Genomic DNA, 57,671 nt, shown 5'->3' on the forward strand with positions numbered 1-57,671 from the left:
TTCCCATGAGTGATCGAGCACTTACACCATCAACTCCCGGCCCGGAGGGAGAACCGCCACGTCGCTGAGTCCTCTCTCGCTCTACCAGCGGGTGAAGCGGTGGCGGCCACCGTACGGCCACGGCGACGCGGCCGCCGTCGGTAGAGGCCGCCACGGCCGACGTCGGTAGGTGCCCGGTGAGTGCAGCGTGGGCAGTGCGCCCGCCTGTCGCGCCGCCGGGGGCCGCCTCGTAGCTGATCGACTGGCCCTCGGCGGACACGGACGACACGCGGCACTGGGCGGGGAGGCTGCTGCACGCTGATCTAAGCCCAGGTCGCAAGCTTGCCTTCCGGGCTGCCCTCGCGAGCAGGGCGCGCCGGTCACGTCCGCCGGATCAGATCGACGCTCTTCCCGCCCATCATGTCGACGTTGTCCACCAGGGATCCTTCCGCTGTGCCGGAACAGCGGGCGCCGGCAGCGAAACAGGGCTTCCATTGTGTCGGGACAACGAACGGACGCGGTTGGGGAAGAACCGCGGCCCTCGGCACCGCCGCCGGACCGGGCCGGCCTATCGCCCGAACCGGTGGTCGTGCCGCAGGCGCAGTCTCAGAGCACATCTCGCGTCGTTGGTCTGAGCACGAAGACGATGCTCGCGGCCGTCGTGGCGGCGAGCACACCAGGACCTCTCCAGGACCCGCGCTACTGCCGACCACAGCCTCTGTTACGACCGAGGCGCTTGCCCGCGTCTCCCCACCGAGCTCCTGCTCAGCGAAGTGGGTGGTCATCGGCAAGAAGGTCGCGGTGCGCAGGCCAGCAGACAACGCTCCGGTCGCTTCACCGCCGTGATGCAGGCGATCCGGGTGGGGGCTGGAGTGAGAACGGTTGTGGTGCCCGGCGCACGGGGCCGGGCACCACGCCTGCACGTGCGTGGATCCGTTCAGTCGCCGAGTGCGGCGGTGGGGGTGTCGCCGTTTTGTGCCTGCCGGGAGCGCTCCGCCAGGAGCTCGGTGAAGTCGCGGACGCCGCCTCGGTCGATGTCTCTTTGATGATTTCCGCTGGCAAAGACCCACAGCAGCGTCGTGCCGGCCCGGGTCTGGGTGACAGCTCCGGGGGCGACGCTGTCGTATTTTGAGCCACCCCATCGGGCGTCGCGCTCGTCACCGAGGGGACCGAGGTCGAATTGCTTTCGCCCTCTGCCCCCCCCTCTTGCGGTAGTGGCCGTCCCCCAGCACGTCATAGGCCGCATCGGCGAGCTGCTCGTCGTCGTAGGCGATGACCAGACAGTCGACCCTCGCGGCGGTGCCTTCCTGCTCGAAGGCTGAGGCACTGAAGTAGCGCGAGCCCTCGCAGCCCACTCTCCCCTTCATGAGGCAGGCCCATTGACGCTGCAAGTCGTCCATCTCTGCGGCATTGGGCTTGCCGGCTTCCTTCCACCCGTCCATGGACGCAGCGCCCGGAACCACCTGCCGCACCTGCCCCATCGTGAGCACAGCCGCCCAGGCGCCGCCGCCCTCCTCCTCGCTGCCACCGCCGGCCAACAGGACCGCCGTCGCCGCGATCGCCGTCCACCACCATCGGCGGCTCCTCGTGGTCACGCCACCACCTCCCCCCGGAGTGGTCTTAGCGGGACCAACTCGGGTGGGCCGCCACACCGCGAGGGCGTGGTCCCGGCACAGGTTCCACCCACCGCGGTTCGGCGCTCCGGCGAAGGTGACGGCCCGGGCGTACCTGCCGGCCGGCGGGTGCGGCGCAGCCGGCGGTCCAGGGGCATGTCGCGGCCGAAGACACCACCGTGGATGAGGACTTCGGGCTCGAGCTCGTCGAGCTGCGGGCCGTGCGTGCGCTCTTCGCCCGAGCGGTCAGCCCAGCTTCGCGGACGCCCGCCGGCTGATGCCGGCCGGCCCGGCGCTGGCGCGTCTCAACGCTGCCGCCGGGGAAACAGTGGTGCCGCGGATGGAGCGGCCACCGGACGGCACCCCCCGTGGTCCGCCTGGTGTCCACACAGAGCGGCCCGGCCGTCCGCGGCGTGGCCTGCCTCGCCCGCGCCGCCATCGACTTCCTCAACCGCCCGCACCGCAGCTGGCTGCGAGCCTGCTCCGCGCCCCCGCTGTGTGCTATGTGCCAAACAGCGCGGGCGCAGGAATGGTGCGGGCTGTCCTGCGGGAACCGGGCCCGCGCGGCACGCCACTACCGGCGGCAGCGCCCATCCCAGGACGGACGGGGCCGGCGCCCATCAGGCCGGAGAGCCGCCAGGCCCTGACCGCCCCCGCGCCACGCCTGACCGCCCCCGCGCCGGAACGGATCGCCGCAGGCCGGCCAGGCCGCCGCCGGAACCGGGCGCCGCCAGGCCGGAGAGCCTCCTGGCCGGAGAGCCGCCGAACCGGAAGGCGTTCGAGCGGGGCCGGTCACACCCCTGGGTGCGATGCCGTGACGTAGTCCGAACGGACCGTCACCAAGCCGGGCCGCCGGAGGGCCGTGCCACCGCCGGGCCGGAGGACCGGTCACACCCCGGGGTGCGGCGCGGTGAGGTAGTGCTGCACGGCCGGCGCCAGCCAGGCGGTGATCTCCTCCGGGTGCAGGTCCACGGCGGGCGCGAAGCGCAGGACGTAGCGGGTGAGGGCCAGGCCCAGCAGCTGCGAGGACACCAGCGCGGCGCGCGCCGGGGCCTGTTCGGGGTCGGGGCAGATACGGCGGGCCAGCGGGAGGAGCTGGTCGCTGAAGATGCCGCGCATGCGCTCGGCGCCGGCGTCGTTGGTCACCCCCACCCTCAGCAGCGCGGTGAGCACCTCGTTGTCCTCCCACATCGCCAGGAAGTGCGTCACCAGCGCCCGGCCCGCCTCCTCGCGGGGCAGCGAAGCCGGGTCCGGCAGTTTCAGGTCGATCGCGACGGCCGCCGCGAACAGGCCCTCCTTGTTGCCGTAGTAGCGCATGACCATGGAGGGGTCGATCTTCGCCTGCTGGGCGATGGCGCGGATGGTGGCGCGCTCGTAGCCGTCGGCGGCGAACCGCTCACGGGCCGCCTCCAGGATCGCCCGGCGGGTGGCGTCCGAGCGGCGGGCAGGGGCGGAGCCAGCGGGGGCGGGGGCGGACGTGCTCTCACTCATACCAACGATCGTAGGCCAACAGACGTTGGCCAACAAGTGTTGACCGGGTGGCGACGCCCGCCTATCGTTGCCAACGGATGTTGACCAACGCTTGTTGGCCCACGCTCGTCGTCGACTGGGAGGTCACCATGAACGGCACCAGCACCGGCACGGCCGGCGGCCCCGCCGCCGGCTCCACGCGCCCCGTGATCGTCGTCGGCGCCGGCCCCACCGGCCTCCTCCTCGCCGGCGACCTCGCCGAGGCCGGCGTCCCCGTCACCCTGCTCGAGAAGCGCCCCCACCAGGTCAGCAACCTCTCCCGGGCGTTCGGCGTCCACGCGCGCACCCTGGAGCAGCTCGACGCCCGCGGCCTCGCCGACGACCTCCTCGCCACCGGCGCCACCATCACCCGGCTGCGGCTCTTCCGCCGCCTGACCCTCGACCTGAGCACGCTGCCCTCCCGCTTCCCCTTCCTTCTGATCACCCCCCAGTACGAGGTCGAACGCATCCTGGAGCAGCGCGCCCGCCGGCTCGGCGTCCGCTTTGAGTACGAGAGCGAACTCCTCGCCCTGCGCCAGGACACCCGCGGCGTCACCCTCGACGTCCGCACCGGCGACGGAACGACGGCCACCCACCGGGCCGCCTACGTCGTCGGCACCGACGGCCACAAGAGCGCCGTACGCCGCGCCACCGGCCAGCCCTTCCCCGGCGTCTCCGTCATCACCTCCCTCTTCCTCGCCGACGTCCGCCTCGCCGAGAAGCCCGACAGCGTCCTGACCGTCGACGGGGCCGGTGACGTCTTCGCGATGATCGCCTCCTTCGGCGACGGCTGGTACCGCGTCATGGGCTTCAACCGCCGCAACGAGGTTCCCGACGACCATCCCCTCGACCTCGACGAGGTCAGGGACGTCACCCGCCGCGCTCTGGGCACCGACTACGGCATGCACGACGCCCGCTGGCTCTCCCGCTTCCACAGCGACGAACGCCAAGCCCCCCAATACCGGGTCGGCCGCGTCTTCCTCGCCGGCGACGCCGCCCACATCCACTCCCCCGCCGGCGGACAAGGCATGAACACCGGCCTGCAGGACGCCGCCAACCTCAGCTGGAAACTCGCCGCCGTCCTCAACCACCAGGCCCCCGACGCCCTCCTGGACACCTACCACAGCGAACGCCACCCCGTCGGCAAAGCCGTCCTGCGCAGCAGCGGCGGACTCGTCCGCCTCGCCCGCGCCCACCACCCCGCCCTGCGCGCGCTGCGCGCCGCGGTCACCGCCCTCGTCAACACCGCCCCGCCCGCCCGCGCCAAGGTCCTCGCCCAGATCACCGGCATCGGCCACCGCTACCCCGCCCCCCGCGGCGCCCACCCCCTCACCGGCACCCGCATCCCCGACACCACCCTCAACAGCGGCCGACGCCTCTACGAAACCCTCCGCGGCGGCCACTTCGTCCTCATCACCCCACCCGCCACCCCACTCCCCCACATCCCCGCGGACGACAAGCCGGGCGCCTTCCCCGCCGTCGAACACTGGGCAGACGACCAGCGCACCACCATCCTCGTCCGCCCCGACGGACACGCAGCATGGGCAGCAGACAACCCCGACACCACAGCCATCGAAACCGCCATCACCACACGCTTCACCACCACCGGCTGACCACGAACCCCGCAGGCCCCGCCCGGCACACACCCCAGAAGGAAACGCCGACAGAGCCCCATGCATGCACCCCGGAAATCCTTGCCACCCTCGCAGGCCTACAGCACCCACAAAGCCTCCGCTGACCGAACACCTCCCCAGAGCACGTCATGTGACGCATCGCCCCATCGGCCCCGCAACGCCGTGACGGTCACATGCGGGTGGCCCCCGGTGGGGTACCGGGGGCAGGACGACAGTCCGGGGGGAACATGAGCGCCCGTACGAACCGGGCAACCGTCAGACGCGCGGGCCCGCCCGAAGCACGACGGACGCCGTCTGCACGGTCACGGCCCTCTCCCAGGCGACCCCTGCCACCACCGCACAACCCGCAGCAGCGGCAGCCGGCACCCAGTCAACGGAGCCGGAACCGAGACCATCAGTGTCGCGACCGACGGCACCCAGGCCGACGGCGACTCCCTCAGGGCCCCGATCACCACCGACGGCCGCCACAACGCCTTTGCGTCATCGGCGACACACCTCGTACCCGGCGGCACCGACACGTACAGGCACGCATACATCCGCAACCAGCCCACCCACGCTGCCGGACAAGCCACACACCACCAGACCTACAGCCGGCCCGCGATCAGCGGAAACAGCCATACCTCACCTGGCCACAGCCGTGGACGGACTTCGTCCACATCCGTATCCACGAAGCACGCTCGGGGCGGCAGCCAGTTCACCCACTGCGCGATCATCTGCAGCACACCGCCGTCGCTGAGCGCCGACAGCCGCCACATCACCACCGCCGGCAAAAACAGACCAGGGCCGAAAGCCGTGCCCTACCAGCGGGCCAGCGCCCAAGGGCCCGGCTCCTTCGTCACCACCGCCGACCTCGACCACCACGTCCCGGCCGCACCGTCCACCAGCGAAAACGGCAGCCTCACCGGCCCACCAAAACAGCCGGACGCACGACGTCCACGTGCGGCAGCAGACCGACCTCGGACCCGCCGAGCCCCAGGCGTGCCGCCACCCGCATGCTGCCCTGCTCTTTGTGGGTGGCGTGGTCGGTGCTGTCGAGGGTGAAGTAGCGCAGCGCGGCGAACTGGGCCTCGATGCGGTCGAGCCAGGAGGAGTTCGACGGTGTGTAGGCGATCTCGATCTCGACATTGTTTGCCGCCGCCCAGGCGCCCACCCGTTGGCACTTCTTCGTGGTCAGGCGCGGGGAGAAGTTGCCGCATACGATCGCCATCCGCACGGTCGGAGGGCAGAGCGTGCGCAGGTAACGGCAGAACTCCAGGGACTAGGTGCGCCGCTTGATGAGCTTGATGTGGCCGTAGAGCTTGTCCTTGGCCAGGTCCAGGGCGCCGAACAGGTGTCGCACGCCGCCGTAGCGGTTTAGGTGGCCCGGCGTCTACGGCGGGGTTCACGGCCTTGATCCTTGTGCCTGCCGCCACGTTCGGCCCACTGCCGTCCAGGGAGCGGCATCAGGTTGAGCGGCCCGGACTCGTCCATGCACAAGATGACTTCGGGCTCGCCCTCCCCGGGCATGACCTCGCCGTCGGCGATCGCGCAGAGGTGTTCGACGCGGGCCTTCTGGCCGCATAGTCGGGGTCGCGGGAGGCCTTCCAGGTCTTCAAGCGTTGAAAGGAGACGCCTTCCTCGTGGAGCAGGATGCGCAGGCCCTCGCGGCTGATGTCGTCGACCACCCCCCTCTGCGACCAGGACATCCGCCAGCTTGGACAGACTCCAGGTGGAAAACGGCAGGTCGTGCTCGACTGGTTCGAACTTGGCGATCTTCTAAGCGTTGTCCCGTAAATGATCTACGGCATGCTGGTTGACCAGCGTCGTTCCCCGGTCACCCGGCGAGGGTGAGGTTGTGGAGGCGGGCGATGCCGAGCATGGCGTAGTGGACGCCGTCGCCTTTGAGGCGGCAGTCGCGGAGGATCTTCCAGGTCTTCATGCGGGCGAAGGCGTGCTCGATGCGGGCGCGGACCTTGCGGTGTGAGCGGTTGTGCTCCTCTTTCCAGGCCGGAAGGCCAGCCTGGCCGGGTGCGCGGCGGTGCGGGATGATCAGGCCGGTGCCTCTGTAGCCGCCGTCGGCGATCACCGTGGCGCGGCCGACGGCGGCCTTGGCGCCGGACAGCTCCCACGCCTTGCAGTCGTTGCGGTTGCCGGGCAGCGGCCGGCCGACGGCGACGACGAGCCGAGTGTCGGCGTCGATGACGACCTGGTGGTTGGTGGAGTACCGGTAGTTCTTGGACTGCTCGGCGATGCTGTGGTCGCGGGTGGGGACCAGGGTGCCGTCCACGATCAGGACGGTGTCCGTGCGGAACCGCTTGCGCTGCTGGGGTGCGAGCGCTGGTCCGAGGTGGTCGATGATGCGGTCGGCCGCGGACTTGGACACCCCGAACAGCGGTGCCAGTTGGCGCAGGGTGAGGTTGGTGCGCCAGTAGGCGATGGCGTCCCGCTGTGTGGTGTAGGGGATCTTCGCGGTTGAGTGCGCGGGTTCTGCTCCCTGGGGTGCACCGTCTGCCGGTGTCTGCTCCCTGCTCAACTGGCAGGCCACCGTGCAACTGTCCGGAGTGAACGGGCAGTTCGACCCCAGGGGGTGCACGGTGGCCTTGTCCCAGCATGACCTACTTCGCCTGCTTGAGTCACTACGTTCGGCGGATGGTCTTGAACTGGTCCGGGAGGTGGCCGAGCGGCTGCTGCAGGAACTGATCGAGGCCGAGGCCACCACGAAGATCGGCGCCGAGTGGGGCGAACACACCGACACCCGCACCACCTGGCGCAACGGGCACCGGGAGAAGACGGTAACCACGCAGGCCGGTGACCTGGAACTCGCCATCCCGAAACTGCGGACCGGCAGTTTCTTCCCCAGCCTCCTGGAGCGCCGGCGGCGCATCGACCAGGCCCTCTACGCGGTCATCATGGAGGCATACGTCCACGGCGTCTCCACCCGCTCGGTCGACGACCTGGTCAAAGCCCTCGGCTCCGACACCGGGATATCCAAGAGCGAGGTGTCCCGGATCTGCGCGGACCTGGACGAACAGCTGGCCGCCTTCCGCACCCGGCCGCTGGACCACATCCGGTTCCCCTACCTGTTCCTCGACGCCACCTACGTCAAGGCCCGCGTCGACCACCGCATCGTCTCCCAGGCCGTCGTCATCGCCACCGGAGTCACCCAGGACGGCGGCCGCGAAGTCGTCGGCGTCATGGTCGGCGACAGCGAGACCGAAGCCTTCTGGAGCCAGTTCCTGCGCCACCTGCGCGAACGCGGCCTGAGCGGAGTCCGCCTGGTCATCTCCGACAGCCACAGCGGCCTGGTCAAAGCGATCCGCAAGGTCATGCTCGGCGCCGCCTGGCAGCGCTGCCGGGTCCACTTCGTCCGTAACGTCTTCGCCGTGATCCCGAAAGGCTCGGCGGAGATGGTCGCAGCGACGATCCGCACGGTCTTCGCCCAGCCCACCGCGGACGCGGTCCGCACCCATCTCGACACCGTCGCCGACATGCTCGGCCGACAGTTCCCGAAGGCCAGAGAGATACTGCTGGAGGCCAAGGAGGACCTGACCGCCTTCGCGGACTTCCCCCACCAGCACTGGAAGAAGATCCAGTCCACGAACCCGCTCGAGCGGCTGAACCGGGAAATCAAACACCGCACCGACGTCGTCCAGGTCTTCCCGAACCCACCCGCAGTCCTCCGCCTGGCCACCGCAGTCCTCGCCGAACTCCACGACGAATGGATCGCCTTCCCCCGCCGCTACCTCTCCAACGAAAGCATGGACGCCCTCTACCCCGACGACACAGTCGTCCTGCCCGCCACATCAAACGACTGATCGCCTACACCACGACAAGGGACATGACCCAGTAGGCGGCGACCAGCAGCACCCGGTCCTCCAGCGGCAGGCCCCACGGCCGGCCCCTGCGGGCCGGGTCGGCGCCCTCGCGCCGGAGCGCGGTGATCAGCTTGCCGAATTGCCTTGGGCTCGACCCGCTGAACAGGGGTATCCACGCGGGATCCGAAGCCGTGATGACGCCAGCCATCTCAAGATCATCGCAAGTGGCCGGGGCGTCTCTCCCTGTTCAGTACGTTTCAAGGGCCGGTGGAAGGTTCGCGGTCGTGTGCGCTTCCGCAATGTTGAACACACTGGCGCAAGCCGGACACTCTGCCCGGCCAAAGACGTATCTGATCCCCTCGGCGAGCCGCTGCTGCCCGTCCCGGCCGGCTGTGGCGTGCATCCATCGGCCCGGGTCGCGAAGCTCCTCGGCCGGGGCGGGCCGCAGCGACCGCCGCTCTATGTCGCCCTGATCCCAGTCTCGAATGGCCGCGTAGCAGCCGTAGTCGCCGACGGCGATGGTCACCTCCGCTTCGCAGTCGGGGCAGGACACGGCATAGAAGTCATCGGCGAAGTCCCCCAAGGAGGCGCTCCAGTGGTACTGCCCTGCAAGGGCAAGCAGATCACCGAAAAGCCGGTTGTAGTCGGCCGGACGCGTCCGAAGCCTCTGGTCCACGAGTTCCCGCAACCGGTCGACCTCGTTCGGACAGCCCGCGAGCAGAGCTTCACCGTCAGGGTGCCGCAACGTGCCACGCACGATGGCACTGGCCAATTCGAGTGCCTGGGTACACGCGGGAGCTAGAGCCGCCAAGCGCGGGAGAGCTGCGAAGCTCGCCGCGGAGACCGTCTCACCATGGAGGCAGAGACGGTCCCACAGCTCGTCCCACGCCTCCGGAACTTCCTCTCGCTCCACCTGATCCAGGAGCAGTGGCACTCGCCCAACCGCCCCGTGAGCATCGACCACCTGCGTCCAGTCCGTCACGAAAGCATTCAACTGTTCCCACAGCCTCGCTGCCAACCTGCAGGATGACCGGGCCACGAGCTCTCGAGCGATTGCGGGACAGCCCTTAAAGGGTGTTGCACAAGACTGTGTTTGGGCAGGCCAGGGCCGGGTGGAGACGGTCCTCTGGTCATGATGCGAGGGCGAGGTTGTGCATGTGGGCAACGGCCTGGACGGCGTGGTTGAGGCCGTCGCCGTATTGCCGGCAGTCGCGGAGGATCTTGTAGTTCTTCATCCGGCCGATCACATGCTCCACCCTTGCACGCACCTTGCGGTGCGCCGCGTTGTCGTCTTCCTCGCCCGGCAGCAGCTCGCGTCGGGGGCGTTTGCGGTGCGGGGTGACCATGCCGCAGTTGAGGTAGGCGCCGTCCTGCCAGGACGGTCACGTCCTGGCAGTGCCCGGCCAGGCCGGAGGCACGCCAGGCGTGCGCGTCCGCGGTGGTGCCAGGCACCGGTCGGGCCGCGGCGATCACCAGGCGGGTGTCGGCGTCCACGATGACCTGCACGTTTGCCGAGAAACCGGTAGTTGCGTGACGAGGAGCCGACCTTCCGGTCGCGGACCGGGATGAGGGTGCCGTCCACGATCCACAACCGGTCGGCCGCATCGCCTGGTCGGGAGACGGGCTCCAGTGCGAGCAGCGGACCGAGCCGCTGGATCACCCGGCACACCGTCGAGGACGAGATCCCGAACAGCGGCCCGAGCTGCCGCATGGTCAGATTCGTGCGGTAGTACACGGCCACCACCAAGACCCGTTCGGCCAGCGGAAGACACCACGGTCGGCCCCGCAGAGTCCCGTTGCCACCGCGGTCACGGACCGCCTTCAGCAGCCGCTCGAACTGCTCCAACCGCAGCCCCGTGAACGTCTCCACCCACACGCGTTCAGCCCTCAACACCCCAGCCATACACCGGAGATGCCCAGTTCACAGTCTTGTGCAACACCCTTTAGATCTCGAGGCGCTCGGGCAGGGTGAACGTCTTCGGCCGACCGCCCTTGCATTTCGGGTAGAGCGAGTCGAAGCCGTCTGCGTTGAAGTTGTGGATCACATCGCGAACCCGGTCGGAGCTGGTGAAGGTCACCTCGGCGATCTTCGCCACCGGCATGCCCTGCGCGGACAGCAGTACCATCTGGGCCCGCCGCCAGGTCACCACCGATCCAGTGCCCCCGCGGATGATCCTGCAGCCGCCGGCCCTCGGCATCGTCGATCTCCCGGGCCTGTACGCGTATCGCCATCAGCGCAGAGTGGCCGCCCCCTGCGACCCGGTACAGCACCCGGACGGCGCGTCACATCACAACAGGCCAAACGTTCGCTGTTACGACACGCGGCCGCTCTGTCGGAACCGTGCACCACGCCGCCGCGTCTATCACGGGCATGGGCGAGCAAACCGCGGAACGGGCCACGGGTATGAACCCGAAGACCGAGGGCGGTGCCGGATGCCTACTCGCCGGCCTCGGTGCGACAGCCGCGCCGCTCGTCTGGGCACCGCGCGCCGCGGTCAGTATCGACGGAGGGTTCGAGGGCCATGCCCGCGATCTGAGCGTACTCTTCATCGATCTGCCGCTCATCGTGCTCGGCGGCGCACTGGTTCCGCTCATCGCCTGGGCGTTGACCACCAGATGGATACACCGCCCCTGGCTCGCGGCACTCGTAGCCTTGGCCACGCTCGCGCTCGCGGTGTGGGGGCTCACCGAGTGGTGGACCCCCCACCGACAGCCAAACCCCGGCTACGGACCCGGGATCTAACCAGGCGTCCACACATCGCAGCACGACGAGCAACCCCAGGACCACAACCGCGCCCTCGTCTACCACTCACACGACACGCCCGGGGAACTGCTGGCCGCGCTCGGCAAGCAGGGTGTGACCGCGCCGTTCCCAATCCAGGCCGCGATCCTGCCGAACTCCCTCGCCGGCCGCGACGTCCTCGGCCGGGGCCGCACCGGTTCCGGCAAGACCCTCGCCTTCGGGCTGGCCCTGCTCGCCCGCACCGCCGGGCGGCGCGCCGAGCCCAGGCAACCGCTGGGGCTGATCCTCGTACCGACGCGTGAACTGGCGCAGCAGGTCACCGATGCGCTCACGTCGTACGCCCGCTCCGTGAAGCTGCGTCTGGCCACCGTCGTGGGCGGGATGTCGATCGGCAGACAGGCGAACGCGCTGCGCGGTGATGCCGAGGTCGTCGTCGCCACCCCGGGACGCCTCAGGGACCTCGTCGACCGTGGCGACTGCCGGCGGACCCAGGTCTCCGTCACCGTCCTCGACGAGGCCGACCCGATGGCCGACTTGGGCTTCATGCCGCAGGTCACCGCCCTTCTCGACCAGGTCCGCCCCGAAGGCCAGCGCATGCTGTTCTCCGCCACCCTCGACCGCACCGTCGACCTGCTCGTACGCCGCTACCTGACCGACCCCGTCGTGCACTCCGTCGACCCGTCGGCCGGCGCCGTCACGGCGATGGAACACCACGTACTCCATGTCCACGGCGCCGACAAGCATGCCGCCACCACCGAGATCGCCGCCCGCGACGGCCGCGTGATCATGTTCCTGGACACCAAGCACGCCGTGGACCGGCTGACGCACAGCCACGCAGCCTCGGCTTGACCGGCTCCACCAGGTCCGCCGCCCACCCGGCAAGGTCGGCAACAGGACGAGAGTCATCCCCGACATCGCCACGGTGTGATCCGCCGGAGAGACCGGCTACAGCCTCCCCCTCCACAACTCCGGCGCGCGGCCTCTTCCACGCTGAGTGGCCTCGACCTCGTCGCAGAGACCGCTACCGCGCCTAACGCTCCAGGCAATTGACGCGTACAGGTGGCGCCATGCATCAGTGTGGGGTTCGTACGGCTGGTTCCGGTCATGGTCAACGCTCAGGAAAGCACTGGAGAATGATACGGGTTACCTGCGTTCGTACAGGTCAATCTTCCGGCATCTCGGCCCACACACGGGCGGCCATTGCCTCGGCCTCGTCCTGCGGTGTTCCCGCCCGCACCAAAATGATCCCGCGAGACTTGTCCGGGAACGTGACCTCCCGCATTGCCATACCCAACGGCCCCGTCGGATCGTCCGACATGGCACCTCCCAATCGGCAGCTGCCGCCCACGCTAAAGGGATGTCGCCCAGAAGACGAGGACCCTCACCCAGACGGAGGACAGCCCCCGGTCGCGAACAGCATGGAATCACCTACCACCTGACGGACACCCAGCAGCACGGTCCCGGCATGGGACGCCCCGCTGGAAAACTCATGAAGATCTTGGTGAGGGGCTGTCCGGCCGTGAGGTTCCGTCCACTGAGTGCGGCCACCGCGCCGTCGTTGCACATGGCGTGGCCCGGCCAGGTGGGACGCGCCGCCGGAGCTCGACGCGTAGCGCGGCATCCTGATCTGATGGCAGCCGACAGCACCGAGCGGTCAGGCCCGGCGCGCAGGCAGCTCAGGATGCCCAGTGCCTGTATGCCTCCACCCAGGCCCATCCCTCGGGCGCGGGTTCGGGCAGCGGTAGGTCGAGGATGCCGATCACCTGAGCGTGCCGGCCCTGTCTGCACCAGGCGGCAATGGGGCTGCCGGGCCGGTCCTGGAGGGCGGTGACGGTCACGGGGATGCCGAGCACGACGGTGGTGAACGGCAGGGCCAGGCGGTCCTCGATGACCGTCTGGAAGGCGGCGAGCTGTTCGTGCTCGTCGTAGGCGTCGACGATCGCCTCTTCGACCATGGCGTCGAGTTCGCCGGTGGACAGCTTCATCGCCTCTTCTTCCCTTGCGTACGTAGGAGTTCCGCGAGGCGGGCGCCGACCGGGGTGATGCTGGGCAAGGGCTCGTTGGCGAAGTGCTTCGCCTTGCGGCGGCGCAGCAGCTCCTCCCCATCGCGCTCCCAGGCGAAGGTGGGCTTGCGCAGGAGTTCGCGGAAGACGGCGTCGGCGTTGTCGGGATGCCGCTGGACCAGTCGGCGGATGACCATCGGAGCGACGGAGTCGTCGTTCAGGTAGTGCCTGAGCCGGCTCAGGCAGGTGCGGTCACGGGCCAGGGCGGGATCTGTGAACAGCGCATCAAGGTGGCCGAAGTCGGCGTAGTAGCACAGGCCTTCGGTCTCGTCGAAGATCACGGCGACGGTGTCCGCGTCGCGGAGTTCTTCGGGCAGACTGCTGAGCCCGTCGAGAGAGGGCGTGGGGTTGATCGCCTTGGCGGCGGTTTCGTCGTCGAGTCCGGCCAGCGCCTTGTCCTGCCGGTATCGGTGGTACTCCCGCATCCGTTCGGGCGCCTCGCCGGCATCCAGGACGAGCAGGTCGGTGCCGAACACCTCGATGAAGTCGGCGCGGGCTTCGGCCTGCATCTCCCACGCCTTGCCCAGCATCTGGGGATTGCGGCGCAGCAGCTGCGGATGGGCGGTGAGCGTCTGGACGGCGAGCTGGGCCAGCTGCGGTCCGTCGCCGCGTGGGTAGGTGGTGAGGTTGCCGCTGACCAGCCAGGCGTTGGTGTCGGGGTGGACGGGCACGATCCGACCGGCCACGAACATCCCTGTGCGCAGTTTGCCAAGGGCGCGCCGTCCCAGGTTGGAGTGGACCTGGTAGTCGAGGTCGTCGAGCAGGTTGTGCAGGACGACGGCATCCCCGTGAGAGCCCTGTACTTCGAAGACTGCCTCCACCACGTCGCGCCAGCCGAGCAGCATCGCCCGCTCGTCCTCGTCCAGCGGAGGCCGCCGCTGAGCGACAAACCGCTCCAGAACGCTCGAGCCGTCCGCCAGCCGGTGCTGCAGCACGAAGTGGTCGATGGTCTGGACGGCCATCGCCTCATCCAGGAAGCCGAGCTGGTCCGCTGCCTCCTCGAGCCGGGCGTCCAACCGCCGGGCGAAGCGCGGAGTATGCGCGAAGGCCACCAGTTCGCTCTTGAGGTCCCCGCTGCGTGCCACCAGCCGGGCGATGCGGGGCAGCACCCTGGGGGAATCACCGTGTTCCACTACTGCTTCTTCCTGCCTGCTCTTGCTGTGGGGTGGTTGTCGCGAGCCGCCCCCCCTGGGGGGGGATGGCGTGGTCCGTGCCTGGACACCGCGGCGACGACGGGAGCGATCCACGGCGTGGGGACGCCGCGTTCGGTGAGCGCGAAGGTCACCCATCGCTTGAAGACAGCGGGCAAAAGAGCGCGGTGTGCCTGATCGAGTACCGTCTTGCGGGGCAGCCAGTCCCCAGGAAGACGGCGATCTGGCCGGGGCTCCAGCACAGCGGCCCGCGGCTGAGGTAGTTCCCCGCGTAGTCCAAGAACAGCTCGGCCAGCGACCGGGCGGTGCCGGCTTCCTCCGCCGCAGGGGGCGCCCACCTGTTCGAACGCATCGAGCACGCGGGCCCGCTCGCCCTGTGCAAGGCTGGTGCTCGGGCCGGTCCGGCAGGTGGTCGCGGCAGTGTGCCCAGGCCAGTGCCCGCAGGGCGATGACCTCCTCATCGTCGGGGCGAGGCCAGGTCAGGTCAGGTCCGTCAACCGCAGCGCCGCGGCAAGATCGGCGAGTACCTCGGCCGCGTCCTGCTCGACAAGCGGCATCAGCACTTCGTCCTCGCCCCGCATCCCCTCCCAGGCGTGGGCCGCATGTGGCGTAAGCAGCGCCAGCTTGTCCACCAGCGTGCCGCCGACCTCGCCGATATGCGCCATCAGCGTGTGCGGGACCGGGCCGTCGTAGTCGATGAACAGCACCCGCTCGCTGTCCCACACGTCCACCGCGCACCAAGCCCCCACCGGGCGGTTCGGGCCGGCCGCATGCCACGCCGGCACCGGCTGCGATGCGGCCAGAACCTCCATCGTCTCCTGCAGCATGGCGTGGCCGGCGGGCCGGCTCGCTCAAGCGCGGAGAGGGCGGCAACGCCGGACTGGGGCGGTTTCGTCGAAGCCCGTCCCGCCACCTCACGACATGGCACCAGTTCCGGTTCGCGTTCGATCGTCCCTGCGCCCGACCACGCCTCGCCCAGGCAGCCACTCGCCCACACCTCCGTGGCAAGGACGTCTGTGTCTTCAAGGCACCGTGTTCGGGCCTGCCGTAGTACACGGTCCGGCAACCGCACAGGGCCTGGCGAACGGCGGACTGGCTTTTTGCCGCCACGCAATGTGCGGCAGCCACGGCTCTTCGGCACACCCTCAAGTCTGGCAGAGCAGCATACGGCGCGGAGCGAGTAGGAGCTACCCCCGCGGGCGCGGGGACGACGGGCGAGGTCTCGCTGCCGACACCCTCGTCCTGGAGCTACCCCCGCGGGCGCGGGGACGACTCCGGCTCAGGTTACTAGCTAGCCCAGTGCCGACGCGAACTCGCCGGACTCCACTGCAGGTTACGGACCATCGCCGCGATCGGCCGACGGTGGGGGCTCGTGGACGCCACCCACTTCAGCAATGTGCTCGAGCGGGCATACGGGATGACGCCCCGCGACTGGCGCGACCAACACCACCCGCACTGACCACCAGGAACAGCGGGCGGTCAGCCAGCCGATCACGGCAGGAACCGCGAGCATGCCGACGTAACCGAGCCCGGCCACGCGGGGGCGTGCGCGGCCGCCGGCCGGCAGACGGCCGGTGGTCCTGGCCGCCGCGAACATGCTGCGCCGCCGTGGCGATCGACAGCAGCGCGCGCCCCTGGCCGACGGAGAACATGGCGTGGAATCCGGGAATGACGGGAAAGTCTCATGACAGGTACATGCCCGATCAAGTGTCTCGACGTACCACCACATGACCCCGGATGGGTGGCCCACGGTGCGTCCGGCCCCACCGGACCACCGAGCCGCTCCTTCGTCAACCCGGCCGCGTCGGGGCCCGGACTCCCCCACGGAACAGGAGCAGCAATGCCCCTCGTCACATGGATCAAAGCAGGCACCTCCACGACGGCGCTCGTCCTCGCCATGGCGGGCACCGCGTCCGCCGCCCCCGTCGCCCAACAGCCCACTGGCCAAGCGGCGGTGGTGACCCTCCGCTACGACGACAGCCGTGCCGCGGGCTGGGAAGCCGCCATCGCGGCCGGGGTCGCCTCGTGGAACGCCAGCGTCACCAATGTGAGGCTGGTGGAAGCGGCACCTGGCGGCGGCGCGGAGATCATGATCGTCGCGACGTCCGGCTGGCCGCAGGCCACGCTCGGCCCCGTCCGCCCCGGCCGTCAGGTCCGCGTCGAACTCGGCAGCCAGGCCGTCAACGACGGTTACGACAAGACCCGGATCGCCGCCCACGAACTCGGACACAGCCTCGGCCTGCCGGACACCAAACCCGGCCCCTGCTCCCAGCTCATGTCCGGCTCCAGCGCCGGCACCGCCTGCACCAACGCCGCCCCCAACGCCACCGAACGATCCCGCGTGCAGTCCAACTACGCGAGTGCCCTCGCCGCCACGGTCGTCACCGACAGCCGCACCCTGGTGGTGGACGCCCCCTGAACCAGCGACCGTGACCTGACACCTCGCCGGGGCAGCCCACCGGCCGGATCCCCCGTCCCGTCGACCACGCGCACCGGACCGCGAGGGCTGTCCCGGCAGTCGCAGCGATCACCGCCGTCGCGGGCGACGTCGCACAAGGGTCGGTTCCTTTCGCGCGGGCTGCCTCGGTGTCGGCGTCCGCCAAGGGCCACCTACCGCTCATGCCGTGGAACCCGTTCGTACGCGGTGTCCTGCAGGCGTCCGACGAAGGAAACTTCCGGGACCACCCACCTCGACGGCCCACCTCTTCCCACGTGGTCTCCGGCACGCTGACGACAGATCACCCGGGTCCACGCGGGTCTGCCCTTGCGTTACCCGTCGCTTGTCCTCCTCCCCTCGAGCATCCCCCTCATTTTCGCCACGTCTCTGGTGTTCAGGCGTCGGCCGTGCTCCCCTTGGGGATACAAAGATTCATTTCCTGTTTCACCATACCAACAGGCCTGCGCGGCAACGGGATTCGGGGAGACGTCCGGGCTCATGGATCGGCTCAGCAGGCACTGGACGCGTGCAGCGGGTGACGTTCCATCCGTAGCCGCCCCCGCATCCGCCGGCCGATCCGGCCCGCTCCGGGAACATCCGGCCGAATCAGCAGGTCAGCAAGAGGGAGGACAGCGTGTCTCTACGTCGTTCATCGACCGTGCTCATCACCATCGCCGTGATCCTGGCGGCCGTCGCAGCGGTCTTACGCTTCATCGTCGCCCCGAACGCGACAAAACTGCCCGAGGATGCCGACCAGACGGTGCACTACGCCGGCAAGGCTGCCATGTTGGACGCCGGGGCCCTGCAGTCCGGGGACACCGCGAACGCCCTGAAAACCGATATACCCGTCACCGTCGACCGCCGCGTCCGCGTCACATCCACCCACGGCGACACAGCGGTGCTGCAGGACGTGATGACGGTCCACGTCGGGAAGCAGACCCTGCCCAGTTCGAAGACCTACGCCGTCGACAGACAGAGCAGGGAGGGCACCACACCGCCGGCGTCGACGGCCGCGGAACCTTCGCGCGGAGCGTTGAGCTCGGCCTTCCCACCGGATGCCGCGCGGGACGACTCCTACGACTACTACGACTCGACGACCCGTGCGACCGTGCCGGTCCGCTACACAGGCTCCGCGGAGCGCGAGGGGCGGTCGGTGAACGTCTACGAGATCAAGATCGACGCGCCCGTCAAGGACCCCGCGGTGCTGAAGCCGCTCCCTGCCGCCCTGCCGAAGGCGCTCCTCGCCGGCCTGGTGCCCACGCTGGACTCCACGGCCCGGGCTCGTCTCACCCCTGAAGCACTGTCGGCGCTGCCCGACCCGGTGCCGCTCACCTACCAGGGGCGCTCGACCCTCGTCGCCTACATCGACCGACAGACCGGCATCGCCATCGACCAGAAGGTCGACCAGAAGATCGTGGCCACCACGACGGTCGACGGTGAGCCGACCTCCCTGCTCCCGGTCTCCGCCCTCGCCTTCGCCGTCACGTCCGAAAGCTCCGTGGACCTCGGGGACACCGCGGCCTCGGCGGGTCTGCTCCTGACCGTCCTGAGTGACGTGACGCCGCTCGTTCTGATCGTCGTTGCGGCCCTGCTGCTGGTGATCGTCTTCATCCGGGCACGAAGCAGGAAGCCCGGCAGCACCCCGGCATCGGGTGACGCCCCCGTCGCGACTTCACCGGCGCAGCCGCTCTGACACCACCCTCAAGCTTCTCCAGCGGGCCGAAGGGGGGCGGCCCGGCGGAGGTGCCCGGCGCGGCTGCTGCCACGCCGGCACCCCGCGCCGGCACCCCGGTCAGCAAGAGCCTGCTCGTAGCTACCGGCCTGGCAGTGTGCCTGACCCGCGAGATCCAAGAGCCCACGCGTCGGTGGGGTCAGGTTCGGGCTTCTCCTCGGCGAGCCCAGGTCAGTGCGTTGCGAGTGTCGTACGTGAGCGGGCGGTCGAACTCGGCAAGGGCCTCTTCGTCCCGGTCGGAGAGGTACAGGCGCTGGCCACGGTAGGTATGGGGCCCAGGCACTGGCCGTTGTACCACGGGGCCTGCTGTACCTCTTGACGTCGTTCTCGTCCACGACCGCCGTCACCGCATCGGCACGCCGGGCCGCTTCCTGCCACTGCCGCAGCAGCGTGGACTTCCCCACCCCGCCTACACCGCGTACATGGAAGAGGAACTCGGTCGGGTCCTCCTCCGAGAGCGGAGCCTTCGACAAAATTTGCGCGAAGAGCGCCAGCTGCGCCCGCCGCCCCACGAACCGAGATTTCGCGCGCCGCCGGATCAGCGCCCCCGTGACAGAGCTCGATCACCTGCGCCTGACAACTCCGCAACCCCCGTCGCTTACCCGCCCGACCACGCACGCGCCGACTCTTTGGTCGCACGCCGCACTTCTGTGTCCGATCCTTGCGTAGGCAGTGTGGGTACCCTGCCGCCGAGGCGTTCTTCCGCGAGGACGGCCACCTGCGCGTGCCACAGGGCTACCGCGCTCGAGGCATGTCCGGCCGATCCGATGCCGTCTGCGGTGTTCCCGACGCCGGTCTGGGCTTCCTCCCCGGAGACGACGGCCGGATGCGAGAGCTGACGAGTCACTGGGAGCATGCCGACTGCACCGGTGCCCTCTATCTCACGGCGGAACGGTTTCCGGGCGAAGGCGGCCCGCAGTCAGCGCCGCCAGGTCCCTCCTTCACTTTGTGTGACTGTTATTCACTCGCATGGCCATACCGTGGTGCCGCGTTCTTCACTCGAATGCAGTGTGGGCAGGAGTCTCTCCCCCTCACCTCAGAGGAAGAACGGTCATGAAGCACATACGACGCACAGCCGCCCGGAGGGCCCTCCCCCTGGCCGTCCTGCTCCCCGCGGCCGCCCTGATGACCGCCGGTCCCTGCCTGGCGTCCGAGAGCGGAGGCGGTACGACTCCCACGGGCGCTACGTCCACAGGTGCCAAACCGACAGTTGTACTGGTGCACGGCTATTGGGCGGACGCCTCCGGCTGGGACCGGATCGTCCAGGCACTGCAGACCCAGGGCTATCCCGTGGTGGCCACCGCCAACCCGCTGCGCAGCCTCTCCGGCGACGCCGACTACCTTGCCGCCCAGCTCAAGGCGATCGAGGGCCCCATCGTCCTGGTCGGCCACTCCTACGGAGGAGCCGTGATCACCAACGCGGCCGCCGGCAACCCCAACGTCGAGTCCCTCGTCTACATCGCAGGGTTCGCGCCCGACAGAGACGAGACGGCCTTCCAGCTCGCTGCCAAGTACCCGGGCAGCCGGGTGACCGACGACCCCAACGCCCCGGTGCCGACCGCCCTGAATGCCGTACCGCTCGGCGGCGACCCCACGAACGTGGACCTGTATCTCAAACCGGAGAAATTCGCTGACGTCTTCCTGAGCAACCGGCTCGACGCCAGCCGCTCACAGGTACTCGCCGCCACCCAGCGGCCCGCGACCGCCGCCTCCGGCAACGAGCCCACGCAGTCCGTCGCGTGGAAGACCATCCCGTCCTGGTATCTCGTCGCCACCGACGACCGCACCATAGGCACCGACAATCTGCGTTTCATGGCGAAGCGGGCCAAGGCCACCACCGTCGAGGTCAACGCACCGCACGCCGTCATGGAGACCAACCCGGACGACGTCACCAAGCTGATCCTCCAGGCCTCTGGCGACGCTCGGCCGAGCCTTGCCCAGACCGGCACCAACGGGCGGACCGCGCTCCTCGGAGGTGCCGCGCTGCTCACCGTCGCCGCTGGCACGGCCATCGTGATCCGCGCCCGCCGCACCTGAGGGCACGGACGACAGCAGTCCTGGAGCCCTGAACGGGGAAGCGGGGTCCGGCGGGTGACGCTTCGTACCCGCCGGGACACCGCCCACGATGATCTGGTGTGGGTGGGTGGGGCGTAGGCCGGGACCGGTTGCCCCGTCATCCCGCGAGATCACCCCGTGGGTTGTTCTCCGTCGAGGGGTGTATCCGTTCATCTGCAGCACGCCGTGACCGGGCCGATCCAGCAGCCTTCCGTTCGGGTTCCATGCCGACGGTTGACTTCCTTGTCCTCGTCCACTGTGGACTTGGACAACTGTGGGCCCGGCTCGTGGAAGCCACGACTGAGTCTGCCGCCGGGTGGGGGACCAACGAGACGCTGAACGTGAACATGGTGGAGCGGGAGCTGGTGGTGGAGGTCGACGTCGCCCGCGACAGCGGCGGCCGGTGGAGGCACGCTGCGCGCGGGCACCGGGCGCGCCCCGACGTCGCCCCCCTGCCACCAGGATCAAAACAGGCACCTCCACGACCGCGCACGCCCTCACCACGACAAGCACCGCATCCGCCACCCCCGCCACCCAACAGCCCACTGCCCAAGCGGCGGCGGTGACCCTCCACTACGATCCACAGCCGTGCCGCGGGCCGGGAATCCGCCATCGCCGCCGGAGTCGCCTCATGGAACACCAACGTCACCAACGTAAAACTGGCGGAAACGGCACCCGGCGGCACCCCCGAAACCGTGATCGTCGCAACGCCAGGCCAGCCGCAGAACACACTCACCCCCGTCCCCCCGGCCGCCAGATCCGCCTCGAAACCGGCAGCCGAAAGACCAACAACGACTACAACTAGACCCGGACGACCGCCCACGAACCGGAACACAGCCTCGACCCGCCGGACACCAAACCCGGCCCGTACCCCCAACTCACGTCCGGCTCCAGCACCGCCCGCACCAACGCCACCGAACAATCCCGCGCCCAATCCAACTACGCTGCCGTGATCCCACTCCGGGAGTGAAGCCTCGTACGAAGACTGGCACAGCGGCTACGGAGCGCGGTCGTATACCAAGACGACGGTGAGGGACGATGTCGCCGCCACCGCTGTCCCGGGCGGCATCGGCATATAACCCTGACCATGCTCGCCTATGCCCTCCTCCCCGCACTCGCCGCCCAGACCGGCGGCGAGTGAAAGGGAGCCGCAGAAGCTGACGGGGTCGGGCACGACCTTCCTGCCCGACCCTGCGGCACGCACGTCGGACGGCGCTGAACTCGTGCAAGGCCGCCACACCGCTCCACCCACTGCCAGCGTCCCGGACGGCCTCAAGGGCAACAACGTCGGCGCCCTTGAGGCACAGGACCACGTCGTAGTCGCTGTGGGCGGTGCGGAGGAACTCGTCCTGACCGTGGCTGTGCACCGTGCCCCTCCGATCGCCCGGGCTGGCGGGACCGGTGCACAACGATCAGCACACTGGGGATGATCAGGTGGTGCCTTCACCGGGTGTGCGCCCGACGACCTTGCCGAGAATCCGCGCATGGTCGCCGGGGATCGGGTGTAGGCCGGGTTGCGGGGCACGAGCCTGGGACACACCCGCCCGTCCTGCCGACGCAGCACCTCGACGGTGGCCTCGTCCTCCAGGAGTGCGGCAGCTTTGCCGCTGTGGTCGGCGCTGTCCTGCCGCGTACGGTCACAATGTCGCCGTCGCAGATCGTCGCGTCGATCGGGAAGTCACCGGCCATGGGAGACCGACGAGCCTCCTTCTCGTACCGTCCCTGGGGCGTGGCGCGCCCTTCGCGCGGGGTGCGTGTCACGTCACCTCCCGGCAGCGCGCTCCCACGCTCGCTCCACCGCGGCGAGGGCTGCGCGCAGGTCCGCCGCGCTCCCGGGAGCGTCGCCGGGACCCGGGAGGACCGCCACGCCGGCCTCCCCACGCTGCCGGCCGAGGGAACAACGGCACAGCGCCCTGACGCGCATCAGGCTGACCGCCGACGGTGTCCCCTGTGTCGTGGCGGAAACCGTCTGCCTTGTGCTCGGAGGCCCATGGAGCCCACCGCATTTCCGCCCGTCAGGAGCAGGCAGGGTGTGGCACGCATCCGGAGCATGGAAATGGCTTCTGCCGAGACGCACGCACCACGTGACGCGCGTCAGCCCTCCACGCACGACGTACCCCTTCGGCGGCTGCCTCAGGTCCCACGCCAGGCACTGCAAAGCTTCGGAAAGGGAACGGCTCATGGACTACAACACCTTCATCGACACCATCCACCGGCGTGCCCCTGTCCCCCCGGAGAAGGCGGAGAGCCTCACCCGTGCCACCCTGGAAACCCTGGCCGAGCGGCTCACCCGGGGTGAGGCGGAGGACCTCGCGTCCGAACTGCCCAAGCCGCTGCAGGAACCGCTGGTCTCTCCCACTCCGCAGGCGGAGCCCTTCGGACTCGAAGAGTTCATCAATCGGGTGAGCAGCCGAGCAGACGTGAGCCCGCACGTGGCCCGTGAGGGCGTACGTGCGGAGCTGAACACCCTGAGGGATGCGGTCAGCGATGGCGAGTTCCGCCAGGTGATGTCCCAACTGCCCCAGGACTTCGAGGCTCTCGTCGGCTCCCCGGGCTAGCAGGAGCCGTGACCGACGAGGTCGACGCCCGGGCCTGCTCGGCTCGCTGTGCCGGGCTCAGCCCGAGGTCGGAGTCCGGTCGGAGTCCCCTTCCCCCCGGTGTGGCCGTGTGACCAGCACTCTCACACTCGAACGCATGAGCGCTGCCCCTGGTGTCGCCTCTCGCGCTGCTCCGCTTCCTGGAGGAGGTCAAGAAGCGGGACCTGGAGCGCACCCGGCGACGGATCGCCGCGGAGAAGCAGCGGAAGGCCGAACGCCGGCGAGGGACACAGGCGCGGCCTCCCGCCTCCCGGAGTGGCTGCAGTGTTGTGTCCGGAGAGGTTGTGGACAGGTGAGCCAGATCTCGGCCGAGGGATCTTGAACGGGTGAAGGACCAGCGTATTGCCCCCTGACCGAGACCGGCCGCCTGCGTCTGGCCCGCTGTGTGGTCGAGGAGGACGGTCGGCCGCTGCGCCGGGCCGCTGAACGCTTCCAGGCCTCGCCCACCACCGCTCGGCGCTGGGTCGGTCGTTACCGGCCTCCGGCGAGGCCGGCATGACCGACCGCTCCAGCCGGACCCACCACAGCCCTGCCCGGACCCCGGCCCGCACCGAACGCCGGAGCATCAAGCTCCGGCTTCTGCGCCGCTGGGGGCCGGCCCGCTTCGCGCACTTCTTGTCGACATCAGGAAAGTGGGCGGCAACATCCCCGACGGCGGCGGACACAAAATCCACGGCAGGGCCCAGGGCGGCCGCAACGGCTCCGCACGCCGCGACCTCACCCGGCCCCGCACCCGCCACGGTGGTGCGACGCCCGGCGGAGACCGTGACGCCCCCTGTGTGCCCGGGAAGAGGTGGGAGACACGGTCCGGTGAACCAGTGCACCAGGCAGGGGGTGAGGTGTCGCCTCCGTGTCAGTAGCGGACGCCGATGCGGCGCCAGCGGCGTCCGCTGGTGCCGGGTTCGGCGGGGCGGGCCGCAGTACGGGAACGGTAGAGGACGAACGGCCGCCACAGGTACCACAGCGGAACGCTCCAGGCGTGGACGAGCCGGGTGAAGGGCCACACGGCGAGGATGGCCCAGGCGGCGGTGGCGTGCGTCTGGTAGATGAACGGGGCGTTGGAGATCGCGTCGACGTCGGGATCGCCGGCGAACAGGCCGCGGAACCACAGGGCGACGCTCTGCCGGTAGTCGTGGCCCGCACCAAGGAGGTTGACGCCCATGGTCGGAATGATGCCGAGCACGATGACGACCGCGAGCAGGGACAGCGCGAGCCAGTCGACGGGGCTGGTGGTCGCCCGCACACGAGGCACGGCGGTGCGGCGGAAGGCGAGGATCACCACGCCGAGGATCACGGCGAGCGCCGCGACGGTCCCGCCAATGGCGGAGAACCGGCGGTAGACGTCCTCGGGGATGCCGAGCCAGCGGGTGAAGGACTCGGGGACGAGGATTCCCAGCACGTGGCCCGCGATGGCCGCGAAGGTGCCGTAGTGGAAAAGCGGACCGCCCCATTTGAGGAGGCGACGCTCCTGGAGTTGGGTGGAGCGGCTGGTCCAGCCGAACTGGTCGTAGCGCCAGCGCCAGATGTGGCCGATGACGAACGTGGCGAGGGCGAGGTAGGGCAGGATGACCCACCACCACAGGTCCCAGGAGCTCATCGGCCCTCCTTGGCGCTCACGACGGTCGGGGAGGGAAGCCACGCCGGCTCACCGGACGCAGCACGGGGGTCCAGGCCGGTCTGTTCCGGTGGGCCGAAGGGTTCCAGGCCGACGTGTTCGTCCGGTGGTCCCTCGGTGGCCAGTCGGCGCCAGGCGTCGCGCTCGCGGCGGGCCGGTTGGGGCAGCCGGCCGCAGAGGGCGTCGAGGATGCCGGCGTAAGGCTCGGAATGTTCGTGCAGGCCCTGGCGGAGGAGTTCGAGGCCGGCCTGGCACTGCAGGAGGACGCGGTGGCCGGATTCGGGGGCGAGAGCTGCGAACTCCAGGATCAGCGGCAGGAAGTCGGGCAGCTCCGACTCGGGTGGTTCGTGGCCGGCCTGGCGGTAGGTGTGTTTGAGGGTGAGCAGGGCCATGCCTCGGGCGCGGGTGTCGCCGTGCCGGTAGTAGGTCAGGTGGAGGGAGCGGCGGCGGGTGTGGTCGAAGGTTTCCACGTACCGTTCGGCTGCCTCGGTGGGCGGCAGGCGCCGCAGGTGGTCGCAGGCGGCGGTGAGACGGGTCCGGTCGGCCGGGGTGAGGATGGCGGGAAGGGCTGCGGTGACGTCGTCGAGGCAGGTGAGCATCGCTTCGTCCGGGTAGCGCAGCAGGACGGCGGCGATGCGGTGCAGCACTGGGGTGTCGGGGACCCGGCGTCGCGCGCGGCGCGGGCTCATGAGGCGTCCGTCCCGGTGCCGAAGAGGCCGGGGGCGGGGCTGTCGCCGTTCCAGCCGAGGAGGTTGAAGCGTGTCTTCCCGTCGCTGTCGCGGAACTGGCTGCCGCCGCCGGGTGCGGTGAGTCCGGGCAGGGCGGGCGGTGGCACCGGGCCGAGTCGGTCCTCGTCGTGGGCCCCGTGGTCACCGACGCCGCCAGGGTGGTCGAGGGAGCAGTGCTGGGCCATCAGGGCGCCGGAGTCCTCGGCGTGCACCTTGGGGATGACGTAGCGGTCGTCGTACTTGGCGATGGCCAGCAGCCGGTAGAGGTCCTCGATGTCGGTGGCGCTCGCGCCGACCGCGTCGAGCAGGTCCTGGTCCGGCGGATCGCCCAGTTGCCGGGTGCGCATGTGGGCGCGCATGGTGGTGAGTTTGCGCAGCACCCCTTCCACCACGGTGGTGTCCCCGGCGGTGAAGAGGTTGGCCAGGTACTCCATGGGGATGCGCAGGGAGTCGATGGCGGCGAACACGCGGTCGGGTTCGTCGTCGTGGTAGCCGGTGGCGTGCACCGCGTCCGTGACCGGGGACAGCGGGGGCACGTACCAGACCATGGGCATGGTGCGGTACTCCGGGTGCAGCGGCAGTGCCACCCGGTGCTTCTTGATCAGCGCGTACACCGGGGAGCGCTGGGCGGCCTGGATCCAGTCGTGGGCGATGCCGTCACGCTCGGCCGCCGCCTGCACCTCGGGGTCCTCGGGGTCGAGGAACACCGACAGTTGCGCCTCGTACAGGTCTTTGTCGTCCTTGACCGAGGCGGCCTTCAGGACGGCGTCGGCGTCGTAGAGCATCACGCCGAGGTGGCGCAGCCGGCCCACGCAGGTCTCGGAGCAGATGGTGGGCTGCCCGGCCTCGATGCGCGGGTAGCAGAAGGTGCACTTCTCGGCCTTGCCGGTGCGGTGGTTGAAGTAGACCTTCTTGTAGGGGCAGCCGGAGACGCAGAACCGCCAGCCTCGGCAGCGGTCCTGGTCGACCAGGACGATGCCGTCCTCCTCGCGCTTGTACATGGCTCCCGAAGGGCAGGAGGCGACGCAGGACGGGTTGAGGCAGTGTTCGCAGATCCGCGGCAGATAGAACATGAACGCCTGCTCGAATTCCATCCGGACCCGCTCCGACATGCCCACCAGGTTCGGGTCGGCGGTGGCGTACGCGGCGGCTCCGGCGAGGTCGTCGTCCCAGTTGGGGCCGTGCGCGGGCTGCATGTTCCGGCCGGTCAGCTGTGACGTGGGACGCGCACTGGTGAAGCTGTCGGACAGCGGCGCGGTGGTCAGGCCCCGGTAGTCGTACGTCCATGGCTCGTAGAAGTCGTCGAGTGAGGGCAGGTCGGGGTTGTAGAAGAGGGTCGCCAGCTTGCGCAGTCGGCCGCCGCCCCTGAGCGTCAGCTTGCCCCGGCGGTTGAGGGTCCAGCCGCCCTTCCACTTCTCCTGGTCCTCGTACCGGCGCGGGTAGCCGACGCCGGGCTTCGTCTCGACGTTGTTGAACCAGACGTACTCCGCTCCCGGCCGGTTGGTCCACGTCTGCTTGCAGGTCACCGAGCAGGTGTGGCAGCCGATGCACTTGTCGAGATTCATGACCATGGCGACTTGCGCCATGCAGCGTCCGATGGTGTCTGCGGCACGGGACATCAGAACTGCACCTCCTGGCCGCGGCGGCGGATGACTGTGATCTCGTCCCGTTGGTTGCCGGTGGGGCCGATGTAGTTGAAGGCGTAGGAGAACTGGGCGTAGCCGCCGATCAGGTGGGTGGGCTTGATCAGCAGGCGGGTGAGGGAGTTGTCGCCGCCGCCGTGCAGGCCGGAGGTCTCCGTCTTCGGCACGTTCAAGTGGCGGTCCATGGTGTGGTACATGTACACCGTGCCCTCGGGCATCCGGTGGGTGACGACCGCGCGGCAGGCGACCACGCCGTTGCGGTTGTACGCCTCGATCCAGTCGTTGTCGGCCACCCCGATCTTCTCCGCGTCCAGCGGACTCATCCAGATCACCGGCCCGCCCCGGAACAGGGTGAGCATGTGCAGGTTCTCCTGGTACTCGGAATGGATGGACCACTTCGAGTGCGGGGTCAGATAGCGCACCACGAGCTCCGGACGGCCGTCGGGTGAGCGGGTCGGGTCGCCGAAGTGGGCCGTCATGTTCAACGGAGGCCGGTAGACGGGGAGTTGCTCACCGAATTCGGCCATCCAGTCATGGTCGAGGAAGAAGTGCTGGCGGCCGGTGAGGGTGTGCCAGGGTTTGAGCCGTTCGATGTTGATGGTGAACGGGGAGTAGCGCCGTCCGCCGGACTCGGTGCCTGACCACTCCGCCGAGGTGATCACCGCGCGGGGCTGGGTGCGGGTGTCCTCGAAGGTGATGCGGTCCCCGGAGCGTTCCTCGGCCAGGTCGGCCAGGTCCACGCCGGTGCGTTCCTCCAGCGCGCGCAGCGACGCGACGGCGAGACGGCCGTTGGTGGTACCGGACAGGGCGAGGATCGCCTCGCAGAACTGGTCGTCCCGGGCGATCGAGGGCCGCCCGTCGGCGATGCCGCCGCGTACGGTGCCGTTACGGCGCCGCAGGTCGTCGATCTCTGCTTCCGGCGTCCAGGTCAGGCCCTTGGTGGAGGTGCCAAGGGTGTCCAGCAGCGGTCCGACCGCGCGCATCTTGTCCGCCACCGCGGTGTAGTCGCGCTCCACCACGATCAGTTTCGGCATCGTCTCGCCCGGAACCGGCTCGCACTCGCCGGCCTTCCAGTCCCTCACCCGCCCGTGGGGCTGCGCCATCTCGTCCCGTGTGTCGTGGGCGAGCGGGGCGGCGATCACGTCTCGGCGCACTCCGAGATGGGTGGCGGCGAGCTTGGAGAACTCGGCTGCGACGGTGTGGAAGATGTCGAAGTCGGTACGGGTCTGCCACGGGGGCGCGATGGCCGGGCTGAAGGCATGCACGAAGGGATGCATGTCGGTGGAGGACAGATCGAACTTCTCGTACCAGGTCGCGGCGGGCAGCACCACGTCGGAGAACAGGCAGGTGCTGGTCATCCGGAAGTCGACCGCCACGGACAGATCCAGTTTGCCCACCGGAGCCTCTTCACGCCAGGTGACCTCCGTCGGGCGCAGTTCGGGCGGGGTCTCCGCCGCGGTGACCGCGTCATCGGTGCCGAGCAGGTGCCGCAGCATGAACTCGTGGCCCTTCATCGACGAGGCGAACAGGTTCGCCCGCCAGATGAGCAGGACGCGGGGGAAGTTGGCCGGGTCGTCGGGGTCCTCGGCGGCGAACCGCAGCCGGCCGGCCTTCAACTCCTCGACGACGTACTGCGGTACGTCCTTGCCCGCCCGCTCGGCCTCGTCGCACACGTCCAGCGGGTTACGGCTGAACGTGGGGTGGGAGGGCATCCAGCCCAGCCGGGCGGCCAGCGCGTTGCAGTCCGGCAGAGTGCGGCCTGCCAGCCGCCCTTCTCCCAGAGGGCTGGTCAGCGTGTCGGCGGAGAATGCCTCGTAGCGCCACTGGCCGGTGGCGAGCCAGAACAGTGGCGTGCCCACCATGTGCCGGGTCGGGCGCTGCCAGTCCAGGCCGAAGGCGAGATGGAACCAGCCGGTCAGCGGCCGCACCTTCTCCTGGCCGACGTAGTGCGCCCAGCCGCCGCCGTTGACGCCCTGGCTGCCGGTGAGCATCACCAGGGACAGGAACGCGCGGTAGATCTGGTCGGAGTGGAACCAGTGGTTGGTCCCCGCCCCCATCGCGATCATCGAACGGCCGCCGGTACGCTCGGCGTTGCGCGCGAACTCCCGCGCCACCCGGGCCGCGGCCTTCGCCGGCACCGAAGTGATCAACTCCTGCCAGGCCGGTGTGTACGGGCTGTCCGAATCGTCGTAACCGGCCGGCCACTCGCCCGGCAGGCCCTCGCGGGCCACCCCGTACTGGGCGAGCACCAGGTCGAAGACGGTGGTCACCAGGTGCCCGCCGACGCGCGCGGCCGGCACCCCGCGCCGCAGCACGGCGCCGGACTCCCGCGGGCCGGTGTCGAAGCGCGGCAGGTCGACGGCCACCGCCTCGGCGTCCGCTCGCCCGTGCAGGGTCAGGAGCGGGTCGCACCCGTCCAGCCGCAGGTTCCATCGGCCCCGGTCCGGCTCGGTCCAGCGGAAACCCAGTGATCCGTTCGGCACCACGGGCTCACCGGAGCGCCCGTCCAGCAGCACCGTCTTGAACTCCGCCGCCTCCCCGTCCTCACCGGGCAGGTCCGCGGCGGTGAGGAACTTCTCCGGCACGTACCCGCCGCCGTCACGCTCGCGCAGCCGTACCAGGAACGGCAGGTCGGTGTAGGCCTTGGCATACTCGATGAAACGCGGCACCTGACGGTCACGGTAGAACTCGCTGAGGATCACATGACCCATGGCCATCGCCAGCGCACCGTCGGTTCCGGGCGCCGCCGCAAGCCAATCGTCGGCGAACTTGGTGTGATCCCCGTAGTCCGGCGAGACCACCACGACCTTCTGCCCGCGATAGCGTGCCTCGGTCATGAAGTGGGCGTCCGGGGTGCGGGTGATGGGCAGGTTGGTGCCCCACACGATCAGGTACCCGGCGTTCCACCAGTCGGCGGACTCCGGTACGTCCGTCTGGTCACCGAACACCTGCGGCGACGCCATCGGCAGATCGGCGTACCAGTCGTAGAACGAGGAGATGGTCCCGCCGATCATCGACAGGTACCGCGTCCCGGCCGCGTACGAGGTCAGCGACATCGCCGGGATCGGCGAAAACCCCACGATCCGGTCCGGGCCGTACCGCTTCACCGTGTGCACCTGAGCCGCCGCCACCAGTTCGCTCACCTCGCGCCAGTCGCAGCGCACGAACCCGCCCTTGCCGCGCGCCCGCTTGTAGGCAGCGCAGCGCTCAGGGTCCGAGGTCAGCCACTCCCACGCCTCGACCGGATCCGCGTGCCGCTCCTTCGCCTGCCGCCACAGTTGCAGCAGCGGGCCCCGCACGTACGGGTAGCGGATACGGGTGGGCGAGTACGTGTACCAGGAGAAGGAGGCGCCACGCGGGCAGCCGCGCGGCTCGTACTCCGGAGAATCCGGACCGACCGAAGGGTAGTCGGTCGCCTGCGTCTCCCAGGTGATCAGGCCGTCCTTCACGAACACCCGCCACGAGCACGACCCGGTGCAGTTCACCCCGTGCGTGGAGCGCACCTCCCGGTCGTGGCGCCACCGCTCGCGGTAGAACTCCTCCGCCGCCCGGCCGCCTTCGCGGTACAGCATCCGCCGGTCGGGGGACTGCGTGCCGGGGAAGAAGTACTGCGCCGAACGCATCAAACGCTCAACCGCTTCACCGGAGAGGTCGGTGCTCACGCCATTCGCCTCCTGGAACGCCGACGTTGCCTTGGCCCGCGAGGTCCTGCCCGCGTGCCTCCCACGGTGCCCGGACTTGAGGCGCAAGGGTCACCATGCCCCACCGGTAGCCGGATTGAGCGGGTATGACACACCTCCGCCTGTACGGCGTCGGTGTCGGCGAGCCGGTCGGGTGATACGGCGTCACGGTGTCCCGGCGGCCTGGTGACCTGAGTCGGGGATTGGCTGTTGGTTCGGCATGAGTCGCCCGGGGCCGAAGGTTCCGCCGTCGCCGTTGCCATTGCCGTTGCCGGTGCCGGTGCCGTTGCCGTTGCCGTTGCCCGAGGCTCGGCGGGCCGTGCTGTGCAGGAGGGCTGGGGGCGTCGTGGCTCGAGGATGGCCGGAGGGTGGGCCAGGGGCCGGGTGTGTGACGTGTTGGCCTCGGGTGGTGTGACCGGACCACCGCTGTCGCGGCCGTCCTGTCATGCACTCCCCGTCTGCCGCTTACCCGCTGGTCTGCCGCACGCGCTGCGGGCGTTTCAGTACAGCGTTCGCGCGGGCGTCCGGAACCGGCAACGGAATGTCTCGGCGTTGCCCGCCCGGCCCCGCAACCAGCCCATGACACGAGCAGCTCGTCGATCCCGGGTCACTTCTGTTGTCCCCGGTTCCGGGAGTGTTGAAGCGCGGTGAGCGGTGAGGCGAGCATCCCGGCGAAGACGGCCGACCATACGGCCAGCGCCACCCACGCCTCGCCGGCGCCGGTCGCGGCCATCCAGTCCCATCCTGCGGCCTCTCCCAGTTCCCGGCTGGCCACCCCGTACATGCCGACCGGGAAGACCATGCTCCACAGGCTCGTCTCGTAGTGCAGCGGTACGCGGTGCAGCACATGGCGCCACACACCCAGGGCGAGCAGGAGTGGGATCAGCCAGGTGCAGAACGACCACGCCACGGCCGAAACACCCAGCACGAACGTCCCGGGCAGCAGGGTGTCCGCGGCCGGGATTCGGAGGAGTCTCGCACCGGCCAGCACGCTGATCGCGGCGGCACCCATGAACACCCAGTAGGGCGGGACGAGTTCCGTCGGCTCGACAGGTTCCAGCAGGAGCCGGGCCAGTGCCAGGGCAGCCACCAGGAGGTACTGCACCAGTCCGACGGCCCAGCATACCGAGGCCAGAACGGCCAGGGCCCGGCCCCAGGTATGCGGGGCGAGGGCGGCGGTGGCCACGACGACGGACTGCGTGCCCACCACCCAGATGAACCAGGTTCCGTTCACCTGACGCAGCGACACACCGCGTCCCGAGGAGATCAGCAGCATCGGCACGCCGTAGCCGAGCACCAGCCAGCCGGTCGCGCCCACCACGGTCAGCGCGGCCGCGGCGACGTAGTGCCGGTCGACAGCGAGCCGGCCGGCCAGCACGTCGGAGCTGGCGACGATGGTGAGGAAGGCGAAGCCGCGCGGCCCGGCGAGGTCGGTGCGCACGTCCTGCCACCGGAATACCAGGCGCCACAGATAACCCGCCCACAGCACCGCGTACCCCGCGGCCGCGATCCACAGGAGGACTGCCGAGGGGGCCGTCGCGCCGTGTTCGGCCAGCGCGGTGGACACGATGCCCGTGGCCATGACGAAAGCGAATGCGCCCGGGTTGAGGTCCTGCGCCGCACCGGCCACCGTGCGCCGCCAACGACCGGGCCGCCCACCGGACACCGCGATCATGGCATCACCTTCGTCCCGGCTTCCTCGCGTCCGTGCCGTCTCCGACCGTGCGGAGAAGCCGCCTGCCCGTCGCGGACCGTTGCCCTGACATTACGTCGGTGACTGCCCGCCACCGTGCGGGGAACGCGGCGGACGGGGCACTCGGCGCGTCCCCGGGCAGCCAGTGCCCCGATCGGCGTCACCATGATGCCGGGTGGCGTCGCCGTGGAGCGGGTGAACGCGCCGTGCCTGTCGAAGGCGGACAGGGCTCCCGGCAACCTGCTGCTTCCGCGCATTCGGCGCGCGTGCCTTCACGGATTCGCGGCCGGCCGACGCACGCCGACGTGGACGCCCCGGCCTGGCCCGCCGGACCGAGCGGTCGCTGCTGGCGTGCAGCACTCCCGTCCCCACGTCGGCCCGGCATCGAATCAGCCACGGCTTCTCGCCACCGGTCAGCGACCTGGACCGCCCGGGATGCTCCGGCCGTGGCGCCTTTCGCGAAGAACGGAGCCCGGTCCCGGCTGCTCACCTCGGTCCCGGGCGCTTCGCCGGCCACTCGGCCAGGCTGGATACCTCCCGGCCCGGCAGCAGGTCCACCAGCCGACGGGTGCGGCAATCGACCACCGCCGTGCCGTGGACGCAGCCCTGGCACGTCGCGTAGTCATCGACGTCGACCAGTCGCAGGGACGGCGCCTCCAACTTCGGCAAGGCCGCGGACAGCAGTCGCAACACGTGCTGCGGCCGGCGGACACCCCCAAGACTCGAGCCATCCAGGCGCCGGTGCGGCCGGCACAAGCGAGACCGGCCGGACCGGCGTCGAACGCAGGCTCCAGGCGATACAGCTGGGTCCAGCGGATGTCGCTGGGCCGGCTGAGGAAACAGGAACCCGCGAGAGCACCCCCGTACTGCCCGCGACCGAGCCGGACGCGTCCACCTGTGCTGCTCGTCCGACCAGATCGGGCCGTGCTCCAGGGTGCCGGCGGCCCGCCCCCGGGGGTGTGCGCCCGCGGACCCCGGCCGGGGTCATCGATGGATGCCCGGCCGGCCCGCAACCGTGGCTGCCCGACTGGGCATACGGAGCGCCCGGTGGATGCCATCACCGCCCGGTGAGCGGCGTCTTCAGCCGCCGGTGAATCCGCGTGCCGCGTGTTGCGCGGCCAGCCGCACCGGTGCGTTCGGGGCGCCGTAGCCCCGGTAGGCGCCATCCCGCTGGACGAGTTCGAAGAAGACCCGGCCGACGGTGTGCGTGTAGCAGTGACGGAAGGTGCCCTGCGCGTCGCGGTCGTAGAGGATGCCCAGCTCCTGGTACGTCTCCAGCTCGCCGTCGGCGAACTCGAAGCGGGCCGCGAGGTCGGCGTAGTAGTTGTCGGGGATCGGCAGCAGTGTGCCCCCGGCCGCACGGTAGGCGCGGGCGGCGCCGACCACGTCGTCGGTGGCCAGTGCGATGTGCTGAGCGTGCGCGGTGTCGTCGACGGGTGCCGCGCCGACGGTCAGCACGATGCGGACGGCGCCGTCGTCGGTGGTGACGGCGCGGCTGCGCAGCAGGCCGTAGGGGTCGGCGACGTCCACGCTCTCCTGCGGTCGCAGCCCGAGGACGGCGCGGTGGAAGAGCACCGCTTCGTCGAACTGGTGCCAGGGCTGGGTGAGGGAGAGATGGTCGACGCGCCACCGGGCGTCATCGTCGGGAGCCGGCCCCGCACCCTCGACATATCTGAAGTCCGCTCGCCAGTCGGGCAGTCGGGGGTGTCCGGTGGCGCAGAAGAACAGTTCCGTGCCGTCGGGTGCGGCGACCGCTTCCAGTGGGGCGTCCTCGGGGCTCCGGCGGCGTGGCAGCACCGGTGCCAGCAGGGCCTCGGCGCGGTGGGCCGTGGCACCGGGATCGGGTGTCTCCAGGCCGACGGCGGCCAGCCGGGTGCCCTCGCGGCGCTCGGCCGGTCCGGTGTTGACCAGGATGCGGGCGTCGCCCCGCTGCCACAGGTCGACGGGCTTGCCCCGGTGCCGTGCGGTCCGGGCGAAGCCCAGCGCGCCGAGCACGGCCGAGACGGGGGCGGCGTCGGGCGTGACCAGTTCGGCGAAGGCGACCCCGGTGGGCGTGGTGGGTGCCGGCGGTGCGGCGATGCCGACCTGTTCCTGGAGGACCAGCAGGGAGCGCCGGGCGTCCACGGCGGTGGGCCCGGCGTCGGACTGCCGGAAGACGTCGTTGAAGACTTCCAGGGAGAGGGGCCCGGTGTACCCGGCGCGCAGGACGTGCCGCAGCAGTCCGGCGAGGTCGAAGCCGCCCTGGCCGGGGAAGCAGCGGTAGTGGCGGCTCCACTGCAGGAGGTCCATTCCCAGCAGCGGGGCGTCGGCCAGCTGGAGGAAGAAGATCTTGTCGCCGGGGATGTCCTCGATCCCCTCGATGTCCTTCGGGTCGCCGTACCGGGACAGGATGTGGAAGCTGTCCAGGCAGGTGCCGAGCGAAGGGTGCCCGGCGGCCTCGACGACGCGCCAGGCATGGTCGTAGGTGTTGATGTACCGGCCCCATGCGAGCGCCTCATAGGCGACGCGGATGCCGTGGTCCTGGGCCAGGTCGGCCAGCCTGCCGAGTTGCTCGGCGGCGAGGGCGTCGTCGTCCAGGGCTTGCGGGGAGACGCTGGAGCACACCAGGACGGTGTCCGCGCCGAGCCTGCCCATCAGCTCGAACTTGTGCCGGGCGCGGCGCAGGGCGCGGGCGAAGTCCTCCTCGGGCAGTGCCTCGACGTCCCGCATGGGCTGGTAGAGGTCGATGGTGAGTCCGAGGTCGGCGCAGCGGGCGCGGATCTCCTCAGGCGTGAGGGAGGAGGCCAGCAGGTCGTTCTCGAAGATCTCGACGCCGTCGAAGCCGGCCCGGGAGGCGGCCGTGAGCTTTTCGGTGAGGGAGCCGCTGAGGGAGACGGTCGCGATGGACGTGCGCATGTCGGTGCCTCTTCCTACTTCGCGCCCACGGCGCCGGTCAGGTCGGTGATGTCGGCGAGCATCCGAGCGGCGTCCGCTTCCCTCCCGGTGAACAGCTGGAACGCGTCCGCGGCCTGGAAGACGGCCATGCCGCCGCCGTCGAGCGTCCTGCAGCCCCGGGCGCGTGCGGTGCGCAGCAGTTCGGTCTCCAGTGGGCGGTAGACGACATCGGCGACCCACAGCCCGGGACGGAGCAGTTCGGCGGGCAGCGGCAGCCCGGGGTGTGCGGCCATGCCGGTGGGGGTGGCGTGGACGATGCCGTCGGCGGTGGTCAGCAGCCCGGGCAGCCGGTCGGCGGCGGCGTGGGCGGCGCGGCCGTGTCCGAAGTGCCGGTTCAGCGAGGCGGCGAGGTCGGCGGCCCGGTCGGGCACGGCATCGACGACGGTGACGTGGCCGGCGCCGAGGTTGAGCGTGGCGTGGGCGACGGCCGCGCCCGCGCCGCCCGCACCGAGCTGCACGATCCGCTCCACGGGTGCGTCGGGCAGTCCGCGGGCGAAGGACGCGGCGAAGCCGGTGACATCGGTGTTGTGGCCGGTGGTGCGGCCGTCGTCGTCGAAGACGACGGTGTTGACGGCTCCGAGCGCCTGCGCCTGCGGGGCGAGGGCGTCCAGGTGCCCGATGACGTGCTGCTTGCACGGGTGGGTGATGTTCAGGCCGTCGAAGCCCAGGTCCCGGGCGGCGCGCAGCAGGTCGCCCACTGCTGTGGGCGGGACGCCGAGGGCGTCGATGTCGATCAGCCGGTACACGTAGCGCAGACCCTGCCGGTCGGCCTCCCGCTCGTGCAGTGCGGGGCTGAGCGACGGGCCGATGCCGGAACCGATCAGTCCGACGAGATACGAGTCCTTGGCCACCGGGGAACGACCTCCTGAACGGCTCGGCTGGCATCCGAGCGGCTAATGTACGAACCAGTACGTTAGTCATAGCAGGAGGTTGCGTCCGACGGGAAGAAGGCAGGCAAGAAGTAGGAGCCTTCTACAATCACCGGCAGGCCCCGCCCGCAGCCGAAGGAACCTGATGACCAGCGTCGACGAACCGGCACGAACCGGCGCGCGCACCCGCGACGCCGCCCGCACCCAGGCCGAGATCCTCGACGTCGCGACGCGGGAGTTCGCCCGGGCCGGCTACGACGGGGCCCGTGTCGACGAGATCGCCGCACAGACCCGCACCACGAAACGGATGATCTACTACTACTTCGGCGGCAAGGAACAACTGTTCACGGCCGTGCTGGAGCGGGCGTACGGCGTGATCCGGGAGGCCGAGCAGGAACTCGACGTCGACCACCTGGACCCGGTGGCCGCCATCCGGCGCCTGGCCGAACTGACCTTCGACCACCACGAGCGGCACCCCGACTTCATCCGCCTGGTCAGCATCGAGAACATCCACGACGCCGCGCACATCGCATCCTCGGAGATGCTGGCCAGCATCGGCTCCCCGGCACTCGACGTGATCCGCCGCATCCTGGAGGAGGGGCAGCGCACCGGCCTCTTCAGGGCCGACGTCGACGCCGTCGACCTCCACGCCATGATCAGCTCCTTCTGCTTCTTCCGCGTCGCCAACCGGCACACCTTCGGCGCCCTGTTCGGCCGCGATCTGGTCGCCCCGGAGCAGCGGGAACACTACCGGGCGATGCTGGGCGACATGGTGATCGCCTACCTGACGGCGGAGCGTACGGCGGTCTGAGCAGCCCGGCAGCGGGGGCGGCGGCACCTCTTGACAGGCGGGAAACCTACGCGCAACATCCCTTCCCAGCCGCGACTAACTACCCAGTGGGTTAATTAGCGTGCCTCAACCCCTCCGCTCTCTCCGCCTACGGTGGAGTCCCCCGAAGGAGCACGGCGTGTCAGTCCCCGCCTCCGCGCCCCACGACGCCGCACCGCCCGGTCAGCCGAAGAAGGCGGCACTCGCCGCCTGGATCGGCAGCGCGCTCGAGTACTACGACTTCTTCATCTACGGCAGCGCGGCCGCGCTGATCTTTCCCGACGTCTTCTTCGACGAGTCCGACCCGGCCACCGCGACCCTGCTGTCACTGGCCACCTTCGGAGTCGCGTACGCCGCCCGCCCGGTCGGCGCGTTCTTCCTCGGCCACATCGGCGACCGTATGGGCCGCAAGAAGATCATGGTGTTCACGCTGATCCTCATGGGCGTGTCGACCTTCGTCATCGGCTGTCTGCCCACCCGCGACCAGGTCGGCACCCTGGCCCCGGTCCTGCTGGTCCTGTGCCGTGTCCTGCAGGGCATATCAGCGGCCGGCGAGCAGGCCAGCGCCAACTCCATGACCCTGGAACACGCTCCGGCGCACAAACGCGGCTTCTTCACCAGCTTCACCCTCAGCGGCACGCAGGGCGGCCAACTGCTCGCCACCCTGGTCTTCCTGCCCGTCGCCGCTCTCCCGGAGGAGCACCTGCTGGCCTGGGGCTGGCGCGTGCCGTTCTGGCTGAGCGTCCTGGTCGCGATCGTCGGCTACGTCATCCGCCGCAAGCTCGACGAGACGCCGGCCTTCGCCCAGCAGGCCGGCACGGAGGGTGTCGCGAAGATGCCGCTGGCCGTGCTGGCGCGCGATCACTGGGCGGACGTCCTGCGGGTGGTCGCGGGCGCGCTCATCGCCTCGGTCAGCACGATCTTCACGGTGTGGGCACTGGCGTACGCCACGAGTGACACGGTCGGCATGTCCCGTACGGCGATGCTGTGGGTGGGCGCCCTCGCCAACGTCGCCGCGCTCGCCGCGATCCCGCTGTGGGCGATGCTGTCCGACCGGATCGGCCGGCGTCCGGTGTACCTGATCGGCGCGGTCGGCAGCGCGGTGACGATGTTCCTGTACCTGTGGGCGATCTCCACCGGCTCCTACCCGCTGACGTTCCTGACCGGCATCGTCGCCTTCGGTGTCGTCTACAGCGCCGCGAACGGTGTGTGGCCCGCCTTCTACGGGGAGATGTTCTCCACCCGGGTCAGGCTGTCCGGCGTGGCGATCGGCACTCAGATCGGCTTCGCGGTGGCCGGGTTCGCGGTCACCTTCGCCGCGCAGATCGCGGGTCCGGACGGCGACAACTGGCTCGCGGTGGCGCTGTTCACGGCGGCGCTGTGCGTCCCGCCGGTGATCGCCGCGCTCTCGGCCCGCGAAACCCACAAGGTCTCCACGGAGGAGCTTGGCAAGCCGGCCCGCCGTAACGCGGCAGAGCCGGAGACCGTGACGGCCTGACGCCCTCCGCCCGGCCGCCGACCCGAGTCGGCGGCCGGGCTCAGGCGACGCCCTGGGGCGAGCTCGTGTGCGACAGCCGTCAGGGCCCGGACGTGCGGACCGAGCGGAGTGGATCGTACGTGCGGGGTCCGGCGACGACGGAACCGGCCGCCACGTGCTCGGCGACCGAGGGATGCGCCGGGGCGCTTCGAGCCACCGCGACGGCGGAGCGCTGGTTCAAACACGCCGGCGCGGCAAGGCGGGCACCGGGGACGCTGTGACGCAGCACGACAGTTCGCGAGCGAGTTGCCGGTGACGCTCCGTGCGGTGGCCCGGAGTGCGGTCCTGTCCCCGCGTTGTGCAGGCAGTCCGGCTCTTCTGTTGGCGCGTGTGTCAGCGTCCCCGGCGGTCCTCGGCGACCATCTCCGCGTACAGCCGCGGTGCGGCGGAGATCCACATAAGGCAGTGAGTCGCTGCACCAGGGATGGTGGGGGAAACTGGTGCACATGAGCGTGGCTCCTCCGCGTTCCCAGGGAGTCGGCACACCGACTGCGGTGGTCGGATGAGCCGGTTTCCCTGGGCCGTCCAGGAGTATCGCGGCCTGGCCGGCGGATCGGGGCATCACAATCGAAACGCTTCCCGCCGAGGCTGTGGACGATCCGAGCGGGCGGCGCGCTCGTCACAGTCGGTGCGGCCCACGACATGGCGTGGCTGCCCCAGGTTCAGGCCTTCGTCCACCCGAACACCCCTCTGCTCGCCGCGACGGGACGTATGACCCTTCAGCGTGGAAGGGGCCGGCTGCTCCGCGTGGTGCATGGAAGGCATTGGTCGCCAAGGAGGAAAGACATGCGTGATCGACGACTGGGTCGACCGGCTGCCTCCCCGTGGTCACGGCCTGTTCCCGGGTGTCGGAGAACCTGATCACCTGACGCGGGGCGGACGTGTGAGGGTCCGGGCGTGGCTGCGCTACGGCGACTGCCGCGACTGGCCCGCCGTCGACACCGCAGCGCGGGAGATCAGTGGTGGCACGGACCGCCGCCGGCACGAGAAGGCGGAGGAGACCCAGTACCGATTGTCCGGCGATGCTCGCCGTGGTCTGCGGGCCGCCGACCATGACCGCTGCGATTGATCTTGCCGTGGTCGCCCATCGCCGTGCAGCGAGATCTGATCCGCAGCCGCCCCCCTCCTTGGCACGGTTCCGGGCGGTGGCGTGTGCGGGCCGGGCTCTCGCGAAGGCAGCAGGCAGGGCTTCACCCGTATGCGAAGGAAGGAGCTGCGCATGAGCCCGCAGGACAAGAGCCATGACGACTTCGTCCCGCCGACGAACGGCCTGAACGAGAAGAATATGGACCAGCTGGCACAGGACCTTCAGCAGGTCACCCAAGCGCACGGGCGGGTGCAGGATCTGCTGAACGCGGTCCTTCTGATCAGCAGCGAGCTGGACCTCAACCTCGTCCTGCACAAGATCACCGACACCGCGCGGCGCCTGGTCGACGCCCGTTACGGGGCCCTGGGCGTCCTCGGGCCGGACGGCGAGTTCACGGACCTGATCACATCCGGGGCCGGCGCGGACCTGACCGCCCGGCTCGGCGGCACCCTCCCGCACGGCACCGGTCTGCTCGGCACCCTGGTGCGTGACCCCCGGCCGCTGCGCGTCCAGGACCTGGCGAACCACCCCCAGGCCGCCGGCTTCCCCGAGGGCCACCCGCGGATGCGTACCCTGCTGGGGGTGCCCATCCGGGTCCGCAACACGATCTACGGGAACCTTTACCTGACGGACAAGGCCGACGGCGGCGCGTTCACGGACGACGACGAGGCCGTCGTCACCGGTCTGGCGAGTGCGGCCGGTGTGGCGATCGAGAACGCACGCCTGTACGAGCGGCTGTGTCGGGGAATCGAGGATTTCCAGCGGCGCCTACTGCCGCAGAAGCCGAATGTGGACGGCTTGGAGCTGCACGCGTACTACCAGCCGTCCACCGAGGCGCCGCGCGTCGGGGGTGACTGGTACGACTTCATCCGCACCCCCGATCGCGTGCCATGCCTGATGCTCGGCGACGTCATGGGGCACGGCGTCCCCGCCGCGGCAGCGATGAGCCGGATCAGCAACATGCTCCGGGTCCTCGCCTTCGACCAGCAGCAACCGCCCAGCCGCATCCTGCACCGCCTGGACACCGTCCTGCACGAACTGCACGGCGGCCCGATGGCCACCGTCATCATCGCCCGTCTCGAACCCGAGGGCACCGGCCGCCGCCTGCGATGGGCCAGCGCCGGCCACCTTCCTCCTCTCCTGGTCACCCCGGGCCGCGAAGCCTCCTACCTGCACGCCGACACCGGCCTGCCGCTCGGCGTCGACCCCGACATCCCCCGCCGCGACCACGAACAGCACCTCCCTGCTGGAACCACCGTGCTGCTGCACACCGACGGCCTGGTCGAACAGCGCGGCGCATCCCTCGACGCCGGTATGGCCGAAGCCGCCGGCATCGCAGCCACCCGTGTCGGCGAACCCCTCCCCGACCTCGTCGACGCCCTCATCAGCGCCCGCGCCGGTACGTTCGAGGACGACGTCGCACTCCTCGCCGCCCGCATCTCCCCCAGCCCGGGCAGCAGTTGACCCCCCGCCGCCGGGCCACATCCGCTACCAGCCGCAGAGCGAGCCGCTCGCCCGCACGCCCCGCCGGCAGGACCGGGCGAGGTGCGGACGGGAACGGATCTCGAAACCCTCCGGACGCAGCTGGTTCACCGCGGCGTCCACGACCGGGCGTTGAGGGTCGAGGACCGGCCCGGCGCGCCGTCCGGTCCTCCACCCCGTCCCCATGGCGCTGGTTCGAGCTGCAGGCCTGGCCCAGTCGTGGACAATCTTTCGGGCCGTCGCGAGGCGGCCCGAGGGCCGGCTCGGCCGCGCCTGTCACCATGCCTGCTCAGCCGGCGCCTTCACGCGCTGCCCGCCTCCTGCGTCAGGCCCGTGACGGAACAGCGGACGCCTTGTGAATATCGCTGTCATCTGTTGTGCCCTTCACCACAGCGTGCCTGCAAAGCAGCAGGGCCGAGGCGGGTGGATATGACCCGTCGATGTGCTGAATTGTGCACCCACATCGACCAGCCAGAGGCTGAACTGCGTCGACAGTGGGGCGAGTCACCTGGTCGCGGACGACTTTATGATCATCTATGGACTCGCGTCGCTCTGTCCGTCCACCCGTTGCCGGTGATCCTTGACGATCGCGAACACAACCCGTTGACCGGCCGCGCGATGGGGATGCACATGAAGAAAGGTGAACTCCATGGCTCTCGGCCTGCTCCGACGGCGGCGCCCCCGCAGTGGCTCCGGTGCCGGACCGAGCTTCTCGGTCCCCTTGCCGCCTGCCGCGGGCGCGTTCGGCTTCGAGGTCGTCGATCCCTTCGGACAGCCCCTGGGCGGAGCCGACGTCACCGTGACCGCGCTGGACAGCCACCGGGTGGTGACCCATGGCACCACCGATCCCCACGGATACTTCATGGCGACGCTGCCCCCGGGCTCCTACAGCGTGATGACCATGGCCGAGGGCCTGTCGCCCTCCCGCCAGAACCTCGACATCGCCGCCGGAGTGGCCCTGGCGCCGGAGCGTGTCACACTCCAGCACGCCCGCCAGCTGGAGCTTCCGACAGCCGGCACCTGGCTGTTCGACCCTCCGCACACCGCGATCCGGTTCATCGCCAAGCACGTGGGCATGGCCCATGTCCACGGCCGGTTCACCCGTTTCCAGGGCAGTATCCGCATCGCGCCGAACATGGACGACTCCCGTGTCTCGGTGCGCATCGACGCCTCCAGCATCACCACGGGCAACAACACCCGTGACAACCACCTGCGTTCCGCCGACTTCCTGGACGTCGAGCGCTACCCGTACATCGACTTCACCAGCACCCGGTTCGCTCACCGCGGCGGCTCCAAGTGGACTCTGCACGGCACGCTCACCATGCACGGCACCAGCCGGTCCGTCGGCCTCGACACCACCTACCTCGGAACGGTGAACGGCGGCTACGACCAGGAACTGCGCTGCGCGGCACTCGCCAAGGCGGAACTGCACCGCGAGGACTTCACCCTCAACTGGCGCTCCATGCTGGCCCGCGGCATCGCCGTCGTCGGCCCCACCGTCCAGCTGGAACTGGACGTACAGGCGATGTACCGCACCCACGACACCCCCACGCCCCCGGAGTAGACCGCACACGGAGGCGTCTGACGTGGGCGCTGCGGTCCCGCCCTGGCCTCCCCGTGGTCCCGAAGGGCACGGTTCCGGGCTGATCCCGCAGAGCACCCCCCGCATCGAGTCGGTCCCGCAGCCGCACAGCCGACCTCAGCACCGAGCGATCAGATGAGAAAGGGCTCAAGAGCATGAACATCTTCAGCCGTCGCCAGTCCGCCGTCGTCGAGCCGGCCCCGGCCTTCGGCACCGCCGCCGCGGAGCCCGCGCTCGATCCCGCGCTGCGCGCCCTGACCGGGCACTGGACCATCGATCGCCCGCACAGCCGGATCGGATTCTCCGTGCGGCACGCCATGGTGACGACGGTTCGGGGCGCCTTCACCGACTACGACAGCACGCTCTACTTCGACGGGGCGCGGCCCTCCCAGTCGCGGGCCGAACTCGTCATCCGGGTCGCCAGCGTCGACACCGGCGTGGAACAACGGGACGCGCACCTCGTCGGCCGCGACTTCTTCGACGTGCGCCGTTACCCGGAGATGGTGTTCCGGAGCACCTCCACCGTCCACGAGGGCGGGGAAACCTTCCGCATGACCGGGGATCTGACCATCCGCGACGTCACCCGGCCTGTGGAACTGCAGCTCGACTACCTCGGCTCGGTCGTGGATCCGTTCGGTTACGAGCGGACCGGCTTCGACGGCACCACCACGATCGACCGCACCGAGTGGGGTCTGGTCTACAACCAGCGACTCAAGGCGGGCGGCACCATGGTGAGCGAGAAGGTGCGCCTTCAGTTCGACATCTCCGCGGTCCGGTTGGCGTCGTAAGCAGTCATCAGCAGCCCCGGCATCGCCAGGACCGCTCAAGGGGGGTCGGGGAACGCGGGCCGGTCACGTCGCGCGGGAGGCGTGCCGTGACGGCCCGTTCCGTGGCCGCGTGACGCCCCCGTGACGCTCCGGCCACCAACGCCTCTGCACACGCATCACCGCATAACCCAGCGCCGACAGCGCGCACGCGATCGCCAGGTCACCCGGCGACAGCGGCTCCGTGCCCAGCAGGTCCTGCAGGAACGGCACGTACACGCCGGCCACCTGCAAGACCAAGGCCGTGCCCACGGCCGCCAGGAGGAAGGGGTTGGCCAGTGTGCCCGGGCGGACACGGGAGCCCAGGGCCACTCCCATCTGGGTCGCGCCCAGCACCAGGAAGATCATCGTCTGCCAGGGGCGGTCCGTCTCCTTCGCCCAGACTCCGACCACCAGCGTCACCACCGCGATGAACGCCCCGAGGAGCAGGACCCGAGGCCACAGCCCCGCTCCCAGCACGCTCTCCTCCGGCGGCCGGGGCGGGCGGCGCATCGCCTCGGGAGCGACCGGCTCCGCGCCCAGGGCCACGCCCGGCAGGCCGTGCGTCAGCAGGTTGATCCACAGGATCTGCGCCGGCAGCAGAGGCAGCGGCATGCCCAGGAACGGACCCAGGAGCATGACCACGATCTCGGCCATGCCGCCGGCCAGGCCGTAGAGCAGGAAGCGGCGCACGTTGTCGTACACCCGGCGCCCCTCCTCGACCGCCGACACGATCGTGGCCGGGTTGTCGTCGGCCAGGACCAGGTCGGCCGCCTGACGGGCCACCTCCGTGCCGCGCCGCCCCATCGCGACCCCGATGTCGGCGCGGCGCAGTGCCGGGCCGTCGTTGACCCCGTCGCCCGTCATCGCCACCACCTGGCCGGCGCCCCGCCAGGCCTCGACGATGTCCAGCTTCTGCTCCGGCGTGGTGCGGGCGTACACGCGGACGTCGGTCAGTGCGCCGGCGGTGCCTTCCCGGATGTGCTGCCCCGTCGTGATCTCGTGGTCCCGGCCCGTGGTGATGCCCAGGCGCGTGGCCACCGCCCGTGCCGTCAGCGGATGGTCGCCGGTGATGAGGACGGGGACGATGCCGGCGTTCCTGCACGCGGTGATCGTCGGCTCCGACGCGGTGCGCGGAGGGTCCAGGATGCCGACCAGGCCCAGCAGGGTCAGGCCGGATTCCCAGGTACCGGTGGGTTCTTGTGCGCCCGGGTGGTCGGCCGTGGCCACCGCGAGTACGCGGTAGCCGTCCCGCGCCAGCTTCTCCGCCTGGGTCGCCGCCCGGGCGAGCAGGTCCGGGCCGTCCGCCAGGATCGACGGACGGAGCAACGCCTCCGGCGCCCCCTTGCACGCCACCCTGACCGTCCCGTCGGGCCCGCGGTGGACCGTCGTCATGCGTTTACGCCCGCTGTCGAACGGGATCTCCGCGATGCGCGGCCACTCCCGCAGCAGCGCCGCCTGCTCCAGGCCGAGCCGTGCTCCCGCCACGAGCAGGGCCGCCTCGGTGGGGTCTCCCAGTGCCTTCCACTCCCCCTGCCCCTGCGGGCCGTCCGGTGACGGCTCCAGCGCCGCGTCGTTGCACAGCATCGCCGTGCTCAGGAGTGCCGCCAGGTCGGGGGCGTCGCCGGCCGTCACCGTGCGGCCGTCCCGGACGACCCGGCCCCTCGGCTCGTACCCGGTGCCCGACACCGTGGCCTCCCCGGCCGGCGTCCACAGCCGTTCGGCCGCCATACGGCCCTCGGTCAACGTGCCCGTCTTGTCGGTGGCGATCACCGTGACCGAGCCCAGCGTCTCCACCGCCGGCAGCCGGCGCACGATCGCGTGCCGGTCCGCCATCCGCCGCGCCCCCAATGCGAGCGCGAGCGTGACCACGGCGGGCAGCGACTCCGGGACGGCGGCGACCGCCAGGCTGATCGCGGCCACGATCATCAGCTCCACCGGCTGTCCGCGTACCAGGCCCAGGGCCAGGACCAGCGCGCACAGCGCCACGATCACGGCCGCCAGTACGCGGCCGAACTGGGCCAGCCTCCGCTGCAGCGGCGTGGGGCCGGGCGCGGTCCGCATCAGCCCCGCGATACGGCCCAGCGCGCTGTCGGACCCCGTGGCCGTGACGACGGCCCGGCCCCGCCCGTGGACGACGACCGTGCCCGCCGACACCCTGCCCCTCGACGCATCGCCGTCGGCATCCCCGCCCGGCGCCTTCTCCACCGGCACGGACTCGCCCGTCAGCGAGGACTCGTCCGTCAGCAGGGCCGCCGCGGCCACGACGTCGCCGTCCGCGGGCACGATGTCGCCCTCGGCCAGCAGGACGACGTCACCGGGCACCACCTCGGCCGCAGGAAGGGAGCGTTCCGCGCCGTCGCGTACGACTCTCGCGGTCGGTGCGCTCAGGGCCGACAGGGCGCGTACGGCCTGTTCCGCCCGGACCTCCTGCACGACGCCCACCGTAGTGTTGACCATGATGACGAAGAGGATCACGGCGGCGTCGGAGAGGTCGCCGGTGGCGATCGTGAGGACCGCGGCCACCAGCAGCACGAGGATCAGCGGGTCGCGCAGTTGCTGCAGCACCCGCCGCCACACGGGCGTGCGCGGCTCCTCCGGGAGCGCGTTCGGGCCGTGGCGTGTCAGCAGGCGCGCGGCCTCGGCGGACGACAGCCCTTCTGCCGGAGGCGTGCGCGACGGCGGCCCGTCGTACGGAGGGGACGGCCGCTCGCTCACGCGCCTCACGTGGTCCGACGTGCTGGTCTCACTTCCGTGCGTAGGTCAGGCAGTCCACCTGCTCGTCCTCGTAGCCCACGGTGATGGCCGGGGCGTGGCACTCGAGTCCGTCGTTGTGGCGGCAGTCGGCCATCTTGCACGCGCCGACCCTGCCGGTGGTCGACGGTTCACCGCCCTCGAGGTCGGCGCCCATGAACGTGTCGCAGACGGGACTGTCGAGGTCCCCGACGGTGATCGCCGCGGCGTGGCAGGCGTGGTCGTGGTTGTAGGCGCAGCCCTCGGCCGCGCATTCGCTGATGACGGGCAGTTGCATGACGGGTGCTGCTGCCATGGCGGATCGCCCTTCTCGTGAGATCGTGCGGAGCCTCCGGGACTCGCGGCACGGCATCCCTTCGGGCCGGCCGCTCGCGACATACGCCGCTCGCGACTTCCTCGGAGTGCTCCTTTCCTGTCTTCCACTGTCCGCGACGGCGCAGGGGTGCGCACGTCCGCAGGAGGGGCGGCGGTCGGGAACCCCGCGGGCTACTTGCCGTGGAGGTGCGTGCTCAGGCGTGACAGCAGGGGCAGCGCCGCTTCGAGCGTCCTGCGTTCGTCGGCGTCGAGGACGTCGTTGATCGCGGCGCCGAGCCAGTCGGCGCGCCGTCGGCGTTCTTCGGCCAGACGGTCTCGGCCCGCCTGCGTGAGGTGGAGCAGCAGCTTGCGGCCGTCGCCGGGGTGGGCCTCGGTCCGTACGAGGTTCTGGGCCAGGAGGTCCTTGACGGTCTTGGCGGCCGACTGGTGGGTGACTCCGCGCTGCTGTGCGATCTCGGCGGTGGTCATGGGGCCGGCGCGGTCCAGGTAGCCGAGGACGGCGGACTCGCCTGGCGGCATCGTGTCGGCGGCGCGCACCGTGCGTACGAGGTGGCCGATGGTCAGGCGGAGTTCCTCGGCCAGATGTTTGTCGTCCATGACCGTCACTTTACCTGTTTATGTCAATCGAGTTGTACAGTCTGGTTGTAGATATGTGCCGACGACGGTCCGGAAGGCCCCACCGTGAAACTCACCAAGCACGCCCATGCCTGCGTCTCCCTCGAGAAGGACGGCACCCGTCTGGTCGTCGACCCCGGCACGTTCACGCCGGACGCGGCCGAAGCCGTAGCCCAGGCCGACGCCGTGCTGATCACCCATGAACACTTCGACCACTTCGACGCACAGGTCGTCGCCGCCGCCCTGGAAGCGCGGCCCGGCCTGCACGTCTACGGCACCGCCGCCGTCGCGGCCGCCCTCGGCAGCCATGACGGGCGCGTGCACGTCGTCGCCGCGGGTGACACCTTCCGCGTCGGGTCCGTCACCGTCGGCGTGCACGGCCACCTGCACGCGCGGATCCACCCCGACATCCCGTGCCCCCACAACGTCGGCTACCTCCTGGACGACGGCGCCGTCCACCATCCCGGCGACGCCTACTGCGTGCCCGACGCCCCCGTGCGCACCCTGCTGCTGCCGACCAGCGGTCCCTGGACGAAGCTCGGTGAGGCGGCCGACTACGTCCGCGCCGTCAAGCCCGAGCGTGTCGTCGAGATCCACGAACTCATGCTCAGCGAGCTGGGCCGGCAGTCCACCGCCCGTCTGCTCGGCGAGAACGGGCTGACCGGCATCCCGGTCGAGCACCTTGAGCCCGGTGCCACCGTTCAGGTCTGAGACTCCCCCGCGTCTTCGCTGAGGGTCCGGGTCTCCCCCGGTGCCACCGTCACCGTGCGCCCGGCCAGGACCACGCGGATCGGTGACTCCTCCGATTCCGGCACCTCGATCTCGATCTCCCCCTCGCGGCGGCGCACGCCGATGCCCCAGTGGCCGCGGTAGCGCAGGGAGAAGCTGTACTCCGACAGGGCGGGCAGCGGGACCGGGTCGAGGTGGAGGGCGTCCTCGCGGGTCTCCAGGCCGGTCAGCCCCCGCTGCACCAGGTCGAGGGTGCCCGCCATGGCGCCGAGGTGGATGCCCTCGCCCGTGGTGCCGCCCTGGATGTCGGCGATGTCGGCCTCCAGTGCCTCACGGACGTAGCGCCATGCGTCGGCCCGTCGGGCGCGGGCGAGGACGAGGCCGTGGACGAGGCCGCTGAGGGTGGAGCCGTGGCTGGTGCGCCGCAGGTAGTGGTCGACGGTCCTGCGCCACGTCGCGTCGTCGAGGTCATAGCCCAACCGCTCGAACAGGCCGTGCAGTTCGGCGGGTGAGAAGAGATGGCCGAGCATCAGGACGTCGGCCTGCTTGGACGCCTGGTAGCGGTTCACGGAGTCGCCCTCGGCCTCGAGGATGCGGTCGAGACGCCGGATGCCGGGATAGCGGGCGCGGTAGGCGTCCCAGTCCAGCTCGGCGAGGTCGCCGTAGCCGTCGAACTGGCTGATGACACCCTGGTGGAACGGCACGCGCAGTTTGCGGGAGACCTCCTCCCACTCGGGGAGTTCACCGGCGTCCAGGCCTATGCGTTCGAAGAGTTCCTCGCGCCGCCAGGCCGGGACGCGCCGCACCAGGTCCAGCGCCCGGCACAGCACCCAGGCGGCGGTGACGTTGGTGTACGTGTTGTCGTCCAGGCCGGGGCGGTCGGCGTCCGGGTAGCGGTCGTGGTACTCGTCGGGGCCGACCACGCCCCGGATGCGGTAGCGGCCGGTGCCGGGGTCGTACTCGGCGCCGTCCGCCCAGAAGCGGGCGATCTGCAGCAGCATCTCGGCGCCCTTGGTGTGCAGGTACTCGGTGTCGCCGGTGGCCTCGCAGTACTGCCACACGTTGTAGGCGATCGCCGAGCCCACATGGTGCTGGAGGTGGGAGTGGTCGGGCAGCCAGCGGCCGGAGCGCGGGTTGAGGTGCAGCTGCTGGGTTTCCTCACGGCCGTCGCTGCCGGACTGCCACGGGTACATGGCCCCGCTGCGGCCCGCCGCGCGGGCGGCCCGGCAGGCTCTCGGCAGGCGGCGGTGACGGTAGTCGAGCAGGGCCCGCGAGACCTCCGGGAAGTGCAGGTTGAGGTACGGCAGGACGAAGAGCTCGTCCCAGAAGACGTGCCCCCGGTACGCCTCCCCGTGCAGACCCCGTGCGGGTACCCCCACGTCCAGGTCGGCGGTGTTGGGCGACAGCGTCTGCAGAACGTGGAACAGGTGCAGTCGCAGGATGCGGCCCGCCTCGCCCGGCACGCGGATGTCGGCGCCGCGCCACAGGCGCGCCCACGCCGTGGTGTGCGAGGCGAGGAGCGCCGGGAGGTCGTCGGCCGCGGCCACGCGGTCGAGCGCGGCGCCGAGGGGGTCGGCGATCGCCCGGTCGCGGGAAGTGTGCAGGGCCACCGTCTTGTCGACGACGGCGGGCCGGCCGGGGCCGACCGGCACGACCAGCCGGTGCACGACCCCGCGGTGGGAGGAACGGATCTCCGACGTCGTGGCCGGTTCGGAGGTGACCGTGCGGGCGGCCATGGCGATGCCGATGTCGGAGGCGCTGGTGCGGCAGTTCAGCCAGGCCGTGTCCGGCGCGGAGGCGCCGGAGTGCATGCGGACCAGGTGGTGGCGGGCCAGCGACCGGTAGCGGCGGACGTTGCTGTTGGTGACGTCGCCGTCGAGGGCCGACTCCACCTCGATCTCCCCGGTCCAGTCCTCGGCCGTGACGACGGTCCGCAACGCGGCGAGGTGCGGGTCCACCATGTGCACCAAGCGGACCTGCTCCACCTCCAGCACGCCCGCCCCGTGCGCCTGGTAGCGGAATCTGCGGGTGAGGACGGCCCGGCGCAGGTCCAGGGTGTGCCGGTGGCCGAGCAGGTGCCGGGTGTCCGGGGAGAACCAGGGGCCCGTCGCCCCGTCGGGGAAGCGCGGACGGAAGCGCAGCGGCAGCCAGTTGGGGAGGTTCACCATGTCCTCGTTGACCACCTGGCGTCCCGCGACGGTGGACTCGAGGCGGTTGTACACACCGGCGGCGTAGGTGCCGGGGTAGTGCAGCAGGCCCGCCCGGCTCTCGGGCACGGCGCCCCGGGTGGCGAAGCACCCGTTGCCGAGCGTGCAGAGCGACTCCCGCAGCCGTTCCCCGCCCGGGACGTACCCCTCGTACTCCCAGGTCCACTCCGACATGCTGTCCTCTCACGGTTGTACGGGGCGCGCGGCAGCACCGTTGCCGGTCAGCTCCGTTGGGGGACAACGGCCACCGGGCACGCGGCGTGGTGCAGCAGCGCGTGGGCCACCCGGCCGAGCTGCAGCCCCAGGTGGCCGTGGCGCCGCCGCGCCCCCACGACCAGCAGGTCGGCGTGGGTGGAGGCCTCCTGGAGCACATGGTGGGCGGGACCTTCGACCGTCCGCCGGTTCACGTCGGTCCCGGGATGCTCGCGGACCGCCTCGGCGAGCGCGTCGGTGAGCAGCGCGAGGGCGTGTTCCTCGCGTACGCCTGCGGCGTCGTCGACGATCAGCGGGTGGTCGACGTGCTCGTGGGCCGGGCGGCGCCAGGCCCGTACGGCGTCCAGGTCGCAGCCGCGCGCCTCGGCCTCGCGGAGGGCGAACCGTACGGCGGCCGAGCTCTGTGTGGGGTCGGCGACGCCCACCACGACACGGCCGTACCCGCCCTGGCGGTTCCGTTTCTCGCCGCGCACCACGATCACCGGGCAGACGGCACGGGCGGCCACCGTGAGGCTCACCGAGCCGAGCAGCATCCCCGCGACGCCGCCGCGTCCGCGGGAGCCCGTGACCAGGGCGGAGGCCTCGCGGGCCGCGTGCAGGAGCGCCGACACCGCGTCCTCGTTCACGACGCCGGCCGTCACGTCCAGGTCCCGGCGGCGCAGGCGGGCGCGTTCGGCTCCGGCCGCCACGATGGTGTCGGCCATGACCTCCTCGGCGGGGCGGCCGGTGGCGAAGGACGGCACGCGGGTCTCGTACCGTTCCCACAGCGACGCGTGGACGATCCGCAGGGGCAGTCCGAGCCGCGCGGCCTCGTCCACGGCCCAGTCGACCGCCTCCAGGCTGGAGCCGGAACCGTCGACGCCCACGACCAGAGGGAGCTTCACGGTCAGCACCGCCTTCCTGGGTTGCACGGCTGCGTTTCCGGGCGATCGTGGAGGTGAACGGCCGCAGGCAGGCGCGCCGGCCCGAGGAGGATCGCGGTGCCCGGCACCCCGCACACCGTCAGCGACGTGATGACCCGGACGGTCGTCGCCGTGGGACGCGACGCCTCGTTCAAGGAGATCGTGCGGACCATGCGGCGGTGGAAGGCCGGCGCGATGCCGGTCCTCGACAAGGAGGAGCATGTCGTCGGCGTCGTCTCCGAGGCCGACCTGCTGCCGAAGGAGGAGTTCCGCGACAGCGCCCCGGGCCTCGTGGAGCAGGGCCGGAGCCTGGACGACGTGGCGAAGCCGGGGGTGTGACGGCGGGGGACCTGATGAGCGCCCCGGCGGTCACCGTCCGCCCGGACGCCACGCCGGCGCAGGCGGCCCGGGTCATGGCGGTGCGGCGGGTGAAGCGGCTGCCGGTGGTCGACGAACGCGGCAGGCTGCGGGGGATGGTGAGCCGCGCGGACCTGCTGAAGGTGTTCCTGCGTCCGGACGAGGAGATCGAGGAGGAGGTCCCCCGCACCGTGGTGTCGTACCTGTTCCCGGCCCTGAACCACGGCACCCGCGTGCACGTCACGGATGGGGTCGTCACCCTGGGAGGGGCACATCCGGGACACCTCGCTCATCTCCCTCGCCGTGCGGCTCGCGCGGGCCGTGGAGGGCGTCGTGGACGTCGAACCGCGGCTCACCGGTGAACCGGCCCACCGGCCGGAGTGATGCGCTTGCCGGTGAGCCGCGTCGGCCTGACGGACACCCACTCGTCTCGCGTCCCGCCCGCCCACGGTTCGGTGTGGGCGTGCCGCGCGAGGTTCCGCACGGCGTCGGGGTCGGTGACGGTGGTCGCGGGGCCGACGGCGAGGACGCTCCAGCCTCGGCTCATCGCCTCGTCGACGTGGTCGACCTGGAAGGCGACCTCGTTCCCGGCCGCCGCGGCGGGGAGGGAGCCGGGCCTGGTGCGGAAGACGATCGCGCCGTCCACGACCTCGTAGTTGACCGGGACGACCGCGGGGTGTCCGTCGGGCGCCGTCACGGCGACGCGTCCCACGCCGTGCGTGGACAGCAGCCGCCGGCACTCATCGTCGTCCAGGTCGTCCAGCCGCGGGTGCAGCAGGGCGTGGCCCTGGCCGGGCGGCCGGTCGACGCCTCCCCCGCGGAGCGCGGCGGCGGTGGTGCCGAGCGCGCCGGCCAGGGCGAGGAGGGTCGCTGTGGTCGGTTCGGCGGGCTGTTCCTCGATGTACGCCAGGTACTGGGGCGAGATGCGGGCGCGGCGCGCGGTCTCCTCACGGCTGAGGCCGCGCCGGCGGCGTTCCCCGGCCACGCGGCGGCCGATGTCGCCGGGGTTGGGGGTGCCGGGTGCGGCGGCGTTCTGTTCGGCGGCGTCCGTCCCGGAGGCCGTCTCGTCGCCTTCCGTTTCCAGGTGCTGGATGTGCGCGTCGGGGCCGGGGAACACGAGCGTCACGTCGTCCGTGTCCGACCAGCGCACGTCGTACGGGGGTGTTCCGTCCTCGTGGTGCAGCCCGACGATCTCGCCGTCGCGCCTGACGACGCCGGTGGTCGGACTTTCGACGACGAGCCGGTCGCCGAGGTGAGCGTGCATGGGCGCTGCCCCTCTTCCCGGAGTGGTCCTGTCTCCAACGTGCCACGGGCGGTTCCCCGTCGCATCGCGCGGCCGGTGTACGGCCGTGACACACGCGGGCGGGTCGCGTGGGCCCGTGCGCGTCACACCAGGCCGGCGGCCGCCGTGGTCCGTTCCTCCAGCTCGCGCCGGACGCGCGCCGTGAGGTCGCCGAGCTGCCCGGAGACCGTCGCGCGGGGGGCGACGGGTTGCCTGATCCGGCGGGCCTGCGGCGGCAGCACGGCCAGGTCGGCGGAGAGCCGGTCGCGGCATGCGGCGAGCGTGGCGCGGGGGCCGGTGCGCCGTCCGTCGCGCATCACGGTCTCCAGCAGGGGTTGTGTGCCGTCGGGTGCCGGTTCGCCGGCCAGGGCGATCACGTCGGCGCATCCGGGGCCGCGGAACACCTGCTTGGGTGCGGGCGCCGTGACCTTCGCGGACGACAGTTTCATCACCGGACGGCCGTCGTACTCGACCATCTTGTAGGCGGTGTCCAGGTAGGGGGCGTCGGCCGACACGCCGACACGGGTGCCGACGGCGTAGGTGTCGATCGGGGCGCCGGAGCCGACGAGTTCCTCGACCGCGTACTCGTCCAGGCCTCCGCTCGCGGTGATCCGTACGCCGGGCAGGTCCGCGTCGTCGAGCAGGGCCCGGGCGCGTCGTGCGAGGGCGCCGAGGTCGCCGCTGTCGAGCCGAACCGCCGAACCGGCGTCGTACACCGCGGGGCCGAGGTCCCGCAGGACGCGTGCCGCGGTGCGCACGCCCTCCTCGGTGTCGTAGGTGTCCACCAGGAAGGTCACCGGGCCCGGGTGGGCGCGAGCGAAGGCGCGGAAGGCGTCCTCCTCGGTGGGGAACGCCTCGATGTAGGAGTGGGCCATCGTGCCGACGGCGGGGATGCCGAGTGCGGTGGCGGCGGCCACGTTGCTGGTGCCGGCGAAGCCGGCCATGGCGCCCGCGCGCGCCGCCTCGAACGCGGACCGGGTGCCGTGGGTGCGGCGCAGCGAGAAGTCGACCACCGGATGCCCGGCCGCGGCGAGGACGCAGCGCGTGGCCTTGGACGCGAGGGTGGTCTGGTGGTTGAGCTGGTTGAGCACGTACGTCTCGACGAGCTGCGCCTCGGGCAGGGGCGCGGTCACCTCCAGGAGGGGCTCCCCGGCCAGGACGACCCGCCCCTCGGGGACGGCCCGTACGTCGCCGGTGAACTCCAGGCCCAGCAGGGGCTGGAGGTCGCGCAGCGGCCGGTGCAGCGCGTCGGCGAACGCCTCCACGTCTTCGGGGCCGACGAGCAGGCCGGAGAGGTGGTCGAGGGCGGACTCCAGTCCCGCCGCGACCAGGAAGCCGCGTCCGGGCGGCAGGTCGCGGGCGAAGAGGCTGAACGTGGCGGGTGCGGTCATGCCCTCCCGCAGGTAGGACATGGCCATCGTGACCTCGTACAGGTCGGTGGTCTTGGCGTCGGACATGTGCATCGCCTCTTCCGCCGGGTCCGGCCGGTCTTCCGCCGGCCCCGGCCGCTCTCGTGTCACCGGTGGAAGCGGCCCGCCCACAGGGGTTCGACCTGCTCCCACTCGGCGTCCCACTGGGCGTACCGCCTGCGGTCCAGGGCGTGGCGTGCGCCCACGTGCGCCACGTACACCGCGGCGCCCACGCCGGCCGCCGCCGCGCCGCCCGCGAACCAGCCGGTGGTGACGGCCTGGTTGCGGGTCATCGGGGGCCCGGTGACGTCGCCGTCGCGGGTCACCCACACCCGCACGGTGGAGCCTTCCCTCGTGTCGGGCTTCACCGGGGTGCTGCCCGTCCGCACGGTTCCGTCGTCGTCGGTCCAGCGGATCCGCGCGTGTTCCTTCGCCGTGGCGCCGACGTTCTCGTCGACCGAGCGCACCGTGGCGTCCACCTGGTGCCGCTCGGCCGACTGGGTCTGCACGGTGCGCAGCCCGGACTGGTAGGCGTACTGTCCCGCGCATAGGGCTGCGGCGGGCAGGCCCAGGGCGAGGACCAGCAGCAGGAAGCAGCTGAACCAGGACTCGAGCCGGTCGGCCGGACGCCGCAGCGGGTGCGCCGGCCCGGGTGTGCGGTCCGGATGCGACGGCGGCGGTCCGGACGGACGCGGATCGCGTGCGCTCATGACTCGCCTCCAGCAGATCGCCGGCCGGTCCCCCCTCGTCCTCCTCCCAGCTTGAGGGAAGTGGGCGTACGCGGCACAGGGCCGAAGGTCCCCGGACCGGGTGCCTCGCCGTCCCCGGTCGGCGGGGCGCGGAGGCCGAGAGGCCCGTAGGCGGCGGGGGCCGGGTCGCGGTCTCCTCGAAGTGGAGGGCGTTACGCGTGCCGGTGAGGCGCGCGGGACCGGTGACCTGGACGCGGCGATCCGGCGGCCTTCCGTCCGCCTGCCAGCCGAACGAGCCGGAGGGTACCGTCATGTGGTCGATCGTCACCACCGGGCCGGACCGCCCCCGTGCGGAGGTGTGCGAGACGCACACCGCGGTCCTGTTCTTCGCGGGGGACCGCGTCTACAAGCTGAAGAAGCCCGTCGACCTGGGCTTCCTGGACTACACGACGGTGCCGGCGCGCCGGACGGCGTGCGAGCGGGAGGTGGAGCTCAACCGCCGCTTCTCCCCCGACGTCTATCTCGGGCTGGGTGAGCTGCGCGAGCCCGGCGCCCGGGATCCGGAGCCGCTCGTGGTGATGCGCCGGATGCCCGCGCAGCGGCGTCTGTCCCGCCTGGTGCGGGAGGGGGCGTACGTCGACGACGTCCTGCGGTCCGTCGCCCGGCAGCTCGCGGCCTGGCACGCGCAGGCGCCCAGAGGCCCTGAGGTGGACGAGCAGGGCACCCGGGACGCGCTCGCCTCCCGCTGGGAGGACAGCTTCCGGCAGGTGCGGGAGCTGGCCGGGGACGGTGGTCTGCCGGACGAGGTGCCGGAGGTGGAGCGGCTCGTACGTCGCTATCTGGCGGGCCGCGAGCCGCTGTTCGAGGCACGCATCGCGCAGGGCCGGGTGGTCGACGGCCACGGCGATCTGCTCGCCGAGGACGTCTTCTGCCTCGACGACGGACCGCGTCTGCTCGACTGCCTGGAGTTCGACGACCGTCTGCGCCATGTCGACGGCCTGGACGACGCCGCGTTCCTCGCCATGGACCTGGAGCAGCTCGGCGCGCCCGAGGCGGCGGCGTGGTTCCTCGCGCGGTACGGCGAGTTCTCCGGCGATCCGGCGCCGTCCTCGCTGCGGCACCACTACGTCGCCTACCGCGCGTTCGTCCGCGCCAAGGTGTCCCTCATCCAGGCCCGTCAGGGCGCGCCGGGTGCGGAGGCGGCGTTCCGCCGGCTGGTCTCCACGACGCTGCGGCACCTGCGGACCGCGGACGTCGGTCTGACGCTGGTCGGCGGGCTGCCGGGCAGCGGCAAGTCGACCCTGGCGGGGGCGCTGGCCGACCGGCTGGGGGTCACCCTGCTCAGCAGCGACCGGGTCCGCAAGGAACTCGCGGGCATCCCGGCGGAGCAGTCCGCGGCGGCCGGGTACCGCGAGGGGATCTACACGCCGGAGTGGACGGCGAAAACGTACGCGACGCTCCTCGACCGCGCGCGGGCACTGCTGTCCGCCGGGGAGTCCGTCGTCCTGGACGCCACCTGGTCCGACACGGCCCAGCGGGAGGCCGCGCACCGCGTCGCCGAGCAGGCGGGCGCCGATCTGGTCGCGCTGCGCTGCCGTGTGCCGGGCGAGGTGGCGGCGGCCCGGCTCGACACGCGGACGTCGGGGCCCTCCGACGCGGACGCCTCCGTGGCCGACGCGATGCGGGCCGCCGAAGCTCCCTGGCCGGAGGCCGTGCCGGTCGACACCGACGGTCCGCTGGGCGCCGCGGTCGAGCGGGCCCTGGCCGCCGTAAGCCCGTGGGGCACCGCGCAGGCGCCGGTGTTCCGGCGCCCCTACATGGAGCCCGGCTGACGGCGGCGCCCTGCCGTGCCGATGCCGTCGACGTGTGAGGGCGCGGCCCGTGTCCCCGCTTGCCCGGAGGTTCGTCCCGGGCGACGGTGGACAGGGGCGGCCGCGCCGTCAGGGAGTGGAAGACCATGCGAGCCCTCGTCTACCACGGTCCCGGACGCATCTCCTGGGACACCGTCGCGGATCCCGTGATCGAGGATCCCGGTGACGCCGTCGTGCGTGTCGGGACCACGACGGTCTGCGGCACCGACCTGCACATCCTGCGCGGGGACCTGGCCGAGGTGCCGGCGGGCACGGTCCTCGGCCACGAGGCGGTCGGCGAGGTGGTCGCGACGGGCGACGACGTGCGGCGGCTGCACCCGGGCAACCGGGTCATCGTCTCGTCCGTGTCGGCCTGCGGACGCTGCCGGCCGTGCCGCGACCGCCTGTTCGGGCAGTGCCGCGGGGGCGGCGGCTGGATCCTGGGCCATCTGATCCACGGCACCCAGGCCGAATACGTGCGGGTGCCGTTCGCCGATCACTCGACGCACCGCCTGGCGTTCTCCCCGCCGCCCGACGAGGCGGTCCTGCTCGCAGAGGTC

The 57,671-nt window shown here is 70.9% G+C and carries 38 protein-coding genes and 10 pseudogenes (1 of these 48 running past the window's edge); 21 read left to right on the plus strand and 27 right to left on the minus strand.

The window, feature by feature from the left end; genetic code table 11:
* Positions 1-1,136: 1,136 nt before the first annotated feature.
* Together AY578_RS00005 and AY578_RS00010 are read right to left on the minus strand one after the other, a co-directional pair.
* Positions 1,137-1,574: a hypothetical protein gene (locus AY578_RS00005; protein WP_106959495.1), complete on the minus strand. Its 438-nt coding sequence runs from the start codon at positions 1,572-1,574 to the stop codon at positions 1,137-1,139.
* Positions 1,575-2,480: 906 nt separating this feature from the next.
* Positions 2,481-3,083: a TetR/AcrR family transcriptional regulator gene (locus AY578_RS00010; protein WP_019527728.1), complete on the minus strand. Its 603-nt coding sequence runs from the start codon at positions 3,081-3,083 to the stop codon at positions 2,481-2,483.
* Between the two features lie 128 nt (positions 3,084-3,211).
* Here AY578_RS00010 and AY578_RS00015 point away from each other — a divergent pair, with 128 nt between their 5' ends.
* Positions 3,212-4,714, plus strand: a complete 1,503-nt coding sequence (locus AY578_RS00015; protein WP_258907150.1) for an FAD-dependent monooxygenase — start codon at positions 3,212-3,214, stop codon at positions 4,712-4,714.
* Between the two features lie 1,012 nt (positions 4,715-5,726).
* On the opposite strand, the pseudogene AY578_RS33770 reads toward AY578_RS00015, so the two are convergent.
* Both AY578_RS33770 and AY578_RS00025 read right to left on the minus strand, forming a co-directional pair.
* Positions 5,727-6,490, minus strand: a pseudogene (locus AY578_RS33770) (transposase); the annotation flags it as partial.
* A 58-nt stretch (positions 6,491-6,548) separates the two neighbouring features.
* Positions 6,549-7,148, minus strand: a pseudogene (locus AY578_RS00025) (transposase); the annotation flags it as partial.
* Between the two features lie 160 nt (positions 7,149-7,308).
* Between AY578_RS00025 and AY578_RS00030 the strand changes: the two are divergent.
* The gene (locus AY578_RS00030) at positions 7,309-8,529 is read left to right on the plus strand and encodes an IS256 family transposase (RefSeq protein ID WP_258901487.1); all 1,221 of its coding nucleotides are present in this window, start codon (positions 7,309-7,311) and stop codon (positions 8,527-8,529) included.
* 10 nt (positions 8,530-8,539) lie between these two features.
* Here the strand turns inward: AY578_RS00030 and AY578_RS00035 are convergent.
* The 4 genes and pseudogenes from AY578_RS00035 to AY578_RS33775 all read right to left on the minus strand — a co-directional run.
* Positions 8,540-8,737 (minus strand): annotated as a pseudogene (locus AY578_RS00035) (IS5/IS1182 family transposase); the annotation flags it as partial.
* Positions 8,738-8,776: 39 nt separating this feature from the next.
* The gene (locus AY578_RS00040) at positions 8,777-9,511 is read right to left on the minus strand and encodes a hypothetical protein (protein ID WP_210637611.1); all 735 of its coding nucleotides are present in this window, start codon (positions 9,509-9,511) and stop codon (positions 8,777-8,779) included.
* 148 nt (positions 9,512-9,659) lie between these two features.
* Positions 9,660-10,432, minus strand: a pseudogene (locus AY578_RS00045) (transposase family protein).
* A gap of 43 nt (positions 10,433-10,475) precedes the next feature.
* A pseudogene (locus tag AY578_RS33775) lies at positions 10,476-10,761 on the minus strand (helix-turn-helix domain-containing protein); the annotation flags it as partial.
* Positions 10,762-10,900: 139 nt separating this feature from the next.
* Between AY578_RS33775 and AY578_RS00055 the strand changes: the two are divergent.
* Positions 10,901-11,272: a hypothetical protein gene (locus AY578_RS00055; protein ID WP_205526464.1), complete on the plus strand. Its 372-nt coding sequence runs from the start codon at positions 10,901-10,903 to the stop codon at positions 11,270-11,272.
* A gap of 72 nt (positions 11,273-11,344) precedes the next feature.
* Positions 11,345-12,097: pseudogene (locus tag AY578_RS00060) on the plus strand (DEAD/DEAH box helicase); the annotation flags it as partial.
* A gap of 337 nt (positions 12,098-12,434) precedes the next feature.
* Here AY578_RS00060 and AY578_RS00065 read toward each other — a convergent pair.
* The 4 genes from AY578_RS00065 to AY578_RS00080 all read right to left on the minus strand — a co-directional run bounded on the left by AY578_RS00065 (position 12,435) and on the right by AY578_RS00080 (position 15,313).
* Positions 12,435-12,590: a hypothetical protein gene (locus AY578_RS00065; RefSeq protein ID WP_258901489.1), complete on the minus strand. Its 156-nt coding sequence runs from the start codon at positions 12,588-12,590 to the stop codon at positions 12,435-12,437.
* A gap of 358 nt (positions 12,591-12,948) precedes the next feature.
* A complete protein-coding gene (locus tag AY578_RS00070) occupies positions 12,949-13,257 on the minus strand; it encodes a calcium-binding protein (protein ID WP_258901490.1) in 309 nt (102 codons plus the stop codon).
* On the minus strand, positions 13,254-14,468 hold the full coding sequence (locus AY578_RS00075) for a hypothetical protein (protein WP_258901491.1): 1,215 nt from the start codon (positions 14,466-14,468) through the stop codon (positions 13,254-13,256). Before AY578_RS00075 ends, AY578_RS00070 begins: the two co-directional genes overlap by 4 nt.
* 497 nt (positions 14,469-14,965) lie before the next feature.
* Entirely contained in the window at positions 14,966-15,313 is a 348-nt protein-coding gene (locus tag AY578_RS00080; RefSeq protein ID WP_028958946.1) for a hypothetical protein, read from the minus strand.
* 464 nt (positions 15,314-15,777) lie between these two features.
* Here AY578_RS00080 and AY578_RS00085 point away from each other — a divergent pair.
* The 7 genes and pseudogenes from AY578_RS00085 to AY578_RS00120 form a co-directional block, all read left to right on the plus strand.
* Positions 15,778-15,945: pseudogene (locus AY578_RS00085) on the plus strand (AraC family transcriptional regulator); the annotation flags it as partial.
* A gap of 381 nt (positions 15,946-16,326) precedes the next feature.
* Positions 16,327-16,905 carry a snapalysin family zinc-dependent metalloprotease gene (locus tag AY578_RS00090; protein WP_258901494.1) on the plus strand — a complete coding sequence of 193 codons (579 nt, stop codon included), beginning with the start codon at positions 16,327-16,329 and terminating at the stop codon, positions 16,903-16,905.
* Positions 16,906-17,557: 652 nt separating this feature from the next.
* Positions 17,558-18,616, plus strand: coding sequence for a porin PorA family protein (locus tag AY578_RS00095; protein WP_258901495.1), 1,059 nt, complete (start codon positions 17,558-17,560; stop codon positions 18,614-18,616).
* 1,092 nt (positions 18,617-19,708) lie between these two features.
* Positions 19,709-20,692: an alpha/beta fold hydrolase gene (locus AY578_RS00105; RefSeq protein ID WP_028958944.1), complete on the plus strand. Its 984-nt coding sequence runs from the start codon at positions 19,709-19,711 to the stop codon at positions 20,690-20,692.
* A gap of 481 nt (positions 20,693-21,173) precedes the next feature.
* A pseudogene (locus tag AY578_RS00110) lies at positions 21,174-21,680 on the plus strand (snapalysin family zinc-dependent metalloprotease).
* Between the two features lie 1,210 nt (positions 21,681-22,890).
* Positions 22,891-23,268, plus strand: coding sequence for a DUF2267 domain-containing protein (locus AY578_RS00115; RefSeq protein ID WP_019522979.1), 378 nt, complete (start codon positions 22,891-22,893; stop codon positions 23,266-23,268).
* 388 nt (positions 23,269-23,656) lie between these two features.
* A pseudogene (locus tag AY578_RS00120) lies at positions 23,657-23,925 on the plus strand (helix-turn-helix domain-containing protein); the annotation flags it as partial.
* 235 nt (positions 23,926-24,160) lie between these two features.
* Here the strand turns inward: AY578_RS00120 and narI are convergent.
* The 7 genes from narI to AY578_RS00155 all read right to left on the minus strand — a co-directional run bounded on the left by narI (position 24,161) and on the right by AY578_RS00155 (position 36,451).
* Positions 24,161-24,904: a respiratory nitrate reductase subunit gamma gene (gene narI, locus AY578_RS00125; RefSeq protein ID WP_019522980.1), complete on the minus strand. Its 744-nt coding sequence runs from the start codon at positions 24,902-24,904 to the stop codon at positions 24,161-24,163.
* Positions 24,901-25,611, minus strand: a complete 711-nt coding sequence (narJ, locus tag AY578_RS00130) for a nitrate reductase molybdenum cofactor assembly chaperone (RefSeq protein WP_258901501.1) — start codon at positions 25,609-25,611, stop codon at positions 24,901-24,903. Before narJ ends, narI begins: the two co-directional genes overlap by 4 nt.
* Complete coding sequence (gene narH, locus AY578_RS00135) at positions 25,608-27,269, minus strand: nitrate reductase subunit beta (protein WP_028958942.1); 1,662 nt, start codon at positions 27,267-27,269, stop codon at positions 25,608-25,610. Before narH ends, narJ begins: the two co-directional genes overlap by 4 nt.
* Complete coding sequence (locus tag AY578_RS00140) at positions 27,269-30,916, minus strand: nitrate reductase subunit alpha (protein ID WP_136237984.1); 3,648 nt, start codon at positions 30,914-30,916, stop codon at positions 27,269-27,271. Before AY578_RS00140 ends, narH begins: the two co-directional genes overlap by 1 nt.
* A gap of 664 nt (positions 30,917-31,580) precedes the next feature.
* Positions 31,581-32,648 carry an SLAC1 family transporter gene (locus AY578_RS00145; protein ID WP_019522984.1) on the minus strand — a complete coding sequence of 356 codons (1,068 nt, stop codon included), beginning with the start codon at positions 32,646-32,648 and terminating at the stop codon, positions 31,581-31,583.
* Positions 32,649-33,746: 1,098 nt separating this feature from the next.
* Complete coding sequence (locus tag AY578_RS00150) at positions 33,747-35,561, minus strand: bifunctional sugar phosphate isomerase/epimerase/4-hydroxyphenylpyruvate dioxygenase family protein (protein WP_215187913.1); 1,815 nt, start codon at positions 35,559-35,561, stop codon at positions 33,747-33,749.
* Positions 35,562-35,575: 14 nt separating this feature from the next.
* Positions 35,576-36,451, minus strand: coding sequence for a shikimate dehydrogenase (locus AY578_RS00155; RefSeq protein ID WP_215187914.1), 876 nt, complete (start codon positions 36,449-36,451; stop codon positions 35,576-35,578).
* A gap of 163 nt (positions 36,452-36,614) precedes the next feature.
* Between AY578_RS00155 and AY578_RS00160 the strand changes: the two genes are divergently transcribed.
* The 6 genes from AY578_RS00160 to AY578_RS00185 all read left to right on the plus strand — a co-directional run bounded on the left by AY578_RS00160 (position 36,615) and on the right by AY578_RS00185 (position 43,774).
* Positions 36,615-37,280, plus strand: coding sequence for a TetR/AcrR family transcriptional regulator (locus AY578_RS00160; protein ID WP_028958937.1), 666 nt, complete (start codon positions 36,615-36,617; stop codon positions 37,278-37,280).
* Between the two features lie 157 nt (positions 37,281-37,437).
* The gene (locus AY578_RS00165) at positions 37,438-38,796 is read left to right on the plus strand and encodes an MFS transporter (protein WP_019522989.1); all 1,359 of its coding nucleotides are present in this window, start codon (positions 37,438-37,440) and stop codon (positions 38,794-38,796) included.
* A gap of 829 nt (positions 38,797-39,625) precedes the next feature.
* On the plus strand, positions 39,626-39,904 hold the full coding sequence (locus AY578_RS00170; RefSeq protein ID WP_136237952.1) for a hypothetical protein: 279 nt from the start codon (positions 39,626-39,628) through the stop codon (positions 39,902-39,904).
* Between the two features lie 150 nt (positions 39,905-40,054).
* Complete coding sequence (locus AY578_RS00175; protein WP_019522990.1) at positions 40,055-41,386, plus strand: SpoIIE family protein phosphatase; 1,332 nt, start codon at positions 40,055-40,057, stop codon at positions 41,384-41,386.
* A 667-nt stretch (positions 41,387-42,053) separates the two neighbouring features.
* Positions 42,054-42,968, plus strand: coding sequence for a YceI family protein (locus AY578_RS00180; RefSeq protein ID WP_026243540.1), 915 nt, complete (start codon positions 42,054-42,056; stop codon positions 42,966-42,968).
* A gap of 173 nt (positions 42,969-43,141) precedes the next feature.
* Positions 43,142-43,774 carry a YceI family protein gene (locus tag AY578_RS00185; RefSeq protein WP_019522993.1) on the plus strand — a complete coding sequence of 211 codons (633 nt, stop codon included), beginning with the start codon at positions 43,142-43,144 and terminating at the stop codon, positions 43,772-43,774.
* 63 nt (positions 43,775-43,837) lie between these two features.
* Here AY578_RS00185 and AY578_RS00190 read toward each other — a convergent pair whose 3' ends face one another.
* The 3 genes from AY578_RS00190 to AY578_RS00200 form a co-directional block, all read right to left on the minus strand.
* Positions 43,838-46,507: an HAD-IC family P-type ATPase gene (locus AY578_RS00190; protein ID WP_019522994.1), complete on the minus strand. Its 2,670-nt coding sequence runs from the start codon at positions 46,505-46,507 to the stop codon at positions 43,838-43,840.
* A gap of 28 nt (positions 46,508-46,535) precedes the next feature.
* Positions 46,536-46,838 (minus strand): DUF1540 domain-containing protein, encoded by a 303-nt coding sequence (locus tag AY578_RS00195; RefSeq protein WP_199781905.1) that lies wholly within the window; start codon positions 46,836-46,838, stop codon positions 46,536-46,538.
* 191 nt (positions 46,839-47,029) lie between these two features.
* Positions 47,030-47,455 carry a MarR family winged helix-turn-helix transcriptional regulator gene (locus AY578_RS00200; RefSeq protein ID WP_019522996.1) on the minus strand — a complete coding sequence of 142 codons (426 nt, stop codon included), beginning with the start codon at positions 47,453-47,455 and terminating at the stop codon, positions 47,030-47,032.
* 84 nt (positions 47,456-47,539) lie between these two features.
* Here AY578_RS00200 and AY578_RS00205 point away from each other — a divergent pair, with 84 nt between their 5' ends.
* Positions 47,540-48,184 (plus strand): MBL fold metallo-hydrolase, encoded by a 645-nt coding sequence (locus tag AY578_RS00205; RefSeq protein WP_258901510.1) that lies wholly within the window; start codon positions 47,540-47,542, stop codon positions 48,182-48,184.
* Here the strand turns inward: AY578_RS00205 and AY578_RS00210 are convergent.
* Positions 48,175-50,583: a glycoside hydrolase family 65 protein gene (locus AY578_RS00210; RefSeq protein WP_028958932.1), complete on the minus strand. Its 2,409-nt coding sequence runs from the start codon at positions 50,581-50,583 to the stop codon at positions 48,175-48,177. The genes AY578_RS00205 and AY578_RS00210 overlap by 10 nt on opposite strands.
* Before the next feature lie 47 nt (positions 50,584-50,630).
* Positions 50,631-51,506, minus strand: a complete 876-nt coding sequence (locus AY578_RS00215) for a universal stress protein (protein ID WP_026243541.1) — start codon at positions 51,504-51,506, stop codon at positions 50,631-50,633.
* Between the two features lie 96 nt (positions 51,507-51,602).
* Between AY578_RS00215 and AY578_RS00220 the strand changes: the two are divergent.
* Positions 51,603-52,265, plus strand: a pseudogene (locus AY578_RS00220) (CBS domain-containing protein).
* Here the strand turns inward: AY578_RS00220 and AY578_RS00225 are convergent.
* The 3 genes from AY578_RS00225 to AY578_RS00235 all read right to left on the minus strand — a co-directional run bounded on the left by AY578_RS00225 (position 52,234) and on the right by AY578_RS00235 (position 55,282).
* Positions 52,234-53,145, minus strand: coding sequence for a pyridoxamine 5'-phosphate oxidase family protein (locus tag AY578_RS00225; protein ID WP_258901511.1), 912 nt, complete (start codon positions 53,143-53,145; stop codon positions 52,234-52,236). The pseudogene AY578_RS00220 and the gene AY578_RS00225 sit on opposite strands and share 32 nt — an antisense overlap.
* A 122-nt stretch (positions 53,146-53,267) precedes the next feature.
* A complete protein-coding gene (locus tag AY578_RS00230) occupies positions 53,268-54,620 on the minus strand; it encodes a nicotinate phosphoribosyltransferase (RefSeq protein ID WP_258901512.1) in 1,353 nt (450 codons plus the stop codon).
* 59 nt (positions 54,621-54,679) lie between these two features.
* Positions 54,680-55,282, minus strand: a complete 603-nt coding sequence (locus tag AY578_RS00235) for an Rv1733c family protein (RefSeq protein ID WP_161107542.1) — start codon at positions 55,280-55,282, stop codon at positions 54,680-54,682.
* A 290-nt stretch (positions 55,283-55,572) separates the two neighbouring features.
* Here AY578_RS00235 and AY578_RS00240 point away from each other — a divergent pair, with 290 nt between their 5' ends.
* A complete protein-coding gene (locus AY578_RS00240; RefSeq protein ID WP_258901514.1) occupies positions 55,573-57,093 on the plus strand; it encodes a bifunctional aminoglycoside phosphotransferase/ATP-binding protein in 1,521 nt (506 codons plus the stop codon).
* Positions 57,094-57,218: 125 nt separating this feature from the next.
* Positions 57,219-57,671 carry the 5' end (the start) of an alcohol dehydrogenase catalytic domain-containing protein gene (locus AY578_RS00245; protein ID WP_028958928.1) on the plus strand. The gene runs 576 nt beyond the window's last position, so 453 of the gene's 1,029 nt are visible here — the first part of the coding sequence; it begins with the start codon at positions 57,219-57,221; its stop codon lies beyond the right edge, outside the window.

The sequence above is a fragment of the Streptomyces thermocarboxydus genome (assembly GCF_024760485.1).
Taxonomy (GTDB): Bacteria; Actinomycetota; Actinomycetes; order Streptomycetales; family Streptomycetaceae; genus Streptomyces; species Streptomyces cellulosae.

Excerpts from the sequence above, each read along its gene's own strand:
- AY578_RS00200 (WP_019522996.1), bottom strand. The coding sequence starts at position 47,455 with ATGGACGACAAACATCTGGCCGAGGAACTCCGCCTGACCATCGGCCAC.
- AY578_RS00140 (WP_136237984.1), bottom strand. The coding sequence starts at position 30,916 with ATGCGTTCGGCGCAGTACTTCTTCCCCGGCACGCAGTCCCCCGACCGG.
- AY578_RS00145 (WP_019522984.1), bottom strand. The coding sequence starts at position 32,648 with ATGATCGCGGTGTCCGGTGGGCGGCCCGGTCGTTGGCGGCGCACGGTG.
- AY578_RS00070 (WP_258901490.1), bottom strand. The coding sequence starts at position 13,257 with ATGAAGCTGTCCACCGGCGAACTCGACGCCATGGTCGAAGAGGCGATC.
- AY578_RS00010 (WP_019527728.1), bottom strand. The coding sequence starts at position 3,083 with ATGAGTGAGAGCACGTCCGCCCCCGCCCCCGCTGGCTCCGCCCCTGCC.
- AY578_RS00115 (WP_019522979.1), top strand. The coding sequence starts at position 22,891 with ATGGACTACAACACCTTCATCGACACCATCCACCGGCGTGCCCCTGTC.
- AY578_RS00090 (WP_258901494.1), top strand. The coding sequence starts at position 16,327 with ATGCCCCTCGTCACATGGATCAAAGCAGGCACCTCCACGACGGCGCTC.
- narH (WP_028958942.1), bottom strand. The coding sequence starts at position 27,269 with ATGTCCCGTGCCGCAGACACCATCGGACGCTGCATGGCGCAAGTCGCC.
- AY578_RS00180 (WP_026243540.1), top strand. The coding sequence starts at position 42,054 with ATGGCTCTCGGCCTGCTCCGACGGCGGCGCCCCCGCAGTGGCTCCGGT.
- AY578_RS00150 (WP_215187913.1), bottom strand. The coding sequence starts at position 35,561 with ATGCGCACGTCCATCGCGACCGTCTCCCTCAGCGGCTCCCTCACCGAA.
- AY578_RS00210 (WP_028958932.1), bottom strand. The coding sequence starts at position 50,583 with ATGTCGGAGTGGACCTGGGAGTACGAGGGGTACGTCCCGGGCGGGGAA.
- AY578_RS00235 (WP_161107542.1), bottom strand. The coding sequence starts at position 55,282 with ATGAGCGCACGCGATCCGCGTCCGTCCGGACCGCCGCCGTCGCATCCG.
- AY578_RS00185 (WP_019522993.1), top strand. The coding sequence starts at position 43,142 with ATGAACATCTTCAGCCGTCGCCAGTCCGCCGTCGTCGAGCCGGCCCCG.
- AY578_RS00175 (WP_019522990.1), top strand. The coding sequence starts at position 40,055 with ATGAGCCCGCAGGACAAGAGCCATGACGACTTCGTCCCGCCGACGAAC.
- AY578_RS00065 (WP_258901489.1), bottom strand. The coding sequence starts at position 12,590 with ATGTCGGACGATCCGACGGGGCCGTTGGGTATGGCAATGCGGGAGGTC.
- AY578_RS00230 (WP_258901512.1), bottom strand. The coding sequence starts at position 54,620 with ATGTCCGACGCCAAGACCACCGACCTGTACGAGGTCACGATGGCCATG.
- AY578_RS00225 (WP_258901511.1), bottom strand. The coding sequence starts at position 53,145 with ATGCACGCTCACCTCGGCGACCGGCTCGTCGTCGAAAGTCCGACCACC.
- narJ (WP_258901501.1), bottom strand. The coding sequence starts at position 25,611 with ATGAGCCCGCGCCGCGCGCGACGCCGGGTCCCCGACACCCCAGTGCTG.
- narI (WP_019522980.1), bottom strand. The coding sequence starts at position 24,904 with ATGAGCTCCTGGGACCTGTGGTGGTGGGTCATCCTGCCCTACCTCGCC.
- AY578_RS00105 (WP_028958944.1), top strand. The coding sequence starts at position 19,709 with ATGAAGCACATACGACGCACAGCCGCCCGGAGGGCCCTCCCCCTGGCC.
- AY578_RS00080 (WP_028958946.1), bottom strand. The coding sequence starts at position 15,313 with ATGCTGCAGGAGACGATGGAGGTTCTGGCCGCATCGCAGCCGGTGCCG.
- AY578_RS00195 (WP_199781905.1), bottom strand. The coding sequence starts at position 46,838 with ATGGCAGCAGCACCCGTCATGCAACTGCCCGTCATCAGCGAATGCGCG.
- AY578_RS00055 (WP_205526464.1), top strand. The coding sequence starts at position 10,901 with ATGGGCGAGCAAACCGCGGAACGGGCCACGGGTATGAACCCGAAGACC.
- AY578_RS00015 (WP_258907150.1), top strand. The coding sequence starts at position 3,212 with ATGAACGGCACCAGCACCGGCACGGCCGGCGGCCCCGCCGCCGGCTCC.
- AY578_RS00160 (WP_028958937.1), top strand. The coding sequence starts at position 36,615 with ATGACCAGCGTCGACGAACCGGCACGAACCGGCGCGCGCACCCGCGAC.
- AY578_RS00240 (WP_258901514.1), top strand. The coding sequence starts at position 55,573 with ATGTGGTCGATCGTCACCACCGGGCCGGACCGCCCCCGTGCGGAGGTG.